The following is a 49,920-nucleotide window of genomic DNA, read 5'->3' on the forward strand; positions in this document are numbered from 1 at the left end:
ACGCCGTACGGCCTCGCTGATGGTCACGCCGTTGACGCGCACGGGGCTGCGCACGACGCGGCCGTTGCGCGCGACCCACACGAAGTCCTTCCGCACACCGAACATCGGCGCGCCTGACGGTCCGACGAGCTGGAAGGACTCCTGCTCGTCGAGCAGATATTCCTGGAGTCGGCGCCAGGTCTGGTCCCTGTTGGCGATGACGCGCGCCATCAGCCGATCCAGATCCGTGTCCGTGAGCCACGGGCTGAGGCCCGTGGCGTCCATGCCACGCAGAGGAGCGTTGCTCTCCACTCGAAAAGAAGATGGTGGTGTGGCTCCCATGTCGGGAGACCACACCACCGCCAGGGTGAAGCACGCGCACGACACGATGGCCGTGCGCGTGGGGATCACGACAACGACCAGCCCTGGCGATACTGCCGGCGCAGGAACTGCTCCGCGTCGGGCGCGTTGGGGATGCGCATGTTCGCGCCGTCGTAGGTGATCTTCTTGCCCGCGTTGAGCGCGACGACGCCGAGCAGCATCACTTCGGTGAGCTTGGCGGCGTACGAGAACGGGCACGTGACTTCCTGACGGCCACGGATCGCGTCGATCCAGTTCATCTCGTGCGATGTCGTGATCCGCTTGTAGGTCTCGCGCGGCTTCGGCGTGGCGTCGGCGAACGACTTGGGCAGCAGCCGCGGGTTCTGTGCGTATGTGCCGTGCAGCAGCTTGCCCTTGCTGCCGATGTAGAGCACACCGCCGCCCTTGTCGAACTCCTCGGTGCCGAGGTCGTCGATCTTCGGGGGCAGCAGGCCGCCGTCGTACCAGTTGATACGCACCGCGGGACGCGATCCCTTCGCGGGGAATTCGTAGTACGTGGTCGTGGCCGCCGGGTATGTCTGCTTGTTGTACGGCGTCGACTGCGTCTCCACCGTCGTCGGGTAGTCGAGATCGAGCGCCCAGAACGGGTGATCGATCAGGTGCGCACCCATGTCGCCGATCGCGCCGACGCCCCAGTCACACCAGCCGCGCCAGTTGAAGGGGTGATAGACGGGGTGGTACTCGACCAACGGGGCCGGGCCGAGGAACAGGTCCCACGCGAGCTTGTCCGGTACCGGATGCGGCACCTTGTTCATCGCGTCGCCAAGTGTCTCCATGACGTGCCTCATGTTCCACGGCTGCGACGAACGGCTCGTGCTGGTGGGCATCGCCGCCGGACGCGGAATGCCCTGCGGCCAGTAGGCGTACGGACGATTCGTCCAGATGTGCACCTCGCGTACTTCGCCGAGCGCGCCAGACTGGATGTACTCGTTCACCAGCCTCGCATCGTCTGTCGAGTGGCCCTGGTTGCCCATCTGCGTGACGACCTTCGTATCGGCCGCCTTCTTCGCGAGCGCGCGACACTCCTCAACCGACCACGCGAGCGGCTTCTGCACGTACACGTGCTTGCCGAGACTCATCGCCGCCGTCGCGATCACCGCGTGCACGTGATCCGGCGTGGCGATCATCACCGCGTCGATGTCCTTCTGCTTCTCGAGCATCTCGCGGTAGTCGGTGTAGCGCGCGGCCTTGCCGGCCTTCTCGGCGAGCCGGCGCTGCGCGGCGATCTGCTCCTGCATCCGCACCTTCATCTCGGCCGGCGGCGCGGGGTTGGCATCGGCAAGGCGCTTCTCGGCGGCTGCAGCCTGCTGCGGCAGCGCGTCGAACTGTCGCTGCGCGAAGCCCCAGTCCACATCGCACAGAGCGACGATGTTCTGGCTGGCGAGCTGGGTCATGTTCGACCGCCCCATGCCGCCGATGCCGACGCCCGCCACGTTCACGAGGTCGCTCGGGGCCGTCTGCCCCTTGCCGAGTACGTGACGCGGGACGATCGTGAGACCAGCCGCGGCCATCGCGGCGCCGCGGACGAACGTGCGGCGCGGGACGCCTTGTGTGTCCTTCGTGGTATCGCTCATGGATTGCGAACTCCTCTGCGCGGCGCGCGACGGCACGCCCGGATCGATTGCTCCGTAGCTTAGTACATCGATTCGCGATCACGGCGACCGGACCGATCCGTCAGCGGGCGGGATCGACCCGGGCCCCAGGCAGGACCTCGATGAACACGTCGCGCTGGCGCACGGCCTTGCCGAGCGGCACGGGCGAGCGGATCTCGAATCTGGCCCTCATGCCGTCGGTGAATGCGTCGACGGTCGCCTTGCCGACCTTCGGACTGGGAATGCCCGTCATCACGTCGAGTACGTGCCCGTCCTCGTCGAGGAGCACCACGGTGACGGTGATGCCGTCAGCGCTGACCGGCCCACCCGCGATCACGTGAATCTCGCCGTCGACGCGATGCCCTTCCAGCGAGGCACGCGCCTTGTCGACAACGCCCTCGATACGCAACGACGTGGGTTCGCACGGCGTGCGCGCCCCCACCGTGCCCTTCTCGACCCATTCGAGCGTCTTGCCGACGGGCGCGTCCCCTTCGGTGACTTCGAGGATGTAGCCCGACGGCTGTTCGGTGAACTCGCTGCGGTTGGCCAGCCGGAAGCGGTACGGGATCAGGCCATCGGGTTCGACGCGGCTCACGCGCGCTTCGTTCTCCAACTTCGGTCCGATGGGCGCCCAGCGGTCGTTGGTGTACTGCAGCCGGAGGGAGACGTCGTTCAGGCACGACCCGGTGTTGCGCAGCGCCCCGACCAGGAACCCGAGCTTCGTGTTCTCGAGCGTCACGCCGGAGTTCCTGACGGGCTGCACCTCCACGCCGCGGCTTCCGAGGATGCGCGCTGACGTCGGCAGCGCCACCCACAGCGGCAGCCTGTCGCTGACCCTGACCTCGCGCGTGCTCGTCGGCGGGCGCATGAGATCGAAGCCGATCTGCGCCCGCGCAGGCGTCGCCGCCACACACGAGAGGACAGCGAGCACCGCCACGCCACGAACGCCCATCCGCATTGCTCCCTTCGCGTCCTGACGACAGCATGCGCGTGAAAGACGAGATCGGCAACCGGCAACGGGCAACCGGACGCGGCCCATGGGCTCCTGTCCGCAACCGGTTGCCCGTTGCCGGGTTGCCGGTTGCCGGCCCCTACTGCTGTTGCTGCTCCTCCTGTTCCTCGTCGGTGACGAGCGGGGCGACGTCGGTTTCCGGGGCGGACCAGTAGAGGGCAGGCATGACGTCCGCTGGGGCGATGGGGGCGTCAGTGGTCTGCACGCGCACGGCGACGCCGAGTTCGCTGCGGGCGTTGCCCTTGAACGAACCCCGCGACGGCGGGACGTCGTGGTAGTCGCGGCCGATCGCCACGCGGATGTGGCGATTCATCGCCAGCGTCCTGTTGGTGGGATCCACGCCGATCCAGCCGAGACCGGGTAGCCACGCCTCGACCCACGCATGCGACGCGCCGTCGACCGATCGCTCGCCCGCGCGGTTGTCATGGAACAGGTAACCGCTCACATACCGGCATGGGATGCCCATGCCGCGGACGAGCGCGATCATCACGTGCGCGAAGTCCTGACAGACGCCGCGGCGATTGGCCAGGGCTTCGTCGATCGGCGAGTCCACGCGCGTCGATTGCGGCGCGTACTCGAACGCGTCGTACAACTGGTGCTTCAGCCGCCGCACCAGCGACAGCGGATCCACGTCGCGAGACAGGCCCAGCTCCCGCCCGAACGCTTCGAGCGCCTCCGTCGACCTGGCGTAGTGCGACGGTTCCAGGTACTCGAAGAACCGCTCGCGCGTGCCCTTCTCGTCAAGCAGATCCCACGCCGCCGGATCGCACCGCTCGGGAATCGCGATGTCCGACACGAACTCGACCACCGATTCGGCGACGACGGTCAGCTCACGATGACGCGCGGGCACGTCGAAGTGGTGCACGACGTTGCCTTCGGGATCCTGGTAGGCGAACACACGCGCGCGCGGCGTCGTGGTGAGCTCGAAGCGCAGACAGCGCTGCACGCTCTCGGTGCGCGGCTGCATGCGCACTTCCATCACGCTCTCGCTGACGGGAGCGTCGTACCGGAAGTGCGTCAGGTGGTAGACGGTATATCGCATAAGGGCAGTTCACGGCCGGCAACGGGCAACCGGCAACCCGGCAACCGGGACTTCACGCCGACTCCGATTCGAGCTGGTAGCTGATGTAGCTCTGATACGTGGCGTGATGGATCAGGCGGCACTGGCGGCGGACGTGTTCGAGCGTCTGGAGCAGATCGCCGTGCAGCAACTCGTCGATCTGCACGAACTGCAGCGACGCGCGCAGCAATCCCGCGAGGCGTTCCACGCGCGCCGGCTGCGTGCGGCCCGACAGGCGCGCGAGGTGGCGCAGCGACTCCTCGATCCGGTCGGCGCAGAAACGCAGCGAGCGCGGGAACTGCGCATCGAGGATCAGGAAGTCGACGACGTGGAGGGGCTGGATGGAGGCCGAGTACAGGCGGAGGTAGGCGTCAAACGACGCACAACAACGAAGCAGCGACAGCCACTCGACGTAGTCGGCGGCTTCGAGGCCGCTGCGCATGCCCTCGTGGAACTCACGCAGATGGACGTCCATCAGCATGGACGTGTTGATCGACCGCTCCAGGAAGCGGCCAAGCTCCATGTACTGCCACCCCTCCCCGCGCGTCATCGTCGAGCTCGTCATGCCCTTGAAGAGGTAGACCGAGTGCCGGACGTCGCGGAACAGATCCTCGGGCTGCTCGCGCCATCCCTGTGACTCACGTGCGGCCTGGAGGCGCAGATACAGTCGATTGAGCTCCTCCCACATGTCCACGCTGATCTGCTCGCGCACCTGGCGCGCGTTCTCGCGCGCGTGCGACACGCATGCCCGCAGCGACTCCTCGCGCTCGCCGACCGTGAGTTCGACGGCAAGCGCAGGCAACTCGACCTGCCCGGCGCGCTGCGCATCGAGCGCCTGGAGCGCGCTGAGCAGGCGGACGCCGTGCCGCGACGCCGACTCCGGCGTGCGATCGGCAGACAGCACGACGGCGATCTCGAGCAGACGCGCGGTGTGCTCGGCCCGTTCGAGGTAGCGACTCATCCAGTACAGGTGGTCCGCGACGCGCGAGAGCATTTGGCCACCACCTCTCATTCGAGCACCCACGTGTCCTTGCTGCCGCCGCCCTGCGACGAGTTCACGACGAGCGAGCCCCGTCGCAGCGCCACGCGCGTGAGGCCGCCGGGAACAATCACTGTCTGCTGGCCGGCGAGGATGTACGGCCTGAGATCGATGTGCCGCGGCTCGACCCGATCGTCGACAAAGCACGGTGCGCACGAGAGATCGAGCGTCGGCTGGGCGATGTAGTTGCGCGGGTCGGCGAGGATCCGCTCGCGGAACTGCTCGCGCTGTTCCGCTGTGCTGTGCGGGCCGATCAGCATGCCGTAGCCGCCAGACTCGCCGACGGCCTTCACCACGAGCTTCTCCAGGTTCTGGAGCACGTGATCGCGCTGCACGGGATCGTCGAGCAGGTACGTCTCCACGTTCTGGAGGATCGGGTCCTCGTCCATGTAGAACCGGATCATCGCGGGTACGTACGCGTACACGGCCTTGTCGTCGGCCACGCCCGTGCCGATGGCATTGCCGAGCGCGACGTTGCCCGCGCGATAGGCGTTGAACAGCCCCGTCACGCCGAGCTGCGAGTCGGACTTGAACGCCAGCCGATCCACGTAGTCATCGTCCACGCGGCGATAGATCACGTCCACGCGCTGCGCGCCAGACGTGGTTCGCATGTAGACGACGTTGTCGTGGACGAAGAGGTCACGTCCCTCGACGAGTTCGATGCCCATCTGGCGCGCGAGGAACGCGTGCTCGAAGTAGGCGGAGTTGAACACGCCCGGCGTGAGCAGCACCACCGTGGGGTTCGGCCGACCGTGCGGCGAGAGATCGCGCAGCGTGCGGAGCAGAGCTTGCGCGTAGTGATCGATCGGGCGCACGTTGTAGCGCGAGAGCAGCCGCGAGAACGTGCGCTTCATCACGGCGCGATTGGCCAGCATGTACGACACGCCGCTCGGCACGCGCAGGTTGTCTTCGAGCACGGCGAAGTCGCCGTTGGAGAGCCGCACGAGATCGGTACCCGCCACCGACACGTAGCGATCCCCCGGCACGCGCAGACCGCGCATCTCGCGGCGATAGTGCGGGCAACTGACGATCAGCTCGCGCGGCACCACGCCTGCGCGCAGGATGCGACCCTCGTGGTAGATGTCGTGGAGGAACAGGTTGAGCGCGGTGATGCGCTGCGTGAGGCCGCGCTCGAGCGTGCGCCATTCGGCACCCGTGATGATGCGCGGGAGCAGGTCGTACGGGAAGATGCGCTCGGTGCCGCGGCTGTCGCCGTAGACCGTGAACGTGATGCCCTGGTGCAGGAACGCGCGGTCGGCGATCTGCTGGCGGCGCTGGAGTTCGCCGGCGTCGAGCCCCTGGAGTTGCTCGAGCAGCGGGGCGTAGTGGTCGCGCGCGTGTGCCGGCGCGGCGAACATCTCGTCGAAGGCGCGTGCCAGGGTGTAGTCGGCGAACAGGGACGCCTGCGGCGACGCTGGCCCGGGCGGCTCGGCGGTCGGCATGCGCGACAGTAGACCAGCCGGAGGCCACATCGCGCAAGGTGGCGCGCGCACTTTGTGGCAACAAGTCGTGTGCCGGACCAAACCAGATACTCGATGAAGCGAACGGGTTTCAACCCGTTCGTCAGACGCGGGCACCGCAATCGCGCATACTGCCGCCCATGACGTCCGTCCGGGTCGCCCTTGCGAATCTCCGCGTCCCCGCCACGCCTGACGAGTCGGTGCGCCTGGCCACGTCAGCTGTGGCCGCGGCAGGCGAGCGTGGCGCGCTGGTGCTGTGTTTCCCTGAGTGCTTCGTGCCCGGGTATCGCTGGCCGGGCACGGCGATGCCGGCGCCGGATGCCGTCTTCCTCGAGCGGGCACGGATTGCCGTGGCTGATGCTGCCAGGGCGGCGGGGATCACCGTCCTCCTCGGCACCGAGCGCATCACGGAGCGGGGGCTGCAGATCGCTGTGTGCGTGATCGGCCCCGACGGCGCTGTCGTGGGCTGGCAGGACAAGGGGCAGCTCGATCCGTCGGAGGAGTCCACGTATCCCGCGTTCGGCGCGGAACGCCGCGTGTTCACCGCGGGACCGCTGACGTTCGGCGTGGTGATCTGCCACGAGGGATGGCGCTATCCGGAGACAGTACGTTGGGCCGTGCGGCGCGGCGCGCAGGTCGTGTTCCACCCGCACGCGCACGTCGCCGAGCCGGGCAGCTATCGTCCCGTCACCTTCGCCGACCCGGCCAACACCTTCCACGAGAAGGCCGTGCTCTGTCGCGCGGCGGAGAACACCTGCTACGTGGCGTCTGTCAATTGCGCGAGTGAAGGGTCAGGCACCACGTCGGCGATCGCCCGACCTGATGGCACGCTGCTGTGTCATCAGCCGTACGGCGAAGCAGGCCTGCTCGTCGCCGACCTGGACCTCACGACCGCCACCGGCCTGCTCGCATCCCGCTGCCGCACGTCGCCGCTGTAGACAATGCGCGGTGGGCGGGCCTGGCAACCTGTCCGCCGTAGCCCGGAGGGCGAAGGTGGAAGCCCGGCCCCTCACCACTGGCAGGTCCACATCCACGGTTTCACGCGGTTCGCCCCATCGCAGAACCGCAAGCCCGCCGATGAAGCAGTAGCGCCAGGCCTGCGCGTCGCACACGCTCTGCAGCTCCGCTGCTGCCCTGATGACCGCGTTCACGGTCGGCGCATCTTCCGGAAGATCCGCTGTTGTTCGACCAGGCCGGATGACGGTCGCGGGGCGCGAGGTGGAGTCGTGTAGTCGGCCGTTCCGCAGAGCAGCGCGATGCTGGCGCAGGTATCCAGCCGGCGCAACTCCTCGCGTCTGACGCGCTCGAGGTTCGGTCCGGCATGCTTCCAGGCCAGAACCCACTGCCGTCCTCGTGCGATCTGTTCCGGCGACCACGACGCGACCGCGGAGGATCGAGACGTCACCTCGCGATTCTAGCGCGTGACCTTCGGCCTCGGACGCCGCGAGTTCGAAAATCACGGCACCGCGACAGGGGTTCGCGAGGGATCGCATCGCTCTCGGCCCAACGACGCACGCCCTCGCCACCGCGCAGCACGCGACCCCACTCGTCGACATAGCCGTCGTCGGTGAACGCCGCCACGAAGGCCTCGGTGTCTGCGTTGTTGATCGCGTCGACGGGCGCCTGGAGCGGAGGTGGGAGCACAGGATCGGTCATGAGGGGCAACCTGCACCGAAGTTACTGGCTACGGGTCCCTCGGTATCGGGTCCTCAGATCCGTCGGAGTTCCTTCACGACGTCGACGCGCAGCGCGAGGGCTGCGGGCACGCAGGCGGCCACGGCGGCGACACCGGTCACGGTCAGGACCACGGAGAGCCACACGACGAGATCCGTGCCGATCGTGCCCGCCATCTCGGGCCACGTCTGCCACATGCCGGCAAACGCCACGCCGGCGCCCAGCACCGCACCGACGGCCACGACGGCCGTTGCGCGCTGACACACCACCCAGACGATGTGCCGGGTCGATGCGCCGATGGCCCGCCTGACGGCGATCTCGCCGCGCCGCTCTTCGACGTAGCGCCGCAGCGCCCCACCGAGACCGAGCGTGGCCAGAACGAGGGACGCGACGGTGAACACGCGCAGCACACTGAGGATCAGCCGTGCGCCAGCGCGGTCATGCGCCGCCAGGTCCGCTACGGTCTCGACGATGGCGTCGGCCGCGCCGCTCGCCTGCACGGCCGACTCGAGTGCGCGCCGCGTCTGTGCGTCGCTCTGGAACGTCCTCGCCAGGAGCACGGTGTCCGCGCCCCCCTGCAGCGGCGACATCCGCAGATAGAGCGTCGGGGCCACCTGCGCGAGACGGCTCGCCTGACTGTCGTCCACCACCACGCCCGCGACGTGCACGCGTGACTCGTCCACCGCCTGCCCCACACCGAACTCCGCCGTCGACCACGTCAGTCCCATCCTCGCGATCTCGCGATCGAGCGCCTCGTTGATCACGCCCGACAGCAACCCACCCGCCTCATCCCGGAAGGCGGCCCCGCGCGACACGGCGATGCCCATCACCTCGAAGTACGCAGGCTCCACGTGGACGACACGCACCTTCATGCGCTGCGCCGTCGCCTCGTCACCGATGCGCCTGATGTCGACCGAACGGTTAACGCGGACCCGGGCCTGCACGCGTGGACGCTCGTCGGCGAGCGCCGCCACGCGCACCACCGGATCGCGGGCCACGTGCCGAAGGCGGGCCTCACGCGTCTCCGCCTCATCCTCGACGCGCACGACGAACACCGAATCCGCATCGCCGGGAAGCGTGGTCGCGTAGAGGTCGCCGATCGTGCGCACCAACGTCACGCCGACGCCCAGGAGTCCCGTCACGACGGCTACCTGCAGGACCATGAGCACTTCCGCCGTCGAGTACCCGGTTACTCGCCGCTGCATGGCCGTTGCGCTGGCAACGAGCGTGCCGGTGATCGCCCGGTGCGTGGCATAGCGCACCGGCAGGACCGTTGTCACCACCGCCGCGAGGGCGACGAGCGCGAGGAGGTACCACACCTGATGCCACTGAAACGCGATCGTCAGGTCGAGGGACGGGAACGCCATGGCGACATACCGCTGGAGGCCGTGGACCAGCAGCCAACTGATGCCCACACTCACGAGCAACGCGCACGCCGCCCACAGCGCGCTCTCTCCGAGCAGGCCTCTCGCCAGGCGCCACGGTGTTGCGCCGAGAGCGACACGAATACCGTACTGGCGTCGCCGCGCGACGGCGTCGGCGAGGAGCAGTGCGCTCGCATTCGCGATGCCAACCACGAGCAGGACCAGCGACGGTCCGAGCAGCGCCAGAGCACCCATGCGCGCGCGAGACGGTTGCTCATCGCTCAGCGAGCGTGCGGCGTACGTGCGGCGCTCGTCATCGCGCTCCTGATCGATCGCTCTCGACCGCACGAGTTGGTCGTAGGCCTCCAGGCTGGCGCCGTGTCGCAGGCGTCCGATGACGTGCCACGTGTCCTCGTGTGCGGCCGACGGTGCGGGAGACGCTGCCACCCACACGTCGAAGCCGCGCATCGGAAACCAGAACCCGGCAGGTGTGACGCCGACGATCGTGTGCGGCATGCCGCCGATCAGCAGGTCCTGTCCGAGTGCCGCGCGAGCCGTCCCGTACCAGCGACGCGCCATGTCGTCGCTCACTACCGCCGTCGCATCCGTCGCGTCGAGCGCCCGGCCCTCGGCCATCGTCACGCCGAGTGTCGCGAAGAAGTCCGGCGTCACGACCACGACGTCGCGCGCGCCGCCATCGCTGTCCCCGGCACGGTGAACGGATCGGCGTATCGGGCGATAGGCCGTCGTCGTCGCGAGGAACTCGTCGTCGCCGCGGATCGTCCGGAAGGCCTCGAACGGGACCGATTGCGGCGGCGTGCCAGGCCCACCGACGACCCCGACGCGCACGAGCCCACGCGGGTCATGCACGGGCGGTGTCGTCGACAGCACCTCGGTGAACACGCTGTAGACAGCGCCCGACGCGCCGGCCGCCACGCCGATCGTCACGATGGCCGCCAGCGCGGACCAGCGACTGTGATATCTGAGCTTCATACGACCATTCACCGCATCTTGCCGGCGACGATCACACGTCGACACAAACCGTCGGCGGCGGCACGTCAGGGACAGAGCGCGATGCTACCAGTTTTCCCAGGACAACAAGGGAAGAACCCTCATGCGCTGGACGTCTGCTCGATGGTACGAGTAGTGTTCGTGCGGACCATGACGGGCGACCAGGGGAGGTGCGGGTGACAGCTGTCGAACTGCGCGATCTCGTGCGTCACATGGAGTGGGCAGATGCGCATACATGGCGATCGGTGCGCGACCTGCCGGCGGCGCAGGAAGATGATCGTCTCCGCTACCTGCTGCACCACATGCACATCGTCCAGGAGGTCTACCTGCAGGCCTGGAGAGGCGACCCGTTCGTGGTCACCGAACTGACGGCGTATCCGGACCTCGCGTCGATCGAACGGTGGGCGCGGCCGTACTATCCGGCCGTGGCGGCGTTCAGCGCCGACGTGGACGCGACGACGTTGGCGCGGCCGGTAGCGTTTCCCTGGGCGGAGATGATCGAGGCGCAGTTCGGGACGGTGGCGCCGGCGACGCTTGCCGAGAGCGCGTGGCAGGTGCTGTCGCACACGACGTATCACCGTGGACAGGTGGCGACGCGCGTGCGGGAGATCGGCGGCGAACCGCCGACCGTGGACTTCCTGGTGTGGGTGTGGACAGGCCGCCCCGCGCCGCAGTGGTGAGCACGCTCGCCGCCAGGTCTCAGATGAACGTCAGTCCTGCGTTACGGAAGTTGGCGCCGAGGACCGTGGTGGAGTCGGTGCCAAGCCAGTTGTCGAGGACGCGGGCGTAGACCGAGCGGAAGTCGGTCTGGTATCGGACGTCGCCGTTGTTGCTCTCGAGCGTGGGATTGCCGGGCGTGTTGCGCAGGTCTGGAGCGGTGCCGACGAGGCCGCCGCTGACCCCGCCGCCCATCACCATCATCGTGCTCGCCGCGCCGTGGTCGGTGCCCTGGCTGCCGTTCTCGTACACGCGCCGGCCGAACTCGGAGAACTGGAGCACGAGCGTGTCGCTCAACAGGCCCTGGTTGCTCAGGTCCTGGTAGAACGCGAACACCGCGTCGTTGAGCGTGCCCATCAGGCGGTAGTACGCGCCTGTCTCCTGGTTCGGGTTCTGCGATGCGTGCGTGTCGTAGCCGCCCGTCTGCACCCAGAACACCTTCGTCCCGATGCCGCGCACCATCGACCCCGCCACGGCGCGCAGCGCGCTGCCGAGTCCCGTCGACGGGTACGTGACAGTTGGCGCGTACTGCGCGACCGATGCCACGCGATCGAGCGTGTCGAACGCCGCGCGCGCGGTGCCCGACACGAACGAGAGATGCGGGCGATCGACGGGCACGTGCGATGCGATGCGCGTTGCGGCCTGCCGCGCGTGCTGCGCTTCGGTGCCGGAATTCGGACTGTTGAAGGCGTACGTGCGCGGATCGGGGATCGCCGGCACGCCCACGAATCGCGACAGCAGCGTGCGCGGCGTCTCGCGCACCGTGTTCCAGCCGGCCAGCGGATCGAGCGGCTGCGGCAGCAGTTCCAGGTAGCGCCCGAGCCAACCCGGACCCGAGGGGTTCGATGGATCGGCGGTGGACCAGATATCGGTGCCGAGGAAGTGCGAGCGACTGGAGTTGGGATAGCCGCTCCGCTGGATCACGGCGAGGCGTCCCTGGTCGAAGATCTGCTTGAGCCCCGTCAGCCGCGGATGCAACCCGACCGTCGTGCCGCCGGCGTCGGTGCCCACCTGCAGCACGTTGCCGGCCGGCACCGCAATCGTCGGCCGGCGCTCGTAGTACCCCGCGTTCCCGTACGGCACCACCATGCTGAGCGCGTCGTTGCCGCCGCTCAGATAGAGCACCACGAGATTGCGCGACCGCGCGCCCTGCGCCCGCGCGATGTCGGACAGAAATGCCGGCGCCGCGAAGCTGACGGTGAACGCGGCCACGCCGCCCTTGATGAACTGCCGACGATTGGGCGTCATACGAATTGATACTGCGGCGACGCGAGCACCAGGTGTGTCACGCCCGCGGATTTGGCGAGCAACTCGGCGTCCGATCCGGTCCAGTTGGTGCCCGCCCGGAGGTAGCCGAGCAACTCGTTGTACGGCGGCGGCTCGAACGGCATCGGCGACAGGCGATGCAGCGTGTGCGACAGGACCGACTCCGGTGACGCCTTTGACGCCCGCGCGGCTTCACGGAGATTGAAGCGCTGATTCTGCGTGAGCGACGCCGCGAAGTTCATGCGCGCGAGCATGCCGCCCGTGGAGAACCAGCCCGGGCCCGTCTCCCACCCGTTCACGTCCGGCGGCTCGAACAGCGTCTGCCCCATCGCCACCAGGGGCGTGATGGTGCTGTCGACGGAGAACCCGTTCCAGCCTGTCTCCTTGATGGCCTTCACCACGAATTCCACGGGCCATGCGTAGCGCGTGTAGTAACAGGATTCGTCCTGGAACTCCGCCGAGAGCAGCACCTGATGGATCACGCGGCGCATGTCGAAGTTGGTGCTGTAGAAGGTGGCCGCCACACGATCCACGAACGCCTGCGGGGCTGGAGTGAGCTCGCTCACGAAGAAGGCGTACAGCTTGCGCGCGAGACGCGGTCCCGTCTGCGGGTGCCGACAGCACGCCAGGAGAAAATCCAGGCCTTCCTGCTCCCCGCTGGCGGCGATCGTGCGGCCGCCGCCCGGATAGATGTCGAACGAGAAGGTCTTGCTCTGGGTGTCGTGCCGCTCGGGGCGGAACAGGAAGCCATAGGAGAGCGTCGGGTCGTTGACGGCATCGGTCCCGCGCGGGTCCACGCGCAGGTTCCAGCCCGTGAACACCCGCGCCGCCGCCTTCACATCGTCTTCGGTGTAGTTGTTGGGCGCCGTGTCCGACGGGCGGATGCCCATCGTGAACAGCTCCATCACCTCGCGTGCGAAGTTCTCCTGCGGCGCACTCCTCACGTTCAGTCGCCCGTCGAGCCAGACGAGCATCGCCGGATCGCGCGCGACGCCCACGAGCAGGTCGTAGAAGTTGCCGAGGGCGTTGCGCCTGAAGAACTCGATCTGGCCGACGGGACTTGCCTTCGGCTCGTTGTAGACGTCCGAGGCCGCCATCATCCGGGTGGCGATGGTGCCGCCGTACGTGTCGGCCACCTTCTGGTACGCCGTGGCGAAGTGATGGTGCCAGAAGAGCGCCATCTTCTCCTGCAGGGGCCGGCGCGAGTGGACCATCCTGAACAGCCAGCGCTGGCGCGCGTCCCTGACCGCGGTGTCGGGCGAGAACCTGTCGCGCGTCGTCACGCCGACATGGCCGGGGACGCCGATCCGCGCATCGAGGTCGGAATTGGGCGCCTGTTCGTAGAAGACCAGGTAGTCGACAGCCCCGTGGAACCCGAGTTGCGCGAACCCGGCAACCTCGTCAGGACTGCCGGAAAAGCCGGCTCGCCGGAGAAGGTGTTCGATGCGCTCGTCTCGTCTCGCCATCGGTGCGGGGAAGGGCAGAGCAAGACCCGTTCCCGGCGATCGGCCTCACGAATTCCCCGGAATCGCCGAGGGGCGCCCGCATGTGTCTTGAAGCCCTACGGTCAGATTGGCGGAGCAGGAACAGAACTGTGAGGGGACCGGCAACCGGTTGCCGGGTTGCCGGGTTGCCGGTTGCCGATCAGTGAAGCGACAGGAGATTCGCCATCAACGCATAGGCACCGTCGGTGCCGGCGGGGAGCTGGCGCCACAGGTTGAGGCCGACGTAGATCCATCGCCCCTGGCCCACGCGTGCTTCGACGAGGGCGCCGCGCTTCGGGCCCGGATTGTTCGGGAACGGGTCGGTCATCTCGATCAGATCGACGTAGCGCTTGTCGGCATCGGCAGTGCCGAAGAAGTACAACCCGCGCTCCTGCACCCAGTTGCTCCAGGCCGCGTCGCCAATCCGGTTCGGCGTCGTGAACACGGGGTGGTTGGGCACGAGCACCGTCACCGGTGCCGTCTCGTCGGTCACGCGATCCGCCGTGAACCGGCCGAACGGACTGGCAGACGTCGACGCACGTCCCACGAGTCCGGGATACGGGCCGTACTGCGCTTCGTTGAACTCGAACTTGTTGTACTGGACGATGACCAGGCCGCCCTTGGAGGCGTAGTCGATCAGTCGCTGGTTGTAGGCGCGCAGGTCGGCACGACGCTCGTACGCCCGCACGCCCGTCATCACGACGGCGTACTTCGACAGGTCGCCCGAGGCGAGCTGTTCCGGCGTCAGGAACTCCACTGTCGCGCCGAGCTGCACCAGCGCCGGCGGCACCTGGTCGCCGACGCCCATCACGTACCCCACTGTCACACCGGTGACAGGCTTCAGGTCGAGCACCTTCAGGCTGCCCGTCGCATCACCCACGAGATGACGACGCCTGATGTGCGGATACTCGATCGCTTCATAGCCCTTGTCGAACGTCCGGCCGGCGCGCGTGGCCGTCGCGCGCACGTCGTAGCGTCCGGGCCTGGTTCCCGCAGGCGGCGTGATCGCGAACCGCACCTGACGCGCCTCGTCTTCACGCGCGAAAGCCACGGTCTCCGACGCCGGCGTCACCGTCCAGCCCTTCGGTACCTGCAGCGCCACAGTCGCCTGCCCCGCCGTCTTGTCGTGGTTGACCACCGTCACGCCAAGCTCCCGCGCCTGTCCTCCACCGGGGAACGCGACGATGTCGGCGCCGAGCCGCACGGCAAGCGCGGGCACCACGAGCAGTTCGTGACGCTTCTCGCCGCTGAAGACGTTGCCGTCGTTGCGGTACTGCACGGGATACGTCACCGCCTGCTCGATGCCGTCGATCGTGAACGTGATCGTCGCGTTGAACGGTGTGGGTTCGAACGGCAGGCCGAACGGCGCTTCCGGATCGAAGTCGTAGTAGTCGCGTCCTGGTACCCGCTTCCAGTACGCCGTCGTCAGCTTCGCCGCGGCGGGTACCGTGAGCGTCGACACGCAGTTGAACGGCCGCAATTCCTCGAGGGCCACCGGCTCGCATTCATGGGTACCTTCGAAGCCCGAGAACGCGACGGACTTCACGGCCACGCCCTTGCCCGAACCGGCGAACGCGCGCAGTGTCACGCGCGTCGACTGACCGCCCACGATGAGGCCGTCGTTGGCCAGCACGTCCACGCGAAGCCCCGCGGCGATGCGCATGGCCGCTTCCGCCTGCCGCTCCTTCTGCTCCAGGCGGAGATCGAGCTCGAACCGGGCGTCGGGATCCGGATGCATGCTCGTGAGCTGCGAGCGCAGGGCGCGGACGGTGGTGAGCACCTGCGGCAGCACCGCGCGCGCGCCGGCGATGCCCTTGGTCTCGAACGCCATCCGCGCGCTGCGGATCTGACCATCGAGCGCGTCGATCGCCAGGCCAAGTGCGGGCGAGCCGCCGCGGCCGAAGCGGGCGAGGCTGCGCAAGCCCGTGTCGATACCGGCAAAGAGATCCGTGTTCTGGTCGGACTTGGGATGCTGCAGCACCGTGTCGTGCAGCACGTAGGTCCGCGGCTGCGGCCCCGGCAACGCGTAGAGCTGCGGCATGCCCTGGCACATGTGCATGCTGCGCGCTTCGGATCCGAGCTCGTTGTACGTGCGGCCAAGGAGCGGATCGAACTGATTGCCGTCCACGCGGCAGATGGTGTCGGCGGGTGCGGAGTCCTGCCCGCCGAACGCGCCGGTGTAGTAGAACTTCGACGCCTGCCAGGGCCGCAGGCCCTTCGCGATCTGCTCCGGGAACTTCGCCGGATCCGCGGCCGCACGGAACGCGTCTGCCGTGATCGCCGACGAGGCCTGGTGGTGCTGGCCGCCGCCCTGCGTGTGGTCCCACACGAAGCCCACGATCACGTCGGGACGAATCTTCCGGATCCAGTAGACGTAGTCTTCGAGGATCTTGTCGCGGTCCCAGCGTTCGTACGTCTCGTCGACGCTGAACGAGTACCCGAAGTCCACCGCGCGCGCGAAGTACTGCTCCGCCCCGTCCACGCGATGCGCGGCGAGCAGTTCCTCGGTGCGCAGCACGGAGAGGGATTCGAAGATCTCCGGACCGATCTCGTTCTGCCCCCCGTTGCCACGCGTGGCGGTGACGAGCGTCGTGCGCATGCCCTGCTGGAAGCGGTACCTGGCCAGCAGCGCGTTGTTCTCATCGTCGGGATGCGCCGTCGTCATCATGAGGCTGCCGACGGTGCCCAGTTCCCGGAGCGCCAGGCCGAGCGCCGCGTAGTCGGCGTGCTCGGCCACGGGCTGGAAGCGGAACTGCGTGTGCGTCGGCACAACGAGCGCAAGCGCGAGCGCCAGCGCGGCAACAGCGGTACGACACGTCGATCTCTGCATACGTCGAAACTCGGCCTTCATTTCAAGCCGTTGATGCGGACACGCGCGGACTGAAGCCCGTGCGCTCCATCCGGAGATAGAGCCTGGTCCCCCTCAGATGGAGGCCAGGGGCTTCAGCCCCCTGGCACACACCGATCTCCCGCTCAGAAGTGGAACTTGAATCCGAGCTGGAACTGGCGCTGTTCGTAGCCACCCGTCGGCTGCAACTCACTGCTGCTCGTCGGCAGCGTGCCCGTCGCCTGGCCGAGCGCGTTGGTGGCGATCACGCGGTTGACCGACGACGTCTGCACCGTATTGAACACGTTCTTGAACTCCGCCGCCACTTCCAGGCGCCGATGTCCGCCGAGCGCGATGAACCGCGAGAGGCGCGCGTCGACGTTGTAGCGCGCCGGGAGATACAGCGAGTTGCGACCCACGAACAGCGGCCGGTCCGCGAGCAGCCCGTCGCCGTTCAGGTCCGTACCGCTGCGCAGGTTCACCGGCAGACCCGAGTTGACCTGCATCATCAGGCCCAGCTGGTTACCGTTGACGATCGCACCCAGCACGCCCTCGACGTCGAACCGCGGCTGGAGCACGACGCTGCCGGCAAAGCTGTGGCGCGTGTCGAGCAGGTTCGGCCCCTTGTCGCGATCCAGGTTCGTCGGGTCGCTCACCCCATCGTCACCCTGCACCGAAAGCGCGCTCGTGAGCGGCGCGTTGTCGGTGCCCTTGCCGAGCGTGTAGTTCACGTCGAACTGGACGCCGTTGGTGAGGCGACGCCCGAACTGCAGTGTCAGCGCGTTGTACGTGGACGTGCCGCGCGACTGCACGACGTTGATCTGGTTGAAACGCGGGTCGAGACGCGTGTCGGCATTGATGATCGTGCTGAACACCGGGCGTCCGTCGGCGAGCTGACCGACCGGGTTGATCGGGTTGATGTTGACGATCACGGGCAGCAGGTCGCCCTGCACGAACGCGTAGCCGGCCGACCCGTAGAAGCTCGCGCCGAACGCGCGTTCGTACTGGACGTTGTTCTGCCACGTACGCGCGACCTGAAAGTCCGGATCGACGGTGGTGATCGACTGCCGCGGCAGCGTGAACCCCGGCGGCAGGTTTCCGAGCGTGTTCGGGAAGGCCGGCGCGTTGGCGGCCGATCCCTGGAGCGTCACGTTGACGCGCTCGGGGTTGCCGTTGTTCTGGATCGACGTCTCATACGCGCCGAGCAGCATCTGGTCGTACATGATGCCGGTGCTCGCGCGCAGCACTTGCCGCTTGTCGGTACCGAAGGCGTACGCCACGCCGAACCGCGGCCCCACGTTGTTGCCGTCATCCGAGTACTTCTGCGAGTACGAGAAGGGTGCGGCCGGATCGCCTTCGGGATAGTCGTAGAAGTCGTAGCGCAGGCCGTAGATGAACTTCAGGTTCGGCGTGACGCGCCAGTCGTCCTGCACGAAGAAGCTGTAGCCCGACGACTTCATGGTGAAGTCGGGGTTGCCGATCAACTCCTGATAGTTCGTGTAACCGTACGGATTGGTGCCGTTGCGCGCGGCCAGATAGGCGTCGATGCTCGGGAACGTATAGAGCTGAAAGAGCGTCGACGCACGCTTGTCGTTGACGATCTGGATGTCGCCGCCGAACTTGTAACTGTGGTTGCCGCGCACGTAGGTGAAGTTGTTCACCACCTGGAAAATGCCCTGCGTGAAGCCGAATCCGGCGTCCGACGCCCCCGCAATCGGCCCGCCGAAGTTCCCCACGCCGGCGATGTTGATCGCCGGACCGGTCCCCGACAGTTCGTTGCCCGCACGGCTCTGCACGCGGCGCGCGTACTGCACGCGGAGCTCGTTCAGCATGCGGCTTCCGAACGTCGAGACGACCTGTCCCGAGGAGCTCTCCATCGCGTCGAGGAAGTCGGTGGTGCGCTCCATGCTCGTCAACCCGCCGCCGATGTTGTTGGGCGAATCGTTACGGAAGACGACCGACCGCGCGGTGAGGCGATGGTTGGCGGCGAGCTGGTAGTCCACCTTGCCGATGAAGAACCGTCCCGTCTGCTCACGCGGCACCACGGCGGGCTGCGCAGCCAGGCCGATGCGCGCCGCGTTCTCCGGCGTGATGGTGATCACGCTCTGGGCCGACAGGTCGCGGTAGGTGTTCTCGAAGCCCGTGTAGAAGTGCAGCTTGTCCTTCACGATCGGCCCGCCGAGCTCGGCCGTGATCGTGTCGACCTTCGTGTCGGGCCGGCGCGCTTCGGTGCGCGGGCCCTGGAAGTAGAACGGAAACGCGCTGAACGGCTTGCGACGGAAGCGATAGGCCACGGCACCGCGGAAGTCATTCGTGCCCGACGGCGTGATCGCGTTGTACACGAGCCCCGTCGTCTGGCCGAACTCCGGCGCATAGCCGCTCGTCACGACCTTCACCTCACGCACCATCACCTCGGACACGGGCAGCAGGCGCAGGCCCGCGCGATCCTTCTGCGTGTTCGTGTTGCCGTCGATCTGGTAGTTCACACGGAGAAGCGTCCCGTTGGCCGCAAAGCGCGGCACGCCGAACTCGGGGTTCTCGAAGCCCGTCACGCCAGGCTGCAGCAACGCGAAGTTGTACGGGTTGCGCGAGACGAGCGGCAGGTTCTTGACTTCGTTCTCGTTGAGGTTGCGCCCGCCGTCCACCTTCGCCGCGTCGACGACTGGGGCGTCGGCCGTGACCGAGACGACCTCCGAGAGCGCACCCACGTCGAGACGCACGTCGATGGTGACGGTCTGCCCGGCGCCAACCGTGATGCCGGATCGCTCGAATCGCTTGAATCCCTCGAGCTCTGCCGCCACGCGATACGTGCCGAGGGGGAGCAGGGATGCCCGGTAGAGACCACTGTCGTTGGTCACGACGATGCGCGCCGTACCGGTATCGGTATTGGTCACCGTGACGGTCACGCCCGGGAGGATGCCACCGGAGGTGTCGGACACGATACCCTCGAGGGCCCCGTTGGCGGCCGTCGACTGCGCGCGGATGAGGCCGGCTGACAGGGCGACCAGCGCACCGACGACCAGCGCGAGACGGGACAGGTTGGTGAAAGCGGACCGGACGGCCAGCATGGAAGACACTCCTCGGGAATGACGAACGATGAAATGCCGCGCATGAACACGGCCTATCCGGAGTATACGAGTCAGACAGTGCAGGCATGTACGAGTCTGGGTCATAGCGTCGGCCAGCGGGACTTGCACGGGCTTGCCGCGGCGGGCACGATCGCGGGACCGGCGAGACGACACATGCCCAGAGCGGAGAACCAGGGTGGCTGAATCAGACATCGATCGCCTCATCGACGAATTAAACGCACGGCCGGCGCCGGCAGCGGGCGGTGCGTGGGCGCCGGCGTCCAGCGACGATGACGCGCCGATGGACACGGGCCGGCTGGCCGGCTGGCTGCAGGACGTGGTGCGGCGCGGCGGCTCCGATCTTCTGCTCGTGGCGGCGGCGCCTGCATCGGCCCGCGTGGAGAAGCGGCTCGTCCCGATCGACGAGGGCGAGCTCACGGGCGACGAGATCGAGCGGGCGGTCCTGCCCGCGCTGCCACCGCACGCGCGCGACATCTACGCGCGCGACGGCATCGCCGACGCATCGTTCAGCGTGGCGAGTCTCGGCCGGTTCCGCGTGAACCTGCACCGCGAACGCGGGCGCGCGGCCGCCACCATCCGTGCGCTGCCTCGAACGGTTCCACGTCTCTCGACGCTCGCGCTGCCATCGCAGGTGGAGCGGCTCGCCAGCCTCACGCGCGGGCTGGTCCTCGTGGGCGGCGGCACGGGGTCGGGCAAGTCCACGACGCTTGCCGCTCTCGTCGACGAAATCAACAGACACGAGGCGCGTCACGTCATCACGATCGAGGATCCGGTCGAGTACGAGCACCAGCACCGCCGGTCGATCGTCGAGCAGGTGGAGATCGGCGTCGATGCGCCCGACTACCCCACGGCCCTGCGCGCGGCGTTGCGGCAGATGCCCGACGTGCTCGTGGTGGGCGAGATGCGCGACCCGGAATCGATGCGGCTCGCGCTGACGGCCGCCGAGACGGGGCACCTGGTGATCTCCACCGTCCACACCACCGACGTCACATCGTCTGTCTCGCGCATGGCGGATTCGTTCCCCGTCGAACGTCAGGCCACGATCCGGCAGGAGATCTCGCTCGCCTTGAGCGCGGTGCTGGTCCAGTCGCTGCTGCCTCGCACGTCGGGCGGACTGGTACCGGCCGTCGAATTGTTGATGGTGCAGTACGGTGCGCGTCAGCACATCAGGAAGAATCAGTTGCACCATCTGCACCAGGAAATCTCCCTCACACGCCGCTTCGGCTCGATCACGTTCGAGGAGTCCCTGGCGTCGCTGGTCAAGGCCGGTCACATCGATCCCGACACGGCCCGCGACCGCGCTGCGCATCCTGAAGAACTGGTGCGCCTGCTCAGCGCTCAGTAGAATGCCCTCACCTATGGCAATGCGACTCGGCTTCACCGGTGTTCCGGTGCTCGGTGCGCTCCTGGCCGCATTCCCGCTCGCGCCCTGCGTGCGTGCCGCGCAGGAGTCGCCGGTGCTCGACTGCGAGCGCGCGGTGTGGAAGACGACGTTCGAGGATGCGACGGCCGCCGGGCTCGACCCCGGCGCCATCGTCCTCAGCGTCGACTCATCGACGACCACGACGCGCGTCGAGGGTAACCATCCGGTGGTCACGGGTGTCGGGGAGTACGACCCGACGCCGACGCGGTCAGACGCGTTTCCCGCGCGCTACGAGTGCCGGTTCGACCGCAAGACCGGCGCGCTCGTATCGGTGACCTACGCGGCCGTCGACGGCAGCGGCGACGACATCGCGACGCCGCCGACCGAGCTCGCCAGGACGGGCTACGTCCTGAAGGCGTGCGTCGACCGCCTCGAATCCGACATGGAGGATCAGGTGCGGAAGCGCGGCATGAGCTCGCGCGCAGACGTCGAGATCGCGCTGGCCGACGTCGTGCAGGTGGCCAAAGGGAAGGACATCGAACTCCAGGGTCGCGGCCGCGGCAAGTACGGCGAAGCGTTCGACTGGCAGGTGCTGATCTTCACGTGCCGCTACGACCCGAAGCGCGATCGCATCTCGCGCGCCACGCACGCGCTCGAAACGCCATCGCTCACCGGTGCGCTGCCGCCCGAGACGCGGGACGCGATCGAAGCGTGTCGCGAGGCTGTTGGTGTCGAGGTGCTGCGCGAGGCGCATCAGCGGGGGTACAAGCAGCTCCGTCGCGTTGAGGTCGAACTCCCCGAACTGGCCAACGTCACGCCGCGCGCCGGTCGTCTCGACGTCTCCGGCCGTGGGCAGTTCCGCCTCGACAACCGTCACAACCAGCCGACGCCGCTCACGTTCACGTGTACGTACGACCCGCGTGCGGGCGACGTGGTTGCCGCCAGCTTCAAGGCGGAGGCCGGATCCTGGACGCCGTCCGGCGAGATCGCCAACGGCCTCACGGGGTCGTTGCGCTGCGGCTCGGCGCGCACCGCGCGCGACGAATGCCGCGCGTCGATCCGCGGCAACGTCCGCGTGGTCCGCGAATTCGGCAGCGTCAAGTGCGAGGCCTATCGCAACTGGATGTGGGACAGCACCACGATCCGCGTCTGGGACGGCTGCGCCGCCGAGTTCGAATACGACGCCCGTCCATGACCCGCCCACCGTGCCCTTTCTGGCTCGCGCTGTCCTTCCTCGTCTCGGTGATGGGGGTGGGCGCTGCGGCGTGGTCGCCGCAGTCGCAGGCGACCGGCGGCGTCAGGCCCAACATCCTGTTCCTCTTCGCAGACGACATGCGCGCCGACACCATCGCCGCGCACGGCAACCCGCACATCAGCACGCCCACGCTCGACGGCATCGCCCGGCGCGGATTCAGCTTCAGGCGCGCCTACGTATTCGGCGGCGACAGCGGTGCCGTCTGCGTGGCCAGTCGCGCGATGCTCATGAGCGGGCGCACGCTGTTCCACGTCAACACATCGACGCTTGCCGACGTGCCGCTGCTGCCCGAAGTGTTCGGCAAGGCGGGCTACACCACGTTCGCCACGGGGAAGTGGCACAACGGGGAGGCGTCGTGGCTGCGCGCGTTCAAGCGAGGACGCAGCGTGATGTTCGGCGGCATGTCGAACCACGCGGCAGTACCCGTCAAGGACCTCGGGCCAGACGGTCAGCTCACGCCGGTGCGGACCGAGACGACGTTCTCGAGCGAGCTGTTCGCCGACTCGGCGATCGCGTTCCTGAACGAATACAGGGAATCCGCGCCGTTCTTCGCGTACGTGGCGTTCACGGCTCCGCACGATCCACGCCAGCCACCACCCGCCTTCAGCCAGCCGTACTACGACACGCTGCCACCGCTGCCGCCCGACTTCCTGCCGCAGTTCCCGTTCGACAACGGGGGCATGACTGGTGCGATGCGCGACGAGAACCTCACCGCATGGCCGCGGCCCGAGCGCGACGTGCGCGCTCAGCTCGCCGAGTACTACGGGATGGTCACGCACCTCGACGCGCAGATCCGCCGCGTGCTCGATGCCCTCGACACCAGCGGTCACGCGCGCAACACCATCATCGTCTTTGCCGCCGACAACGGACTTGCGCTCGGAAGCCACGGGCTGCTCGGCAAGCAGAGCGTGTTCGAGCACAGCACGCGCGTGCCGCTCGTCATCGCGGGCCCTGGCGTGCCGGCCGGCCGGAGCAGCGAGGCGCTGTCGTATCTGTACGACCTGTTCCCCACGCTGGCCGAAGCGGCTGGCATCGCGACACCGGACGGGCTCGACGGCACCTCGCTCCTGCCCGTGGTGCAGCAGCGTCAGGAACGCGTGCGCGATTCGCTCTTCACCGTGTACACGAAGACGCAGCGCGCGGTGCAGGACGGCAGATGGAAGCTCGTCGCCTACCCTGTGCCAGGCTATCTGCAGCTCTTCGATCTGCGGACCGATCCGTTCGAGATGACCAACCTGATCGATCGGCCGGACAGCGCGGCGCACGTCGCACGCCTGCAGACGCTGATGCGCGAGTGGCAGTCGCGTCAGGGCGACACCGTGCCGGTGCCGGCGACGAGCACGCCTCCGCCGCCGATCGATCTCACCGGAACACCTCGCAAACCCGACCAGTGGCAGCCTGACTGGATCGTGAAAAAGTACTTCGACAAGTGACGGGACGCCTTGTGACCACCATTGGACTGCGAACCTCGATCCTGCTGTTCGTCGCCGCGTGTCTTGCGGTACCGGCCGGCGCACAACCGACATACGACATGCTGCTCGAGGGCGGCCATGTCATCGACGCGCGCAACGGCATCGATGGCGTGATGGACGTGGCGATCGCCGACGGCCGGATCGCCGCCGTGCGGCAGGGCATCGATCCGGCGAGCGCGAAACAGGTCGTCGACGTGTCCGGCCTGTACGTCACGCCGGGGCTCATCGACATCCACGTCCACGTCTTCGCCACGACGGGCGTGCGCGGCGCATGGGCAGGCGACAACAGCGTGCTGCCCGACGGCTTCAGCTTCCGCACCGGCGTCACGACGATGGTGGATGCGGGCAGCTCTGGGTGGCGCAACTTCGAGGACTTCAGGCGCACGGTGATCGACCGCGCGCGGACGCGCGTGCTCGCGATGCTCAACATTGCGGGCCTCGGCATGTTGACCGACATCCCGGAGCAGAACGTCCTCGACATGGACGCCGCCGCCACGGCCGACATGGCCGGACGTCACCGCGACGTCGTCGTCGGCATCAAGTCGGCGCACTACATGGGGCCGGAATGGGTGTCGGTCGATCGCGCCGTCGAAGCCGGCACGAAGGCCGGCGTGCCGGTGATGGTGGACTTCGGCTACTTTCGCGAGGAACGCCCGTATCACCAACTGGTCACCTCGCGCCTGCGCCCCGGCGACATCAGCACGCACATGTTCCGCGGACCCGTGCCGTACATGGGCGCAGATGGCCACGTGCTGCCGTACCTGAAGCAGGCTCGCGCACGCGGCGTGCTGTTCGACGTCGGGCACGGCGGGGGCAGCTTCGTGTTCCGCACCATGGTGCCCGCGGTGAAGGATGGCTTCTATCCCGACACGATCTCCACGGACCTGCACACGGGCAGCATGAACGGCGCCATGATGGACATGCTGACGACGATGTCCAAGTTCCTGGTGGCGGGTATGCCGCTGCAGGCGGTGGTGAAGGCATCGACAGACGCGCCCGCGCGGGCGATCAAGCGACTCGAGCTCGGACACCTGACCGTTGGCGCCGAGGCAGACGTCGCGGTGCTGCGCGTGGTGGAAGGACGCTTCGGTTACGCCGACGCCGCGCGCGGCACGATCCACGGCAACCAGCGTCTTGCGTGCGAACTCACGCTGCGCGCAGGTCGCGTCGTGTGGGACTACAACGCCCGCACCGGCACCGCCTACGAACGCCTGCCGCCCACCTACGGCGTCAGGCCCGTCGACAAGGTGATCGTCCCGCACTGAGAGGCGACGGAGAGCGCGCGAGCACATCCCCCCGGATGGCCTGGGCCTTCAGGATCCACCGACCATCGCGTCGAGACGGTTGGTGGCGGCCATGATGTCGCGCTTCAGGCGGCGCACCATGTCGCTGATGATGTCCTTGCCGCGGATGGCTGCCTCGTCGACCATCGCCTTCAGCTCCCAGAGCGGCGTGGCCTTCAGTTCCGCGAGATCGGCGGCGAGCAGGTCGAGCTGCTCCTCCACCTGCGCCACGCGGCGCGAGAGGCGCAGGCGCATGGCCTCGGGATCGGTGCCGCGAACCGACTCCGGACTGCGCTCCCACTGATCGAGGATCGCGCGCAACTGCGCCTCGTCGCCGAGCGCATACGCACGGTTGGCTTCGACCATCAACGCATGACGACGACCGCGCGCGTCTTCGTCGTGCGCGAGATCGGGATGGATGGTCTTGGCCACGTCGCGGAACAGCTTGCGGACCGCGTCCGTCGTGAAGCGCGGCTGCGGGTCTGGCGACGGTGGTGGGGCGGATGACGGCTCTGCGATGTCCTGTTCGTCAAGCTTCTTCGACAGTTCGCCGATCTCTGCTTCCGCGATGGCAAGTTCGAGACGGTCCAGTTCGTCGTGCAGGAGACCGACTTCCTGCCTGTAGCGGATGCGGAACGTTTCGAGTCCCGAGCGCACCGCCGCCAGTTCGGCGACACGCGCGTCGAGCTCGGTATCGAGCGTTGTCACACGGGCGTGAAGCGCGTCGAGGTCATCGTCCCGGTGCGCCTGTCGCACGAGCGTACTCACGGCTGCGATCATAGCGAAGAGCGGGCCCCGGGCCTTCGGGCACCGCCCCGGACGAACGGGCTGACGCCCCTTCGCGCCACCACCGATCGGACGATGGCGGGTCGTCCCCGTGAGACACTCTGGAACCCTGATGCGCGAGTCACACGCCGACATGACAGCGATGGTGGACACGTATCAGCGCCGCGCGCGCTGGTGGCATCGTCTGCTCCGTCCGCCGCTGCCGCTCGTGCCCAACCCGCATGAACGTGGATTGCCTGTCGACGCCGCCGCGCGGTGCCTGATGCTCGGCGGAGCGGGTCAGACGGCAGCGCGCAATTTCGTGAACGTCGACATCGCACCCGTGACGGGCGTCGACGTGGTGGCCGACGGCGCACGCCTTCCGTTCGCTGATGCGACCTTCGACATGATCGAGAGCGACGCGGTGCTGGAGCACGTGCCGGATCCGGCTGTCGTCATCGGCGAACTGCGGCGCGTGCTGCGGCCAGGCGGGTTGATTCACGTCGTGGTGCCGTTCAACCACCCGTTCCACGCGTATCCGAACGATTACCATCGCTGGACGCTCGTGGCGCTGCAGCAGGATCTCGCCCCGCTCGAGATCCTCGACGCCGGCGTCAGGACCGGGCCCGCCGCCACCTGGCTGCTCTACACGCTCACGTTCATCAAGGTGATCGTGCCGGGCACGCCCGGCAAGGCGCTCGGTGCGATCGCAGGGTGGATCCTCTGGCCGATCCGTTACGTGGACCTGTTCCTCTACGGCACCAACCGCGCCCACATCCTCGCCAACAGCATCTACGTTCTCGCCCGCAAGCCGATATGACGGTCGGGCAGTCCGATCTGTCCGGCCGCCGCACATAATCTTGCTGTGCAACGCCTGCTCCATCGTCTTGGCGGGTTGGTGAAGGTCCAGTGGGCGCGCCTGCGCGGGCGGCCGGTGACCGATGAATACGAGACCCGCGCGCCGTCGCCGCAACACGCGCTGGACTTGTATGCCGGCGAATGGGCGTCGTATCTGCCCGCACCGCACGACAGCTACGTTGCCGGACACACGCCGCTGTTCCACGACGCGCGACTCGAATGGGCGATCGCGCGCATGGGCGGCGTCGAAGGCGCGAACGTCCTCGAACTCGGCCCGCTCGAAGGCGGTCACACGTGGCTGCTCGAACAGCGAGGGGCCGCACGCATCACCGCGATCGAGGCCAACCGCCGCGCGTTCCTGAAGTGCCTCGTCATGAAGGAGGTCGTGGGTACTGCGCGCGCGCACTTCCTGCTCGGCGACTTCATGGCCTACCTGCGCGAATCGCCGGACGCGCACTTCGACGTCGGCGTCGCCAGCGGCGTGCTGTATCACATGGCGGAGCCCGTGGAACTGCTGGCGCGACTCGCAAGGACGTGCGACACGCTGTTCATCTGGACGCACTACTTCGACGCCGCGCACGTGAGCCTTCAGTCGGCCCTTGCCGCACGCTTTCGTGCGCCAGAGTCACGCACGTACGACGGCTTCGTCCATACGGTGCACCCGCACTGGTATCAGGCCGCGCGGTTCACTCCGGGCTTCTGCGGCAGCGGTGAGACGCACACGCGCTGGATGACACGCGACGACATCGTCGATGCCCTGCGCCACTTCGGCCACCCGTACGTCGACATCGGTCTCGAGGAGCCGGGCCATCAGTACGGTCCGGCGATGGGCATCGTCTCGTCGCGCACGCCGCTCGCCGGCTGACGCGCGTCAGCGTCAGTCAGGCACGCGATCGTAGTAGCCGTCTCCGGCGTACACGCGCGTGACGCGCCCGTTCTCCTCGACGAACCGCACCACTTCACCGATGGCGCTGCCGCCCGTCCGCGCGTCGTACCTGAAACGACCGCCACCGATCGGGACGAGACTCGCCGGACCATCGAGCGTCGGTGCGTTGGGGCTGATGACCACAAGCCGATCGTTGAGCAGCACCACGTGGACATCGCCGAACCTGCCGCGATACAGGCCGGCGAAGCGCGCCCACGTCGCGTCCCACGGCACGACAGTGGACGCCGGCGCGGACCGTCGTCCGGCGGCTTCGCCGACGGTGTTCATCAACTGGCGCGCGATCGCGGACGGGTCGCTGTCTCCGGCGTTGGTGAGCACGATGACGCCGACGCGCGTGGCGGGGTGAATGAGCGTGTGCGTGGTGTAGCCGGGGTATGAGCCACCGTGGCCGACGTACGTCTTGTCGCCAACGCGCGTCACGGCGAACCCGATCGCGTTACCCGCCGCCCACGTTTCTTCCACGGAGCGCACGCGGTGCATCTCGCGCAACGACCCGCCGGAGAGGATACGGTTGCCGCCGCGCGCCCCGTGCCTGAACTGCGCCGAGACGAAGCGCGCCATGTCGTTGACGTTCGACGTGATGCCCGTCGCGGCCGCCATCCCTCGCGCGTCGATGAACGGCATCGTCTCGCGCGAGCCGTCGGGCATGCGACGCCCGTAGCCCGTGGCCATGCCGGGCACGTCCTTGTCCACGCTGGACGATGACATGCCGAGTGGCGTGAAGATGTGATCGCGCACGTAGTCCGCCCACGACTGCCCACTCCGCGCTTCGACCACCTGCCCGGCGACCGAGTACGCGAGGTTGGAGTACTTCCAGCGCACCTGCGGCGCGTAGGCGGCATGGCGATCGGCCATGAGCGCGCGCAGCTCGTCGCCCGTCGGGAAGTTCCACGACACCCAGTGATCGCCGGCTTCACGCTGGAGTCCCGAGCTGTGCGTGAGCAGCGTCTCGATCGTCACCGGCCCATCGTCGTCGCCGGCTGGCGCCATGCGGAACCACGGCAGGTGCTGCGAGACGGGATCGTCGAGCCTGACCTTGCCGTCTTCGCGCAGCTGCATGATCGCGGTGGCCGTGAACAGCTTCGAGTGCGACGCCATGCGGAAGGTGACGTCCCGCGTCATGGGACGCTTGGTGGCGAGGTCGGCGTAACCGAAGGCCTTCGACCAGATCAGCTCGTCGCCCGCCACCACGCCGACGACCACGCCCGGCAGTCCGCGATACGCGATCTGGCCGTCGAGCCAGGCCGAGAACAGCCGCCCGGCCGCGAGGACATCCGCGTCATCGGCGATCGCACCCGTGCGAACAGACGGCTGCGCGAACAGCAGCATGGGAGTCAGGACCACCATCGCGCAGGCAACGACCCACTGCTTCACGGCACACTCCTTGGTCGAGAGACAGCGCATGGTCGCACATGTCCGCGCCAGGGGTTGAAACCCCTGGCCTCCATTTTTTTCGGGAGTGGAGCGAACGGGTTTCAACCCGTTGGTCAGGGGCGGATCCTGAGCGTCAGGGTGCGGATCGTCTGCGTGAGGCCGGACTCCTGGATCTTCAGGAGGTCATCGATCCAGGAACGCTCGTCGGGGATGGCCGCCCAATCGCGCTCGGCGGCGGCGCGTTCCTGCATCAGACGGATTGGGAGCGTGGGGTCGACTGTCGCGTCGCGCACCTCGGCCTTCGCGAGCGTCGACAGCTGCCGTTCGAGTTGATGCGGATCGATCATCGACACGGGCGTGCGGCAGTGGCCGCACGCGAGCGCGCCGGACAGGGAGATCGGCGCACCGCAGTTGACGCAGTTCACCTGTCGCACGCGCGCGCGGACGTCTTCGACCTCCGCGTGCGTGAGCTCGCGTACGAGGTGCTTCTCCCGCAGGAAGTGGTACGCGGTGATGAACCGGCCATGACCAGACGGACACCGGCGATACGTGAACGACGTCGCGCGCTGGCGATCGTGGACTTCGTACAGCGTCTGCCTGCAGCGCGGACACGCCGAGCGCGCCGCCACCGGACGTGACGGGCGCCGCGTCAACCGCTCCAGCAGCTTCAGCGTGGCGCCGGGACCGAGCTGCTGACTCTCCGTGCCGTCGAACCACAGCCCTCCGCAGCCATCACACACGTCGACAGCGAGCGTACGTCCGTAGCGGCCCGACAGCCCGACCCGATCCATCGGTTGGCCACAGCCCGGACACATCGCCGTCGCCGTCATCGCGTTCCCTGTCACGCCCGGGGAATCGGCACCGCAGGCCGGTTCGATGAATCCGGTCAGCGCGGGTCAGCGAGCGAGCACGCGTCGCGCGTCGCGCACGAGCGCTTCGGCAGCATCAGGCGACACGGCAGTGGCGGTGAGATGGCCCATCTTGCGACCCGGGCGGGCCTCGGCCTTGCCATAGAGGTGCAGCTTGACGCCCGGCAGTCGCAGCGCCGACACCCAGTCGGGCTCACCGCCGCCCCACTCGTCGCCGAGCAGGTTGGCCATCGCCGCCGCAGGCGCGCGCGCGTCCGCCTCACCGAGCGGAAGGCCGCACACGGCGCGCAACTGCTGCTCGAACTGACACGTCACGTGCGCGTCGATCGTGAGGTGGCCGGAGTTGTGCGGCCGTGGTGCGAGCTCGTTGACGATCACGTCGCCGCCGGCAGTGACGAACATCTCCACGCAAAGCACGCCCACCACGTCGAGCAGCTCGCACGCGCGGCGCGCCAGGGCGACGGCGTTCGCGCGCGTGTCCGCGGACACACGCGCAGGCCACACCGAAACATCGAGGATGTGCCGGCGATGGCTGTTCTCGACGACGCCGTAGTCCACCATCACGCCGTCGACGCCGCGCGCGACGATCACCGATACCTCGCACGCGAACTCGACGACACCTTCGAGCACCGCCGGCTGACGACCGATCACCGCCCACGCGTCCGCCGCTGACGATGGGTCGTCGATGCGGACCTGGCCTTTGCCGTCGTAGCCGAAGCTTGCCGTCTTGAGGATTGCGGGCGTGCCCACACGCGCAAGGCCCGTCGTCATGTCGTCCTCGCTCTCGATCACGGCGAACGGCGCGACCGGGATGCCGGCCCCGGCGAGGAACGCCTTCTCGCGCGCACGATGCTGCGTCACATGCAGTACGTGCCCCGACGGACGCACGATCGTCCCCGCACCCAGCGCGTCGAGCGTGCATGACGGCACGTTCTCGAACTCGAACGTCACGGCCGCCACGCCGCGCGAAAACGCCACCACCGCCTCGACGTCGTCGTACGGCGCCGAGACCTCGCGATCGGACACCTGACCTGTTGGCGAATCCTGATCGGGCGAGAACGTGTGGACGCGATACCCGAGTCGTCCTGCGGCGATCGCGAACATCCGTCCGAGCTGCCCGCTGCCGAGCACGCCGATCGTGGCACCCGGGAGAATCGGGTCCATCACTCGAGCGGTTCGGAGCGGACCGTGCGGTCCTGCTCCTCGCGGAAGGCGCGCAGCCTGTCGCGCAGGTCGGGGCGCGTCACGGCGAGCATGGCGACGGCGAACAGGCCCGCGTTACGCGCGCCGGCCGTGCCGATCGCCATCGTGGCCACCGGCACGCCGCCGGGCATCTGCACGATCGACAGGAGCGAGTCGAGTCCATTCAGCGTGCGGCTCTGCACGGGCACGCCGATCACCGGCACGACCGTCTGCGCGGCCACCATCCCCGGCAGGTGCGCCGCGCCGCCGGCGCCCGCCACGATCACCTCGAGGCCGCGTGCCTGCGCGGCGTGCGCGTACTCCCGCATCAACTCGGGCGTGCGATGCGCAGACACCACGCGCGCTTCGAAGGGCACGCCGAACTGTTCGAGCACCGCGGCCGCGTGCCGCATCGTCTCCCAGTCCGACTTGCTGCCCATGATCACCCCGACCAACGGCTGCGTCTCGGACATAGCGTCGCCAGCAGTATAGCGAGGCGGTCAGCTATCGCCGTCCGCCGGATGAAATCCGGCGGCTACACTTGCATGCGATGGCCTGTCCCCGTGCTGATCGCACCGGCATCGCGGCATTCCCGGCATTCTCCCTAGGGCCGCGTGGCCAGGGCGCGGCGGGCCTCGTTGCGAATCGAGGGTGCCACGCGAACATCGGCAGCGAGGTCCCGGAGCGCCTCCGGGCGCGTGCGGGCGAGTTCGGCGGGCTGCGCGACGAGCGCGGGCAACAGCGCGACGGGCACTCCCCGCGCTTCGGCCATTTTCGTGAGAGTGACGCCGCGCGGCGTGCGCTCGAACTCCTCGATCTTCTGCCTGCATTCGGGGAACTGCGCCGCCGCGGCTCTCAGATGCTCCAGATTGGCGCGGAACACGTCGGCCGAGCCGGTCTTCTCGGCCACCGCCGCCTGCGTCTCGAGATTGCGCGCGAACGCCTCGCCGTCTCCCGACGCGAACAGCGCCATCGTCCATCTGATGCGATCCATCACGACATCGGGGAGCCGCGACGCGTAGCGACGTTCGTCTGTCACGTCCACGTACTCGGTGACCGTCGCCTGGTAAGGCACGGCTTCGAAATACAGCCGCACGCGCTTGCCCGGCACCACCTTGAACGCGAACAGGTCGCCGTTGCTCTCGCGCTCGCGCGGACTGACGGCCGTGCCGTCTTCGTACTCCGCCGTCACGCGCACCTGCCAGTCCTGCGGCGACGCCGTCTGGTGGTCGGACCCGAGCACGCGACCGTACAGCACCGCGGTCGGTTCCTGCGCGGCAACCGGCGGCGGGGGGGCGTCCACGCGCTCGGGCACGGGTGCGTTCTCGGGCGTTGCCGGAGCGACGGCGTCGGCGGGCCGCTCGTTGCGCGCCTCCCTGTCCGACGGCGGGCGTCCCCAGTCGCAGCCCGCCAGCCAGACTCCCAGCACGCATGCGATAGCCAACGGTGTCATGTTCATTGCGCGACCTCTCTCCACGTGTTCACCTGCAACGCCGGCACCGGCTGGTGCGGCGGCGTGGCGCGTACGCAGGTGACGATGACGACTGGCGGCACGACGCGCTCGGCGAAGGTGAACTTCCGCGCGATGTCGCGGTGTGGTATCGACACGGCAACGGCGCTGACGCCGCCACTCATCGACATGGTTGCGGACTCGAACGTGATGTCGCCGATGGCTTCCACCTGTACGTCGTGCGCGCGCGTTCCTCCCTGCGCCGGCCACGTGCCTTTCGTCGTCAGGCGATAGCGCGCACGCTCGACACCGTCACGCGACACACAGTCCTGAGTGGGAGGCAGGAGCTCCGCATCGTGATCCACGACCGTCTTGCGAACGACGGGAGGTAGCGCCCGCGTCGTCTCGGGACCGGCGGGACTGGTCTTCGGCGGCACTGTCGCGGGCTCCGTCGTGTCATCACGCGACCACCACAGCGGAACCGCAACCAGGGCAACGACCACAGCGGCACCCGCAGCGCCGACGGCAAGACGCCCACGGTAGCGTCGGCTCTCCGAGCCCGACCTCGCCGCGGAGCCCGACCCTTGCGCCGCGTCCGACCGCGCCTCAGTCCCCGATCGCTCGGCGTCCAGAACGGCCGGCCATGTACCGGTGGCTGCGTCTGCGGACGGGAGCGGTGCCGACGGTGCGGGGAAGAAGTCCGCCGGCAGCGCCGCCTGCACGGCGTCAATCGGCACGCCCTGATTGGCGTGTCCGTCGGCGGCGCCGCGATGCAGCGCGATGAGCTCCATTTGCGCGGTGAAGCACGGCGCGCCGGAGGATCCCGGCTCCGTATCGACGCGATAGCGCAATCGCGTCGGCTCGCGCGCCTCGTACCTCCCTGCCGCGAGCTTGAGCGTCTCGCCCTGCGGATGCTGGATGACGAAGACCGTCTCGTCTGGTTCGAGCGGTCGCCAGCGCGGCGTGATCCACCCGCGCGCGACATCAGACGCACTGCTTGTCGTCGGGCGAAGACCGGCCGGCTGCGCAAGCCGGAGGATCGCGAAATCGAGCTCGTCGACGGGACTGCTCGCCACCAGCCACTCCGGCGCGAGCCCGAAGGCCTCGCCTTCGCGAAGCCGCTCGCCGTCACCAGACAGCTTGAAGTCGAAGCGTGCGAGGATGGGCGGCCTACGTCGCGCGGAGAACGCGTCGATCACGTGGCGATTCGTCATCACGAGATCGGGCCCCACGAGGAAACCCGTGCCCAGGGCCTGCCACGCGGGGGCCTCGATGCGACACACGGCGAGCTCGGCCTGCGCGAGCCGCGCGCGCCATTGCGCGATGTCGGAGAAGCCCGCGCGAAACACGCGCTTCTCGAGCTCCTCATTCGCGCCGACCCGATGATGCACTTCGCGTGGTTCCACGTCGTCAGATGAACAGCGCGCGCCGCTTGCCCTCGGCGCGGCCTTCGAGTTGCGGGCTCTGCGGATAGTCCGCGATCAGTTCCTTGATGCGCTTGTGCAGTCGGTTGTACGTCAGCTCGTGCGGCGCCTCGCGAATGGCCTGCAGCGCGAAGTACGTCATCGCCCCGTGATACGTCCCGTTGAACGCCGCGTCGTAGGCGTACTGCCTGTCGTTGCACCCCGTCAGCAGCACCTCCTTCATCGCCGACTCGGGATGCAACTCGCCCTTGCGATGCGCCGACGACGGGCGCTGGAGCTGTCTGCCGCCGCGAACGGCCGGATCGAGGAACCGCACACGCCTGTCGTCGAACGCTCGAACCTCGTCCCCCACTCGCGTGCCGGTTCCGGAGAAGCAGTTGTCGAGCACCACCGTCAACCGCACGCCCTCCGGCGCGTTCTCGAACAGGCTCCGCAGTTCATCGTCCACGATCTCGTTGTCGCCCACGTCGTAGGGACACAGCACCTGGTCGTATGCCTCGTCGCCACTGGTGTCGGCCTTGTACGACCCGTGCGACGAGTTGGTGAACACGAGCGCATCGCCCGCTGCCGCGCCTGCCAGCAGATCCTTCAGTCCGTCGATGATCCGCTTCTTCGTCGCGTCGGCATCGAGCACGATGGTGATGTCGTCGAAGCCATACGTCTTTCGAAGTACACCAGCCCACTCGTGCGCGTCGTTGACGCACCCCTTCAGGTCCGACCCGTCGTACGGGTAGTCGTTGATCCCCACACAGAACGCCCGCCGCTTCGCCATGAGAGGTCCTCCCGGATGGATTCCGCACCATCCGGTTGCCGGTTGCCGGTCCCTACCCGTACACCACTACCTGCAACGCCAACTCGATCGCGGCGTCGCGCGAGAGCAGACGCTGCGCGTAGTCGATCACCAGTTCCCGCGCGCGCATCGTGAATTCGTGCGCGTCGAACTCGGCGCCCGGACGCAGGTCTGGCGCGCGACGCCCGAGCAGGCGTACGAGATGCGCGGCGAGCTCGCCATCCATCGGCGGCAGCACGATCACCAGCGGCACGCCCTGCTCGGCCAGCGACGCGCCGACCACCCGCAGCCACGCGCACGTCTCACGTCCGGCGGGCGTCAGATCGAGCGTCGGCCGGCGCGGCGGTTGCAGCAGCACGCAGGCCACGTCAGGGAATGCGTGCGCAAGTTGTGACGCATCGAAGAGCGTGCCGCGATCGGATGCGAGCGACTCCAGCGACTCCATCACCGTCAGCGACTCGCCTCCGGAAATCTCCAGGAACAATCCCTGCGGCGTCTCGACAGGTCGGGCTGTCACGTGGACCAGCCGAATCCCCGCGAGAGGAACGCCCTCGCGCACGTGCTCGGCATCGACGGGAGCCACAGTGACGCGCCTGGCCCGCACGGCTGGTTCCCACGCGTAAGCGGCCTGACGTTGGTCTGCCGCGGTCGCCGCGATCGTGCCGACCGACACGACGTCGCGTACCGGAGTCGATCCGGTGAGCTGCCGCGACGGATGCACGTGACGCACGACCGCCGGCCGGAGATGCGTGCCCTCCAGTGCGCCGCTCCACAGCAGCACCTCCCAGGAGGGCCACGCCGTGGCCAGCGTCACTTCGAGCCACGCGCGCGTCGGCGACCGGTCCGCGTACGCCGACGACAGGGCCGTCCCCGCCGGAGGCTGCCTGATCGCGTCGAGGCCCGAGAACGTGTCGGTGCGGCGCACGCGCAGGGGCGCAGACACCACCACGGAACCGGCGTCGTCGATGACCGACACCACCGTGTCGAGCGCCGACGCGTGTCCGGACGAGGTGAGTGACGCGGTCCCCGCCGTCGCGATCCGCACCGACCATGGACCCGCAACCCGCGTCGCCGTGGCGATGGTCGGCACGGACGCGCGTCGTCTCACGAGCCATGTCACGCCGCCAGCGACAGCGAGCAACGCGGCGAGCACGCCGAGTGTGGGCAGGCTCGAGGGCACCATGGCATCGGCAATGACAGGCGGCGGATCCGCGCCAGGATTGTCCGGTATCGGCGGCGCGGGATGTACCCCGTCCGGTGGCTCGCTCATCGACGGTGGGGGCTGTGCGCGGTGATTCGGGGTTCCGACAGACAGGACCATCCACGCCAGGACCGCCGCTGTCAGCAGCACGCCGCCGATCGCCACGATGGCGCGGGCGCGCGATGTGCGCGAAGCCGCCTGCGGAAGCGGAGCAGGCGAGGACTCCGTACGACCGGACGACGGTGCAGGCGAGGACGGCGGCACACGACGCGCAGCCGTCGCGACGCCTGAACCTGACGATGTCGTCGAACCCGAGAGCCGTGTCTCGCTCGTGCCCAGATCGCTCGACGCGTCGAGCGGCCACTCTCTCAGCTCGACAGGCAGCCACTCGGTCCTCGTGAACAGCACCTCGGGACGCACGCCGCCCTCGACCCAGTGGTGCAGCGCCACGACGCGATGCAGCCACGCGGCCCAGTCTGAGGAGGCCGTGGCGTCGCCGAAGGGGAGTGACGACACCTGCTCGATCCACGCCCATGGCGGCACGCCGCGCACCGCGTCCATGCGGGCGACCGCCTCGTGTGCGGCGCGCAACGACGCAAGGTGGATGTTGTCGCGCGGAACACCCGCCCTGATGCGCGTGAGCGCCAGCAGCGTGGTCACCTGCCACACGCCAATCGCGTCGTGCGCGTCCTCGAACCACACCAGAGCGAACCCGAGCAGCTTCAGCGCTGGCGCCGGCAGTCGCAGCGCCAGGAGTTCGCCCTCTTCCATCGCCAGCGCGGCGGACCGCCGCACGCCAACGCGCTGCACCAGTGCCACCGAAGGACCACCGGGCGCCACGTCCAGCGCGGCACTCCTGATCCACAACCGCAGCGCCCGCTCGGGCGATGCCGGATGACGGCCCCACCACTCCTCCGGTGACACGGGCGTGAGGCCGCGATCGGCGAGATCGACATCGACGCCCAGTTCGCTGCACTCCACCAGGTCGAGCGCGACTGACGCGCGCGCCCACTCACCCTGCCCGTCGACGGTCGGGCCAGTCAGCAGGCGCCGTCCCACTTCGGCGAGACGCGTCGCGTCTCGACTGGTGGTACGGCGCGCCCGCCACAGCGCGTGTGCCTCCCAGCGCGTCGACGCAGACTCGTCATGATTCGGTGACGCATCGGCACCGGGCATGAACGCGCGCATCCTCTCGCGCTCCTCGATCGGCAACCCAGCGGGGCCGGCGTCGAGATGACGGCCGAGCCGGCCGAGCTCGCCGAGCCGCATCCGCGTGACGGCCTCGACGCGCGCCCGTTCGACCGCATGCGCGACAGCCGTGTTCCTGGCGCTCGTTGCGCGCGACGTCATCTCCGCGAGCAGTCGAAGTCCTTCGCCGGCCCGTCCCGCCTCGACATCGTCGAGCGCCATCGCCACGGCGCGCGGCGCGACGAGTTCCTGGCCCAGGCTCTCCGGCAGCGCGATGTCGCCGTGTGCGACCTTCACGACACGCTGAGCGCCGGAAGTATCGGGCACGCGCACGGCGGCGGTGAGTCGACGCTGCAGGGACTCCAGCCTGTTGGCCGCCGTTTCGCGCGTCGCCGCCGGGACCGCTGCGAATCGACCGAGCGTCGTCTCGACGGGCTCGAGTCCCACCAGTCCACGCATGGCCTCGAGCGTGACCCACGACGATGCGTCGAGGTGCGACGGCCACTGCAGGCACGACGGCAGGTCGCGGTCGGGGCACGACGCGAGCGCATCGAGCGCATCGATGAATCGTCGCAGCGCGAGGTCGGCGTCCTGCCTGCGTGCGGCGAAGCGCCCGACGCACGTGAGCGCCAGCGCGCGTGACGGCACGTGCGGCACCATCACGACGAGGGCGGCGATCCGTTCCAGGATCGGCGGTGCCGGCGTGGTGGAATCGGGATGGCGCTCGATCGCGTCTGCACACGCCATCAGGGCCGCGATCGCGGAAGACGGCGCGTAGTGCGGGGACACCGGGTCGTCTTCCAGACGCTGAACCATCCGTTGACCCGTCGCAGGTGGATAGTCCTCGCCGGCTGTTCGTGCGTAGTCCGACAGCGCATCGTAGAGCCGCAACGCCCACGTCTCGAGGCCATCCACGCCAACGATCGCGGCAACGGACGCCAGTCCTCCACTCGCAATGCGCACCAGCACCAGCGCGCGCTCCGGACCATCGGGTAGCGCGCGACCACCTTCCCATGCACGGTGCCAGAGATCCGCGGCCTGCGCGGGACCCTGCGCATGGAGCACGCATTCGGCGTACGTCGTGACCAGCGCGCTCCACGCTCCGGCGTCGACGTTCCCGATCGACGGCGCGTCTTCGTCGGCCAGGACGCGCCCGAGGACGCGCACACCCCAGTTCGACTCCGATCGCTGGACGATCCGGGCGTCGAGCGTGCGCCACGCGCGCAGGAGTGCGGCAGGGTCGTGCTGCACCAGGCGCAGCAGCGCCTGCACCACCGCCTCGTCTGGCGTCTGCGTGGCCGGCGTCCGTTCGAGCAGGGTCCACAACGCCGGCAGCACACGGCAGCGCGCGTCGTTGAGCTCGGCCGGCTCCTCACGTTCGAAGTAGCGGAGCAGCCGGGCGCGAAGCTCGGGCTCGACCGTGTAGTACCCGCCTGCCTGGCGATCGACCCACTCCTGCGATCCGATCTCCCTGAGGACGGCGTCGGCCACGTCGGGTCGAAGATCCACGCACGCACGCAGCGTGGGTTCGTCGAAGCGGCCGAGCAGTGCCACGTGCGGAAGGAAGCGCCGTACGTCGGCGTTGGAGATGCGATCGAGGATGCGAATCCGCACGAAGTGATCGACGCGGTCCCCGGCGATGTCCTCTGGATCGACCTGGGGCTGTCGCGCGATCCACGTCGCATAGACAGACAGGCTGAACGGGCTGTAGCGGATCGCGACGGCCTGACTCGGAGAGCCGGCCCCACTCTCCTCTGGGCCGGGCCGGCCCTCCGGGCCCGACCCGCCGATGCTCGTCAGGCCGAGTGTTGCCGACGAGGCGGCGGCGATGCTGCGAGCCAGGATGGGCGGCACGAGCGCGTCAGGCACGCCCGTCTTCTGAAGGTACGCCCTCGCTTCCTCTTCCGAGAACGCCGACACGCGGTGGAGCCGCAGCCACGATCGCTGCGGCAGTTCCACCGACACCGTCTCGCCGTCGGCGTACGTGCCGGCCAGCGGCCGACGGCCGCAGAGCACGACGCGCAACGACGGCATGCGGGCATGCAGTCGTTCCAGCAGATCGAACGTTCGCGAGACGCTGTCAGGCAGGCGACCGTCAGTCCCGAGGCGCGCCAGCTCTTCGCAGGTATCGAGCAGCAGCACGATGCGCGCGTGGCGCTCGGCGGCGATCGGCTCGCATGCCCATGCGAACACGTCGAGGATCCCGTCCACGTCCTCGTCCGGCGTCGACGTGCGATCGACGCGTTCGTGCAGCAGCGCGATCCTGTTGAACAGCAGGCCGAACGCCTCCGCGCCCCGCAGGCTGTCGTCCTTGAGCCGCAACTCCTCGGCCAGATGCGCAAACAGCAGGCCCGGACGACGCGCCGGGTAGTCGGGGTTGACGTGGTCGAAATCGATGCGCGCGGTGACGGTGGCTGGCGGCTCGAATCCCGCCGGCATGTGCGCAGCCGTACCCGACGTCAGCGCCCGCATCAGCATCGTCTTGCCCACGCCGCCGCCACCGAGATAGTGCAGTCCCCACACCGTGTCGGGACCATCGACGAGATCGCGGAACGCGGCAAACAGCGCCTCGCGCGGCAGGTAGTCGTGCAGTATCGCGCGATCGATGCGCTGGCGATCGAACAGCGCGAGACGTCGCACCGCGCGCTGGTGGAGCGTGGTGGCTTCGCCGGGTACGACTTCGGCCACGCGCTGCACGGCCTCGATCCACAACCACGCCTCGTCGGGACGCCCATCGGACAACGCCGTATCGAGCGCGCGTTCGAACACCGGCCCGAGCGACGGCGGAGTGGCCGTCGCATGCGCCGCCACGACGGCCCAGCGCCACGTCGCCACGGGCACGCGCCCATCGTCTGGCTGCGCCATGATGCGGCGCGCGATGGTGCCGGCCAGCTCGGCCAGCGCGTGCTGACCATCGTCGGCCACGATCCGGGACAACCACGAAGGGCGGGCGTGACGCGGCACCCAGAAGAGGTGCTGTGCCGGCCTCACCTGGCCGGTCTCATCGATCGCCAGCGGTGCCTGCGTCGTTTCGACGAGCCCCTCGTTCTGCCACGCCGCCAACACCGCCGCGATGCGACGCTCGTCCCAGCCGGGCATGCTGCAGCGCCGCGCGAGCGACGGCGTCCAGACGGGCACGAGACACAGCCACCTGATGGTCGCGGGGTCGAGGTCCGGGGACGTTCGCGGTGACGGCGCGCGCGCCAGCAGCGACTCCACCATCGCCAGCGTCTCGTCGACACGGTGAGCGGCCGGCGGCGGACGACCGGTGTCGACACCATCGTGTTGGTGGCCACGCATCGGATCCATCACGGCTCTCCGATCGCGCTGAGGACGTCCTCGTCGGTGGCGGCCACGAGCAGGTTGGCGTCCTGCAGCGTGAGCAACACGGTGTGCAGCGGTTCGGCGTGCTCGCGGAACTGCGACGGATACCCCGATGCCGTCGCCCTGTGGATCGACGCGTAGAAGCGATCGTCGAGCAGTGGCAGCGTCGGAGAGAACATGAGCGGCTTGTCGCGGTGCAGCAGCAGGTGCAGATAGATCGACCTGTCGTTGACCGCTTCCCTGAGCGGCTGGAGCTCTTCGCGGATCGCCCAGTTGGACACGGCGTCGAGGGCCTTGCGCACCTGCTCGTAAGGCTCGGCGTAGTTCATGTCCTTGCGATACGTGAAGGCCACGGGGATCGGATCCTGGTCGGTGCCGAGACCTCCCGCCCGCAGGAGATCGATCACGAAGCGTCCCGCCGCACCGGCGTAGCGCTGCACCTCGTCGAGCAACACCACCGCCATCGCGTCATGCGACTGCGCGGCCGACGATCCGAGGTGCGCCATCACCTCGTCGCGCACGTGCCACAGGTCGCGCTGCAGTGCGATGCGGAAGCCATCCGTCTCGTCGAGCGCGAACGCGGCGTCGACCTCAGGGCTGATGGTGGCCGTCCGACCGTTGATCGCCTTGGTCAGCTCCAGGACCTGCGGCGTCCACGCGGCGGGGAGGCCGTGGTTCAGGCGCGTCTGCATGGCGGCGGCGAGGATCTCGCGCGCGATGCCACGGACGTCCGTCGGGCGCTCCGGCGACACCTGGTTGTGCAGGCGCAGACACGGCACATGACCCGCGTGGACCGCCGCCACGGCCAGCTCTTCGAGCAATCGTGATCCGCCGAGTTGCTTGTCCGGATCCGTATCGCTCATCGCGATGCCGAGCAGACGCCGCGTCCCGCGCGACGGTGGCGCCATCGCCTCGCGCCAGTGATCGAAGAAGCGCAATCGTCCGCAGAAGGCCGGCGGGTCGGCCTGCCGACGGAACTGGCGCACGGCCGATTCACGACGACGTGCGGCGGCCAGTTCCTCGGCGTCCACGGCGAGCGAGGCAGACGCTTCGACGAACACGACAGGCGTCGCCCAGTCGATGGTGTCCTGCGGATCGAAGCCGTGCGTGAACGCGCCGCGTCGCCCCGCCGCAGCGGACCAGGTCGGGTCGCCACGCAGGAGCGACTGATAGAACTGACGGGTGAAGAGGCGGCACGCCAGATCCGCAACCTTCCCGCCCATGCCGATCACGAGCGCTGGGCCGCCGTGCAGCCCGTCGCCCGCCACGAGTTCGGCGCCGAGCGGTGCCGTGCCCATCGCCGTCGGCAGCGCACCGGCACCGCCGCCGAACACGGGGATGCTCGCCACGCGATCGACGGGATCGGCCGCCGTCGGCGCAGGGGGCGTCGCGCTGTAGCACGCGTTCAGCACGACGACGGGCGGGTACTGCACGCGGTCGGCGGCGTCCTTCCACGACATCAACGCGAGCAACTGCGGCGCCGTGTAGTCCTGGAACGGCAGCCCGGGATCCGATGCGAGCAGGCGCAGCGCGCCACGACCATCGGCAAACCCGCCATGACAGATGAAGTGGACAACGGAGGGACGGAACTCGGTGACAGCTTGCTGCAGGCTCTCCGCCGTCGCGTCGCGCAGCACGCGCGAGTCGATGGTGAGATCGAGCGCCTGCAGCCGTCGCAGCAGCCCGAGGTACTCCGCGCCGGCCCTGATCTCCGTGTCTCCCTGCAGCGCCCCGACCACGAACAGCACGCGAGGCGTGAACACGCGCGGCATGCCGCTCGACGCGACGGCCGCGATCTCCCGGCTCATGAGCACCAGCGGTCCGGGTCGCGCGGCGAGGAAGTGCACGCCGTCGTGCATCAACTCCCACGGCAGCCGCATCAACGGCCACTCGCCGGACGGACACGCGATGCGCAGATCGATCGCCGCACCGTCGGCTCGCTCGACGATGGTGGACCAGACGGATGCACCGAGTACGAGTTCGAAGAGATAGCGTCCGAATCGGCGAGGCATCCCGTCGGACGCCTGTCCAGATGCCAGGCTGGCGTACCAGTGCCCGAGCGTGCGCGCGTCGAGCGCGTGCAGATCCGCTGCATCGGCACGGTCGACGGCAAGCGGCGCATGACACGCAGGGAACGTCAGCAGCGTGTCGTCGTCGTGCGGCAGCGGCAGGCGCGCGATCGTGCGAGTGGATCCCGGCAGCGCGACGCCTGTCGCATCCCGCACCTCACTGGTCCACGCGCCCGTCGCGTCAGGAACCAGCACGATCGCGAAGCGCACGAGCGGCGTCACCGTCATGCCCTTCAGGAGATGCGGGCGAGGAGTGCCGGCGAGCCCTCACGCTGCAGCCGTGGTGCTGCCGCGACGCGTGCGGCCGTGGCCAACGGTCCCGACCGCCTGATCGACTGCCCGCGCTTCTTCGGACGAGGCGGTGCGAGCACACGTGCGCGCACGTCAGGGTTCGTGGCAACGTGGAACAAGAGCTCGTCGCCGAATTCGGAGAGCACCGCCGGCAGTTCACCATCCGTCGTGTCGAGCAGACGCACGAGTCCGCGCCTGACGCGCTCCGGATCGACGTCCGGGTAGTACGGCAGAAAACGATCCGCGTCGTTCTGCCGGCGCGGCGCCATCGGCATCGCGCGCACGCGCAGACCCGCGGCGGGCGGTGTGGATGGCAGCGGCGCCGAGAGCAGCTTCACCGCGTCGAGGATGCCGGCACCGTGCTTGTCGGTGCGCCAGCCCGGAGGCGTGTCCACGCCGTGCGTCATCAGGACTTCCTTGAAGACGCTCGCGATCTGCCCCTTGCCGTAGCGCGTGATGAGCGCGTCTCGGCCGTGGTGCGCCAGCCACAGCGCGCACGCACCCGCCGTTGTCGCCACCGCGTACGACGTGCCCGATCCGACGTCCACGATGTCGTCGTCCTGGCCGGCATCCTTGCCCGGCCGCGCGACCCATACCGTCTCCCCGGGCGCCGTGACGTCCACTGTGTCGCCGGTGGCTGACTTGCTCCAGATGCCCTTCTGACAGTTGCACGCCGCGCACGCGATCACCTGATCGAGACGCGCGGGATACACGACCCACGGCCACACGTTCCCGGCCGCGGCGAGGACGACAACGCCCTGACTCACGGCGTACGCCACGGCGCGAGACAACGCACCCGATGGCGTCACACCGCCGAGGCTCATCGAGATGACGTGACACCCGTGATCGGACGCGTAACGGATCGCTTCTGCCAGTCTGTCGAAGCCGAGGAGCACCACGCGCGCCGTCACGCGCAGCGGGACGATGGTGGCGGCGGGCGCCACGCCGGACACGAACGTCTCGCCCGTGCCACCGGTCGAGCTCATGATCACGCTCGCCGTCGTCGTGCCGTGGCCCGGATTGCCGGGCTCGAGCGGGTCCACCGCATCCGTCTTGCGCAGGACGAAGTCGTAGCTGTCCGCAACGCGCACGCGGCCGTCCGCCCAGATCTCCGCGTGGCGCGTGTATCCGGTGTCTGGATGGCCGACCACGATGCCTTCGCCCTTGCTGCGCCCCTGTGGCGTCGGCGGCACGAGTGCCCACGCCTCCTTCACGCGGCACAACTCGATGCTCCACTCGGGATTGCCGGCCGCACACGGCAGGGGCTTGTCGGGACTGAAATCGCGCGGCCGGAATCCCGGCCTGACGACGGGCGGATCGAGCACACCCGGTGGCGGTTCGAGACCCGGCTGATCGATGGCCGGCTCCGCTTCGGCGATGTCGCGATGTCCGGCGAGCGCGCGCGCAAGCGTCCACGCCTCGCCGGCGTCGATCGCGTCGCCCGATGCCAGGGTCACGCGATAGTCCCGCGCGCCGCGTCCGAGCGGTTCGATGCGATACCCGTCGCCGATCGCCGCGCGTACCGCCGCCTCCGCGATCGACGCGGCGCGCGCATCGTCACGCTCGGTCGGCGCGGCCAGCACGACGATGGCGCGGCAGTGTGCCGTGTACGCGCCGCCGCCTGGTGCCAGAGGCGCGGATGGCGCTGCCATGCGCGCGCGTGGCTTGGACGAACGAACCGTTCCCTGTGATCGACGACGAGACGACGGACGAGCTGACGTCGCCTGAATACTTCGCGGAGCGCGCTTGGCCATGGCATCCCTCGACGCGTCGTGCGTCAACGGCATGATTGCGGGGTCATGTGGCTCAACGCTCGACCGCGAGAGATCGAACAGCATCGAGTTCGCTCGCCGGCAACCGGCAACCGGATGAACCGGCTTCGAACGCCGAAGCCGAAAGGCTCCGGGCTCGAATGTCCGGTTGCCCGTTGCCGGTTGCCCGTTGCCGGCCCGTGACTCTGTGCGATCCGAGACCCGCCGCCGTTCTAGTCGATGTTCCCGATCGATAGTGGTTGGCAATCCGAAAGCAAGAGCTTTCAGGAGGATCCCATGATGCGTACGCGCGCATGGACGATGACGGTGGTAGTGCTGTCGGTGAGTTGGACAGGACTCGCGCTGTTGTCGGCAGGTCGTCCATTCGCTGCCGACAGACTGGCATCCCACGTCGTCAACGCGTCAGGGGCAGCTCAGCCGGTCTACGGATCAGAAGACGACTACGGCTACGGTGGACGCCTGACCGACATCGAACGTGTCGGACGAGATACCTGGTACTTCTGGACCGGTGGCAATCAGAAGTTCTGGTCACGTATGGCAGAGCTTACCGATGGCAACGTCGATCTGCTCGAGTACATCGACTCCCGTCGCCATGGGCGTCGCTTTCGTGACCTTGGCGCCGTCACCCAGCCCGGCTGTGAAGCGGCGACAGGGCCCGATGAGTACGGGCTGTGGCTCGATACCTGTCGGCCCGACGACCTGCCTCCCGAGTTCGGACAGCCCGCCGGAATCGTCGGACTCCGACGGTTCTCGAATCCGACCTTCGATCCAGCCGGGTGGAACGCCGAGACATATCGGTCGCATCCGAAGGGTATGCAGCCGCCCTACCTCATCGGTATGGCGTGCGGGTTCTGTCATGTCGGCTTCAACCCGCTGTCGCCGCCCGTGGATCCCGAGAAGCCCAAGTGGAGCGAGCTCGCAGGCGCGATCGGGAACCAGTACTGGGAGGAAGGCCGCCTCTTCAACCTGAAGATGACGCCACGCGACTTCAGGTGGCATCTCGGCAATCGACAGCCGCCGGGGACGTCGGACACGTCGCGCTTCGCGACGGATCACAATCACAACCCGAGCAACATCAACTCCATCTTCCTGCTGGCCAGTCGGCCGACGGCGATGGAGCAGATGCCTGACGGCAGCGAACGTGCCGTGCACCACATCCTCAAGGATGGTGCCGACTCGGTGGGCGTGGCCGGAGCATCGCTGCGCGTGTACGTGAACATCGGCATGTGCTCGGACCTGTGGCTGTCGCTGATCGATCCGGTGGCCGGACTCTCGCCGCAGAAGCCGTTCCGCATGGCTCAGGCGCGCGAGACGTGCCAGGGCTGGCGCGACACGGAAGCGCGCATGGAGGCGGCGGAGGCATTTCTGAAGACGGTCAAGCCGATGCACCTGGCCGATGCGCCAGGCGGCGCGCGCTACCTCACCGAGTCACCGGACGAGGTGGCGCGCGGCGCACGAGTGTTCGCGCGCGAGTGCGCGCGCTGCCACTCCAGCAAACAGCCGCCGGTGCCGATCGCGGACGCCGCCGCACGCATCGCGTGGTTCGAGGACGCGGTGCGCTCGCCCGACTTCCTGACCGACAACTTCCTTTCCGACGATCGGCGCTATCCGGTGAAGGAGATCGGCACGAACGTCGCGCGCGCGATCGCGACCAACGCGCAGCGCGGCAACGTGTGGGAGGAGTTCTCGTCGGAGACGTACAAGCGACTGCCTGCGGCCGGCGCGATCACCGGCCTCTACAACCCCCAGAAGCCGGACAAGCCGCTGTCGTTCACCGTGGCGCGCGGCGGGTACTACAGGACACCGTCGCTCGTGTCGATGTGGGCCACCGCACCCTACCTGCACAACAACGCGCTCGGCACGTATGTGAAGGACCCGTCCGTGAGCGGCAGGATGACGGCGTTCACCGACGGCGTGCAGAAGCTGCTCTGGCCCGAGAAGCGTCTCGGCGCGCAGTCGATCATCGTCACCAGCCTGCCGAGCGAGCTGGCCGTGACGGGGCGCGACAGACCCGTGCAGATCCCCGCAGGCACGCCCGTCGATCTCATCGCCCGCGTCGACCCCACTCGACTGCCCGCGCTCGTGCGCAATCGCGTCGTGTTGAACCTGTTGTCCGACGATGCGTTGTTCAGGGGCTTCCTGCGCAACAACGTGGCGCCCGACTTCGTGCTCGATCGCGGGCACGTGTTCGGCGCCGAGGCGAGCGACGCAGACAAGCGCGCGTTGATCGCGTACCTGAAGCGGATGTAGCCATGGCCGATCCCATCTTCGAACCCCTGGCGTTCCGATGCCTCACGGTGAAGAACCGGATCTTCCGATCCAACGTGTCCGGACGCTTCGACAACTACGACGGCAGCGGCAACCAGGCACGCATCAACTGGGAGACGAAGTTCGCGGCCGGCGGAGTCGGCGCGATCGTGTCGTCGTTCGTGCCCGTGACGATCCGCGGTCGCATCGTCCCCAACTACGCGACGATCGATCGCGACGAGCGCATCCCGTTCTGGAAGGCCGTCGGACGCGCGGTGCACGAACACGACTGCCGGTTCATCATGCAGTTGTCGCACGCGGGCCGGCAGCGCGACATCCCCGGCATCGAGTACGAGCAGGCGTGGAGTTGCACCGATCGAGACGAACCGCTGCACGGCTTTCCGTGCGTGGCCATGACGCAGCCGCAGATCGGCGAAACGGTGGCGGCGTTCGCGGCAGGCGCGCGACGCGCGCGTGCCGCCGGCCTCGACGGCGTGGAACTGCACGCCGCCAACGGGTACCTCTTCACGCAGTTCCTGAGCTCGGCGATCAACGATCGACGGGACGACTACGGCGGACCACTCCCGCAACGCGCGCGCGTCCTGCTCGAAGTGGTCGCGGCGATTCGCGCAGAAGTGGGGACCGACTTCCACCTGCAGGTGAAGATCAGCGCCGAAGACTACAACGACGCGCTCGACAGGCACGAGAAGCCGGGCAACACGCTGGACGACACGGTGCAGGTGTGCAAGTGGCTCGACGAGGCGGGCGTCGACGCGATCCACGTGTCGTCGGGCAGCTACTTCCCGCACCCGCGCAATCCTCCCGGCTCGTTCCCCGTGAGCGAGCTCGTGAAGACGTACGACCAGCTGCTCTCCAGCGGGAGCCGCGCATTCAGGAACTACCTGCTCTTCCGGTTCGATCCCACGCAGCGCCTTTTCGAGCGCCGCTGGGAGGAGGCGCAAGGCGATCGCATCGAGGGCATCAACCTGCCGGCCGCGCGCGCGATCAAGGAGGCCGTCGGCGTGCCGGTCCTCTGCACGGGCGGATTCCAGAACGCCGAAGTGATCCGTGAAGCGATCCGTCAGGGCTTCTGCGACGCCGTCACGATGGCGCGGCCGCTCATCGCCAACAACGACCTCGTGAAGCAGTTCGCGGCCGGGATGGGCCGGCCCGCGCGCCCGTGTACGTACTGCAACAAGTGTCTCGTCCACGCCGTGGAGAACCCGCTCGGGTGCTACGACGTCACGCGCTTCGACTCGTACGACGCGATGGTGGCGGAGATCATGAGCGTCTTCGAACCGGCACCGTTCGCGTGACGGAGTGATGTCGTGACGTCCGCTCACCGGAACCCGGATGGCGCCCAGGGCCGCGCAGGTACGCTCCTCGCGCTGCTCCTGCTCGCGACGTCGGTCGGCCTGCGCGCCTCGAATCCGGCGCGCAACGACGGCCCCTCGTTCACCGACATCGTCGAGCACTTCAAATACGGATCGATCGGCGCGGAAGAGAACTCGGGGATCCCGTACTGGATCTGGAAGGTGCTGCCCGACGTCTGCGAGTCGGCGCTGCCGGCGCGGGCAGGCTCGGGCTACGAACGCATCGGCTTCCTCTCCGATGGCGCGGCACACGGACGTCCGATCGGCACGTCGTTCAGGCCGGGCAACGGCGATCGCGTCGGTCTCAACTGCGCGACGTGCCACGTGGGCACGCTGCGCGAATCGCCCGATGCGGCGCGGCAGGTGATCGTCGGCATGCCCGCCAACCAGATGGATCTGCAGGGCTACGGCCGCTTCCTCACCGCGTGCGCGAAGTCACCCGCGTTCGAGACCGGCCGTCTCATCGACGCCATCCGCAAGGCCAACCCCGAGTTCGGCTTCTTCTCGCGCCTCGCGTACCGGCTGTTCATCGTGCGCGCCGCGCGCAACGGGATCCTCGATCGCGCGAAGCAGAACGCGTGGTTCGACGACAGGCCCGCGTTCGGTCCCGGACGCGTGGACACGTTCAATCCGTACAAGGTGCTGCTCGGCGTGCCGATGGACACCACCGTCGGCACCGTCGACCTGCCGTCGATCTGGCAGCAGCGGCCGCGTGAAGGGCTGTGGCTCCACTGGGATGGCAACAACGACCGCGTCGAGGAGCGCAACAAGAGCGCGGCGATCGGCGCGGGCGCCACTCCGAAGTCGCTCGACCTGCCGTCGATGGCGCGCATCGAGCGCTGGCTGCTCGACTTCCCGCCGCCTGCGTATCCCGCAGCGCGCATCGACCAGTCGCGCGCCGGCGCGGGCCGCGCCGTGTACGCCACCGCATGCGCCTCGTGTCACGACTTCGGGGAATCGGCCGTCGGCCAGGTCACGCCGATCGACGCGATCGGCACGGATCGCGAGCGCCTCGACTCCTTCACGCCCGCACTCGCCGCCGCAATGAACACGATCGGCAAGGGCCATCCATGGAAGTTCTCGCACTTCCGCAAGACCGGGGGCTACGCGAACATGCCGCTCGACGGTGTGTGGCTGCGCGCGCCGTACCTGCACAACGGATCGGTGCCCGATCTCCGCTCGCTGCTGTTCCCCGAGGAACGCCCGGCGACGTTCTATCGCGCGTACGACGTGTACGACTGGGAACGCGTCGGCTTCGTCAGCACGGGACCTGACGCCGAACGCGAGGGCGTGCGTTTCGACACGAGCCTCCGCGGCAACGCCAACACCGGCCACACGTACGGCACCAGCCTCCCCACAGCCGACAAGCTCGCGCTGCTCGAATACCTCAAGACGATGTAGGGGCGGCCCTGGTGGCCGCCCCTACGTCTCGACCTTCGCCCGGCCCGCAACGTGCGCCATCATTGATG

Annotated in this window: 34 protein-coding genes; 11 read left to right on the forward strand and 23 right to left on the reverse strand. The window is 68.4% G+C overall.

Annotation, left to right across the window (positions count from 1 at the left end; translation table 11 throughout):
- The 6 genes from IT182_05060 to IT182_05085 form a co-directional block, all read right to left on the reverse strand.
- The coding region (locus IT182_05060) for a hypothetical protein (protein ID MCC6162701.1) at positions 1-390 on the reverse strand (390 nt) is incomplete at its 3' end.
- A complete protein-coding gene (locus IT182_05065; GenBank protein MCC6162702.1) occupies positions 387-1,934 on the reverse strand; it encodes a Gfo/Idh/MocA family oxidoreductase in 1,548 nt (515 codons plus the stop codon). The genes IT182_05065 and IT182_05060, both read right to left, overlap by 4 nt.
- Before the next feature lie 100 nt (positions 1,935-2,034).
- Positions 2,035-2,904, reverse strand: coding sequence for a hypothetical protein (locus IT182_05070; protein ID MCC6162703.1), 870 nt, complete (start codon positions 2,902-2,904; stop codon positions 2,035-2,037).
- Positions 2,905-3,043: 139 nt separating this feature from the next.
- A complete protein-coding gene (locus IT182_05075) occupies positions 3,044-4,006 on the reverse strand; it encodes a transglutaminase family protein (protein ID MCC6162704.1) in 963 nt (320 codons plus the stop codon).
- A 52-nt stretch (positions 4,007-4,058) separates the two neighbouring features.
- Positions 4,059-5,018: an alpha-E domain-containing protein gene (locus IT182_05080; protein ID MCC6162705.1), complete on the reverse strand. Its 960-nt coding sequence runs from the start codon at positions 5,016-5,018 to the stop codon at positions 4,059-4,061.
- A gap of 14 nt (positions 5,019-5,032) precedes the next feature.
- On the reverse strand, positions 5,033-6,505 hold the full coding sequence (locus IT182_05085) for a circularly permuted type 2 ATP-grasp protein (protein MCC6162706.1): 1,473 nt from the start codon (positions 6,503-6,505) through the stop codon (positions 5,033-5,035).
- 158 nt (positions 6,506-6,663) lie between these two features.
- On the opposite strand from IT182_05085, the gene IT182_05090 reads away from it, so the two are divergent.
- On the forward strand, positions 6,664-7,461 hold the full coding sequence (locus IT182_05090; GenBank protein MCC6162707.1) for a carbon-nitrogen hydrolase family protein: 798 nt from the start codon (positions 6,664-6,666) through the stop codon (positions 7,459-7,461).
- A gap of 209 nt (positions 7,462-7,670) precedes the next feature.
- Here the strand turns inward: IT182_05090 and IT182_05095 are convergent, their stop codons facing one another.
- Positions 7,671-7,928: a hypothetical protein gene (locus IT182_05095; GenBank protein MCC6162708.1), complete on the reverse strand. Its 258-nt coding sequence runs from the start codon at positions 7,926-7,928 to the stop codon at positions 7,671-7,673.
- Between the two features lie 304 nt (positions 7,929-8,232).
- On the reverse strand, positions 8,233-10,554 hold the full coding sequence (locus tag IT182_05100) for an FtsX-like permease family protein (GenBank protein ID MCC6162709.1): 2,322 nt from the start codon (positions 10,552-10,554) through the stop codon (positions 8,233-8,235).
- 194 nt (positions 10,555-10,748) lie between these two features.
- Between IT182_05100 and IT182_05105 the strand changes: the two genes are divergently transcribed.
- A complete protein-coding gene (locus IT182_05105; GenBank protein ID MCC6162710.1) occupies positions 10,749-11,252 on the forward strand; it encodes a hypothetical protein in 504 nt (167 codons plus the stop codon).
- Positions 11,253-11,271: 19 nt separating this feature from the next.
- On the opposite strand, the gene IT182_05110 is transcribed toward IT182_05105, so the two are convergent.
- The 4 genes from IT182_05110 to IT182_05125 all read right to left on the reverse strand — a co-directional run bounded on the left by IT182_05110 (position 11,272) and on the right by IT182_05125 (position 19,934).
- On the reverse strand, positions 11,272-12,537 hold the full coding sequence (locus tag IT182_05110) for a DUF1501 domain-containing protein (protein ID MCC6162711.1): 1,266 nt from the start codon (positions 12,535-12,537) through the stop codon (positions 11,272-11,274).
- On the reverse strand, positions 12,534-14,021 hold the full coding sequence (locus IT182_05115) for a DUF1800 domain-containing protein (protein ID MCC6162712.1): 1,488 nt from the start codon (positions 14,019-14,021) through the stop codon (positions 12,534-12,536). Before IT182_05115 ends, IT182_05110 begins: the two co-directional genes overlap by 4 nt.
- A 178-nt stretch (positions 14,022-14,199) precedes the next feature.
- Entirely contained in the window at positions 14,200-16,869 is a 2,670-nt protein-coding gene (locus tag IT182_05120; protein ID MCC6162713.1) for a PIG-L family deacetylase, read from the reverse strand.
- A gap of 143 nt (positions 16,870-17,012) precedes the next feature.
- Positions 17,013-19,934 (reverse strand): TonB-dependent receptor, encoded by a 2,922-nt coding sequence (locus IT182_05125; protein ID MCC6162714.1) that lies wholly within the window; start codon positions 19,932-19,934, stop codon positions 17,013-17,015.
- Between the two features lie 196 nt (positions 19,935-20,130).
- On the opposite strand from IT182_05125, the gene IT182_05130 reads away from it, so the two are divergent.
- From IT182_05130 to IT182_05145, 4 genes are all read left to right on the forward strand, one after another.
- Entirely contained in the window at positions 20,131-21,300 is a 1,170-nt protein-coding gene (locus IT182_05130; GenBank protein ID MCC6162715.1) for a PilT/PilU family type 4a pilus ATPase, read from the forward strand.
- A 13-nt stretch (positions 21,301-21,313) separates the two neighbouring features.
- Positions 21,314-22,513, forward strand: a complete 1,200-nt coding sequence (locus tag IT182_05135) for a DUF3011 domain-containing protein (protein MCC6162716.1) — start codon at positions 21,314-21,316, stop codon at positions 22,511-22,513.
- Positions 22,510-24,006: a sulfatase-like hydrolase/transferase gene (locus IT182_05140; GenBank protein ID MCC6162717.1), complete on the forward strand. Its 1,497-nt coding sequence runs from the start codon at positions 22,510-22,512 to the stop codon at positions 24,004-24,006. Before IT182_05135 ends, IT182_05140 begins: the two co-directional genes overlap by 4 nt.
- Before the next feature lie 98 nt (positions 24,007-24,104).
- Positions 24,105-25,310: an amidohydrolase/deacetylase family metallohydrolase gene (locus IT182_05145; protein MCC6162718.1), complete on the forward strand. Its 1,206-nt coding sequence runs from the start codon at positions 24,105-24,107 to the stop codon at positions 25,308-25,310.
- A 48-nt stretch (positions 25,311-25,358) separates the two neighbouring features.
- On the opposite strand, the gene IT182_05150 is transcribed toward IT182_05145, so the two are convergent.
- The gene (locus IT182_05150) at positions 25,359-26,096 is read right to left on the reverse strand and encodes a hypothetical protein (GenBank protein MCC6162719.1); all 738 of its coding nucleotides are present in this window, start codon (positions 26,094-26,096) and stop codon (positions 25,359-25,361) included.
- Between the two features lie 130 nt (positions 26,097-26,226).
- Here IT182_05150 and IT182_05155 point away from each other — a divergent pair, with 130 nt between their 5' ends.
- Both IT182_05155 and IT182_05160 read left to right on the forward strand, forming a co-directional pair.
- Positions 26,227-26,913 (forward strand): class I SAM-dependent methyltransferase, encoded by a 687-nt coding sequence (locus IT182_05155; GenBank protein ID MCC6162720.1) that lies wholly within the window; start codon positions 26,227-26,229, stop codon positions 26,911-26,913.
- 45 nt (positions 26,914-26,958) lie between these two features.
- Positions 26,959-27,816, forward strand: coding sequence for a class I SAM-dependent methyltransferase (locus IT182_05160; GenBank protein MCC6162721.1), 858 nt, complete (start codon positions 26,959-26,961; stop codon positions 27,814-27,816).
- 12 nt (positions 27,817-27,828) lie between these two features.
- Here the strand turns inward: IT182_05160 and IT182_05165 are convergent, their stop codons facing one another.
- From IT182_05165 to IT182_05210, 10 genes are all read right to left on the reverse strand, one after another.
- The gene (locus IT182_05165) at positions 27,829-29,301 is read right to left on the reverse strand and encodes a beta-lactamase family protein (GenBank protein MCC6162722.1); all 1,473 of its coding nucleotides are present in this window, start codon (positions 29,299-29,301) and stop codon (positions 27,829-27,831) included.
- An 83-nt stretch (positions 29,302-29,384) separates the two neighbouring features.
- On the reverse strand, positions 29,385-30,062 hold the full coding sequence (locus IT182_05170) for a zf-TFIIB domain-containing protein (protein MCC6162723.1): 678 nt from the start codon (positions 30,060-30,062) through the stop codon (positions 29,385-29,387).
- 105 nt (positions 30,063-30,167) lie between these two features.
- Positions 30,168-31,304, reverse strand: a complete 1,137-nt coding sequence (locus tag IT182_05175; GenBank protein MCC6162724.1) for a 5-(carboxyamino)imidazole ribonucleotide synthase — start codon at positions 31,302-31,304, stop codon at positions 30,168-30,170.
- Positions 31,304-31,795, reverse strand: a complete 492-nt coding sequence (gene purE / locus IT182_05180) for a 5-(carboxyamino)imidazole ribonucleotide mutase (GenBank protein MCC6162725.1) — start codon at positions 31,793-31,795, stop codon at positions 31,304-31,306. The genes IT182_05175 and purE overlap by 1 nt, the downstream gene beginning before the upstream one ends.
- A gap of 131 nt (positions 31,796-31,926) precedes the next feature.
- Complete coding sequence (locus tag IT182_05185) at positions 31,927-32,775, reverse strand: hypothetical protein (GenBank protein ID MCC6162726.1); 849 nt, start codon at positions 32,773-32,775, stop codon at positions 31,927-31,929.
- A 2-nt stretch (positions 32,776-32,777) separates the two neighbouring features.
- Positions 32,778-34,178: a trypsin-like peptidase domain-containing protein gene (locus tag IT182_05190; GenBank protein MCC6162727.1), complete on the reverse strand. Its 1,401-nt coding sequence runs from the start codon at positions 34,176-34,178 to the stop codon at positions 32,778-32,780.
- A gap of 4 nt (positions 34,179-34,182) precedes the next feature.
- Positions 34,183-34,968 carry a caspase family protein gene (locus IT182_05195; protein MCC6162728.1) on the reverse strand — a complete coding sequence of 262 codons (786 nt, stop codon included), beginning with the start codon at positions 34,966-34,968 and terminating at the stop codon, positions 34,183-34,185.
- Positions 34,969-35,020: 52 nt separating this feature from the next.
- Positions 35,021-40,675 carry a hypothetical protein gene (locus tag IT182_05200; GenBank protein MCC6162729.1) on the reverse strand — a complete coding sequence of 1,885 codons (5,655 nt, stop codon included), beginning with the start codon at positions 40,673-40,675 and terminating at the stop codon, positions 35,021-35,023.
- Between the two features lie 8 nt (positions 40,676-40,683).
- Entirely contained in the window at positions 40,684-42,996 is a 2,313-nt protein-coding gene (locus IT182_05205; GenBank protein MCC6162730.1) for a CHAT domain-containing protein, read from the reverse strand.
- Positions 42,997-43,001: 5 nt separating this feature from the next.
- Positions 43,002-44,711 carry a S8 family serine peptidase gene (locus IT182_05210; GenBank protein ID MCC6162731.1) on the reverse strand — a complete coding sequence of 570 codons (1,710 nt, stop codon included), beginning with the start codon at positions 44,709-44,711 and terminating at the stop codon, positions 43,002-43,004.
- 399 nt (positions 44,712-45,110) lie between these two features.
- Between IT182_05210 and IT182_05215 the strand changes: the two genes are divergently transcribed.
- Genes IT182_05215 through IT182_05225 form a run of 3 tightly spaced genes read left to right on the forward strand, consistent with a single transcriptional unit; the run spans position 45,111 to position 49,852 of the window.
- Positions 45,111-47,081, forward strand: a complete 1,971-nt coding sequence (locus IT182_05215; protein MCC6162732.1) for a hypothetical protein — start codon at positions 45,111-45,113, stop codon at positions 47,079-47,081.
- A gap of 2 nt (positions 47,082-47,083) precedes the next feature.
- A complete protein-coding gene (locus IT182_05220) occupies positions 47,084-48,394 on the forward strand; it encodes an NADH:flavin oxidoreductase (GenBank protein MCC6162733.1) in 1,311 nt (436 codons plus the stop codon).
- Positions 48,395-48,406: 12 nt separating this feature from the next.
- Positions 48,407-49,852, forward strand: a complete 1,446-nt coding sequence (locus IT182_05225) for a cytochrome c (protein ID MCC6162734.1) — start codon at positions 48,407-48,409, stop codon at positions 49,850-49,852.
- The last annotated feature ends 68 nt before the right edge of the window (positions 49,853-49,920 follow it).

The sequence above is a fragment of the Acidobacteriota bacterium genome, from assembly GCA_020845575.1.
In the GTDB taxonomy this organism is placed as follows: Bacteria; Acidobacteriota; Vicinamibacteria; order Vicinamibacterales; family Vicinamibacteraceae; genus Luteitalea.

Bases quoted from the DNA above. Each gene is read 5' to 3' on its own strand.
- IT182_05065 (MCC6162702.1), bottom strand. From the start codon at position 1,934: ATGAGCGATACCACGAAGGACACACAAGGCGTCCCGCGCCGCACGTTC.
- IT182_05070 (MCC6162703.1), bottom strand. From the start codon at position 2,904: ATGGGCGTTCGTGGCGTGGCGGTGCTCGCTGTCCTCTCGTGTGTGGCG.
- IT182_05075 (MCC6162704.1), bottom strand. From the start codon at position 4,006: ATGCGATATACCGTCTACCACCTGACGCACTTCCGGTACGACGCTCCC.
- IT182_05080 (MCC6162705.1), bottom strand. From the start codon at position 5,018: ATGCTCTCGCGCGTCGCGGACCACCTGTACTGGATGAGTCGCTACCTC.
- IT182_05085 (MCC6162706.1), bottom strand. From the start codon at position 6,505: ATGCCGACCGCCGAGCCGCCCGGGCCAGCGTCGCCGCAGGCGTCCCTG.
- IT182_05090 (MCC6162707.1), top strand. From the start codon at position 6,664: ATGACGTCCGTCCGGGTCGCCCTTGCGAATCTCCGCGTCCCCGCCACG.
- IT182_05100 (MCC6162709.1), bottom strand. From the start codon at position 10,554: ATGAAGCTCAGATATCACAGTCGCTGGTCCGCGCTGGCGGCCATCGTG.
- IT182_05110 (MCC6162711.1), bottom strand. From the start codon at position 12,537: ATGACGCCCAATCGTCGGCAGTTCATCAAGGGCGGCGTGGCCGCGTTC.
- IT182_05115 (MCC6162712.1), bottom strand. From the start codon at position 14,021: ATGGCGAGACGAGACGAGCGCATCGAACACCTTCTCCGGCGAGCCGGC.
- IT182_05120 (MCC6162713.1), bottom strand. From the start codon at position 16,869: ATGCAGAGATCGACGTGTCGTACCGCTGTTGCCGCGCTGGCGCTCGCG.
- IT182_05125 (MCC6162714.1), bottom strand. From the start codon at position 19,934: ATGCTGGCCGTCCGGTCCGCTTTCACCAACCTGTCCCGTCTCGCGCTG.
- IT182_05135 (MCC6162716.1), top strand. From the start codon at position 21,314: ATGGCAATGCGACTCGGCTTCACCGGTGTTCCGGTGCTCGGTGCGCTC.
- IT182_05140 (MCC6162717.1), top strand. From the start codon at position 22,510: ATGACCCGCCCACCGTGCCCTTTCTGGCTCGCGCTGTCCTTCCTCGTC.
- IT182_05145 (MCC6162718.1), top strand. From the start codon at position 24,105: ATGCTGCTCGAGGGCGGCCATGTCATCGACGCGCGCAACGGCATCGAT.
- IT182_05155 (MCC6162720.1), top strand. From the start codon at position 26,227: ATGCGCGAGTCACACGCCGACATGACAGCGATGGTGGACACGTATCAG.
- IT182_05165 (MCC6162722.1), bottom strand. From the start codon at position 29,301: ATGCGCTGTCTCTCGACCAAGGAGTGTGCCGTGAAGCAGTGGGTCGTT.
- IT182_05170 (MCC6162723.1), bottom strand. From the start codon at position 30,062: ATGGATCGGGTCGGGCTGTCGGGCCGCTACGGACGTACGCTCGCTGTC.
- IT182_05175 (MCC6162724.1), bottom strand. From the start codon at position 31,304: ATGGACCCGATTCTCCCGGGTGCCACGATCGGCGTGCTCGGCAGCGGG.
- purE (MCC6162725.1), bottom strand. From the start codon at position 31,795: ATGTCCGAGACGCAGCCGTTGGTCGGGGTGATCATGGGCAGCAAGTCG.
- IT182_05185 (MCC6162726.1), bottom strand. From the start codon at position 32,775: ATGACACCGTTGGCTATCGCATGCGTGCTGGGAGTCTGGCTGGCGGGC.
- IT182_05195 (MCC6162728.1), bottom strand. From the start codon at position 34,968: ATGGCGAAGCGGCGGGCGTTCTGTGTGGGGATCAACGACTACCCGTAC.
- IT182_05200 (MCC6162729.1), bottom strand. From the start codon at position 40,675: ATGCGTGGCCACCAACACGATGGTGTCGACACCGGTCGTCCGCCGCCG.
- IT182_05205 (MCC6162730.1), bottom strand. From the start codon at position 42,996: ATGACGGTGACGCCGCTCGTGCGCTTCGCGATCGTGCTGGTTCCTGAC.
- IT182_05210 (MCC6162731.1), bottom strand. From the start codon at position 44,711: ATGGCAGCGCCATCCGCGCCTCTGGCACCAGGCGGCGGCGCGTACACG.
- IT182_05215 (MCC6162732.1), top strand. From the start codon at position 45,111: ATGCGTACGCGCGCATGGACGATGACGGTGGTAGTGCTGTCGGTGAGT.
- IT182_05220 (MCC6162733.1), top strand. From the start codon at position 47,084: ATGGCCGATCCCATCTTCGAACCCCTGGCGTTCCGATGCCTCACGGTG.